The sequence below is a fragment of the Pseudothermotoga thermarum DSM 5069 genome (genome assembly GCF_000217815.1).
Classification (GTDB): Bacteria; Thermotogota; Thermotogae; order Thermotogales; family DSM-5069; genus Pseudothermotoga; species Pseudothermotoga thermarum.
The window spans coordinates 519,044-576,714 of the sequence record NC_015707.1 but is presented as its reverse complement, the minus strand read 5'-3'; the positions used below and the strand labels follow the sequence as shown (position 1 = coordinate 576,714).

General features: G+C 40.4%; 57 protein-coding genes (2 of these 57 running past the window's edge). 24 read left to right on the top strand and 33 right to left on the bottom strand.

Annotated features, from left to right (window positions below; genetic code table 11):
• Nucleotides 1-733, bottom strand: the 5' portion of a protein-coding gene (locus THETH_RS02885) for a sensor histidine kinase (protein ID WP_013931883.1). Its footprint begins 554 nt before the window's first position; only the first 733 of its 1,287 coding nucleotides appear in the window; it begins with the start codon at nucleotides 731-733; its stop codon lies off the left edge, out of view.
• A gap of 3 nt (nucleotides 734-736) precedes the next feature.
• A complete protein-coding gene (locus THETH_RS02880; RefSeq protein ID WP_013931882.1) occupies nucleotides 737-1,456 on the bottom strand; it encodes a response regulator transcription factor in 720 nt (239 codons plus the stop codon).
• A gap of 274 nt (nucleotides 1,457-1,730) precedes the next feature.
• On the opposite strand from THETH_RS02880, the gene THETH_RS02875 reads away from it, so the two are divergent.
• The 5 genes from THETH_RS02875 (at nucleotide 1,731) to THETH_RS02855 (ending at nucleotide 5,110) form a co-directional block, all read left to right on the top strand.
• Nucleotides 1,731-1,940, top strand: coding sequence for a hypothetical protein (locus THETH_RS02875; RefSeq protein WP_041446369.1), 210 nt, complete (start codon nucleotides 1,731-1,733; stop codon nucleotides 1,938-1,940).
• Between the two features lie 10 nt (nucleotides 1,941-1,950).
• The gene (locus THETH_RS02870) at nucleotides 1,951-2,247 is read left to right on the top strand and encodes a hypothetical protein (RefSeq protein ID WP_041446368.1); all 297 of its coding nucleotides are present in this window, start codon (nucleotides 1,951-1,953) and stop codon (nucleotides 2,245-2,247) included.
• Between the two features lie 103 nt (nucleotides 2,248-2,350).
• Nucleotides 2,351-2,830 carry a type II secretion system protein gene (locus tag THETH_RS02865; RefSeq protein ID WP_013931881.1) on the top strand — a complete coding sequence of 160 codons (480 nt, stop codon included), beginning with the start codon at nucleotides 2,351-2,353 and terminating at the stop codon, nucleotides 2,828-2,830.
• A 4-nt stretch (nucleotides 2,831-2,834) separates the two neighbouring features.
• Nucleotides 2,835-4,802, top strand: a complete 1,968-nt coding sequence (locus THETH_RS02860) for a hypothetical protein (protein WP_013931880.1) — start codon at nucleotides 2,835-2,837, stop codon at nucleotides 4,800-4,802.
• Complete coding sequence (locus THETH_RS02855; protein WP_013931879.1) at nucleotides 4,799-5,110, top strand: hypothetical protein; 312 nt, start codon at nucleotides 4,799-4,801, stop codon at nucleotides 5,108-5,110. Before THETH_RS02860 ends, THETH_RS02855 begins: the two co-directional genes overlap by 4 nt.
• A 9-nt stretch (nucleotides 5,111-5,119) precedes the next feature.
• Here THETH_RS02855 and THETH_RS02850 read toward each other — a convergent pair whose 3' ends face one another.
• Entirely contained in the window at nucleotides 5,120-6,088 is a 969-nt protein-coding gene (locus tag THETH_RS02850; RefSeq protein WP_013931878.1) for a phospholipase C/P1 nuclease family protein, read from the bottom strand.
• 211 nt (nucleotides 6,089-6,299) lie between these two features.
• On the opposite strand from THETH_RS02850, the gene rocD reads away from it, so the two are divergent.
• Both rocD and THETH_RS02840 read left to right on the top strand, forming a co-directional pair.
• Nucleotides 6,300-7,535: an ornithine--oxo-acid transaminase gene (gene rocD / locus THETH_RS02845; protein WP_013931877.1), complete on the top strand. Its 1,236-nt coding sequence runs from the start codon at nucleotides 6,300-6,302 to the stop codon at nucleotides 7,533-7,535.
• A gap of 103 nt (nucleotides 7,536-7,638) precedes the next feature.
• On the top strand, nucleotides 7,639-9,528 hold the full coding sequence (locus THETH_RS02840; RefSeq protein WP_013931876.1) for an alpha/beta hydrolase family protein: 1,890 nt from the start codon (nucleotides 7,639-7,641) through the stop codon (nucleotides 9,526-9,528).
• Between the two features lie 25 nt (nucleotides 9,529-9,553).
• On the opposite strand, the gene THETH_RS02835 is transcribed toward THETH_RS02840, so the two are convergent.
• From THETH_RS02835 to asnS, 14 genes are read right to left on the bottom strand one after another with little or no spacing between them, the layout of a single operon-like run.
• On the bottom strand, nucleotides 9,554-10,051 hold the full coding sequence (locus THETH_RS02835) for an NTPase (RefSeq protein WP_013931875.1): 498 nt from the start codon (nucleotides 10,049-10,051) through the stop codon (nucleotides 9,554-9,556).
• Nucleotides 10,052-11,872, bottom strand: a complete 1,821-nt coding sequence (locus tag THETH_RS02830) for a heme NO-binding domain-containing protein (protein ID WP_013931874.1) — start codon at nucleotides 11,870-11,872, stop codon at nucleotides 10,052-10,054.
• A gap of 14 nt (nucleotides 11,873-11,886) precedes the next feature.
• Nucleotides 11,887-12,795, bottom strand: a complete 909-nt coding sequence (locus THETH_RS02825; protein ID WP_245530539.1) for a TIGR01212 family radical SAM protein — start codon at nucleotides 12,793-12,795, stop codon at nucleotides 11,887-11,889.
• Complete coding sequence (locus tag THETH_RS02820; protein ID WP_013931872.1) at nucleotides 12,792-14,099, bottom strand: HD domain-containing phosphohydrolase; 1,308 nt, start codon at nucleotides 14,097-14,099, stop codon at nucleotides 12,792-12,794. Before THETH_RS02820 ends, THETH_RS02825 begins: the two co-directional genes overlap by 4 nt.
• A gap of 27 nt (nucleotides 14,100-14,126) precedes the next feature.
• Nucleotides 14,127-15,368, bottom strand: a complete 1,242-nt coding sequence (locus tag THETH_RS02815; RefSeq protein ID WP_013931871.1) for an amidohydrolase — start codon at nucleotides 15,366-15,368, stop codon at nucleotides 14,127-14,129.
• A 14-nt stretch (nucleotides 15,369-15,382) separates the two neighbouring features.
• Complete coding sequence (locus tag THETH_RS02810) at nucleotides 15,383-16,960, bottom strand: AAA family ATPase (protein ID WP_013931870.1); 1,578 nt, start codon at nucleotides 16,958-16,960, stop codon at nucleotides 15,383-15,385.
• Between the two features lie 10 nt (nucleotides 16,961-16,970).
• Nucleotides 16,971-18,860, bottom strand: a complete 1,890-nt coding sequence (locus tag THETH_RS02805) for an ATP-dependent helicase (RefSeq protein WP_013931869.1) — start codon at nucleotides 18,858-18,860, stop codon at nucleotides 16,971-16,973.
• A 25-nt stretch (nucleotides 18,861-18,885) separates the two neighbouring features.
• On the bottom strand, nucleotides 18,886-22,200 hold the full coding sequence (locus THETH_RS02800) for an LptF/LptG family permease (protein ID WP_245530537.1): 3,315 nt from the start codon (nucleotides 22,198-22,200) through the stop codon (nucleotides 18,886-18,888).
• Nucleotides 22,175-22,882 (bottom strand): phosphate signaling complex protein PhoU, encoded by a 708-nt coding sequence (gene phoU / locus THETH_RS02795; RefSeq protein WP_013931867.1) that lies wholly within the window; start codon nucleotides 22,880-22,882, stop codon nucleotides 22,175-22,177. Before phoU (THETH_RS02795) ends, THETH_RS02800 begins: the two co-directional genes overlap by 26 nt.
• Entirely contained in the window at nucleotides 22,879-23,661 is a 783-nt protein-coding gene (locus tag THETH_RS02790; RefSeq protein ID WP_013931866.1) for an NAD(+) kinase, read from the bottom strand. The genes phoU (THETH_RS02795) and THETH_RS02790 overlap by 4 nt, the downstream gene beginning before the upstream one ends.
• Nucleotides 23,658-23,954, bottom strand: coding sequence for a YggT family protein (locus tag THETH_RS02785; RefSeq protein ID WP_013931865.1), 297 nt, complete (start codon nucleotides 23,952-23,954; stop codon nucleotides 23,658-23,660). Before THETH_RS02785 ends, THETH_RS02790 begins: the two co-directional genes overlap by 4 nt.
• A 4-nt stretch (nucleotides 23,955-23,958) precedes the next feature.
• Nucleotides 23,959-24,636 carry a YggS family pyridoxal phosphate-dependent enzyme gene (locus THETH_RS02780; RefSeq protein ID WP_013931864.1) on the bottom strand — a complete coding sequence of 226 codons (678 nt, stop codon included), beginning with the start codon at nucleotides 24,634-24,636 and terminating at the stop codon, nucleotides 23,959-23,961.
• On the bottom strand, nucleotides 24,593-25,636 hold the full coding sequence (ruvB, locus tag THETH_RS02775; RefSeq protein WP_013931863.1) for a Holliday junction branch migration DNA helicase RuvB: 1,044 nt from the start codon (nucleotides 25,634-25,636) through the stop codon (nucleotides 24,593-24,595). Before ruvB ends, THETH_RS02780 begins: the two co-directional genes overlap by 44 nt.
• Before the next feature lie 12 nt (nucleotides 25,637-25,648).
• A complete protein-coding gene (gene asnS / locus THETH_RS02770; protein ID WP_013931862.1) occupies nucleotides 25,649-26,947 on the bottom strand; it encodes an asparagine--tRNA ligase in 1,299 nt (432 codons plus the stop codon).
• Nucleotides 26,948-27,060: 113 nt separating this feature from the next.
• On the opposite strand from asnS, the gene THETH_RS02765 reads away from it, so the two are divergent.
• Together THETH_RS02765 and gyaR are read left to right on the top strand one after the other, a co-directional pair.
• The gene (locus tag THETH_RS02765; protein WP_013931861.1) at nucleotides 27,061-28,035 is read left to right on the top strand and encodes a hydroxyacid dehydrogenase; all 975 of its coding nucleotides are present in this window, start codon (nucleotides 27,061-27,063) and stop codon (nucleotides 28,033-28,035) included.
• Between the two features lie 89 nt (nucleotides 28,036-28,124).
• Nucleotides 28,125-29,120, top strand: coding sequence for a glyoxylate reductase (gene gyaR, locus THETH_RS02760; protein WP_013931860.1), 996 nt, complete (start codon nucleotides 28,125-28,127; stop codon nucleotides 29,118-29,120).
• A gap of 7 nt (nucleotides 29,121-29,127) precedes the next feature.
• Here gyaR and phoU (THETH_RS02755) read toward each other — a convergent pair whose 3' ends face one another.
• The 5 genes from phoU (THETH_RS02755) to THETH_RS02735 are packed head-to-tail and all read right to left on the bottom strand — an operon-like array spanning nucleotide 29,128 to nucleotide 33,075.
• A complete protein-coding gene (phoU, locus tag THETH_RS02755; protein WP_013931859.1) occupies nucleotides 29,128-29,820 on the bottom strand; it encodes a phosphate signaling complex protein PhoU in 693 nt (230 codons plus the stop codon).
• A 12-nt stretch (nucleotides 29,821-29,832) separates the two neighbouring features.
• On the bottom strand, nucleotides 29,833-30,588 hold the full coding sequence (pstB, locus tag THETH_RS02750; RefSeq protein WP_013931858.1) for a phosphate ABC transporter ATP-binding protein PstB: 756 nt from the start codon (nucleotides 30,586-30,588) through the stop codon (nucleotides 29,833-29,835).
• Between the two features lie 9 nt (nucleotides 30,589-30,597).
• A complete protein-coding gene (locus THETH_RS02745) occupies nucleotides 30,598-31,389 on the bottom strand; it encodes a PstA family ABC transporter permease (RefSeq protein WP_013931857.1) in 792 nt (263 codons plus the stop codon).
• A gap of 4 nt (nucleotides 31,390-31,393) precedes the next feature.
• A complete protein-coding gene (locus THETH_RS02740; protein WP_041446367.1) occupies nucleotides 31,394-32,260 on the bottom strand; it encodes a PstC family ABC transporter permease in 867 nt (288 codons plus the stop codon).
• On the bottom strand, nucleotides 32,260-33,075 hold the full coding sequence (locus tag THETH_RS02735; RefSeq protein WP_041446534.1) for a PstS family phosphate ABC transporter substrate-binding protein: 816 nt from the start codon (nucleotides 33,073-33,075) through the stop codon (nucleotides 32,260-32,262). The genes THETH_RS02740 and THETH_RS02735 overlap by 1 nt, the downstream gene beginning before the upstream one ends.
• Before the next feature lie 135 nt (nucleotides 33,076-33,210).
• Here THETH_RS02735 and THETH_RS02730 point away from each other — a divergent pair, with 135 nt between their 5' ends.
• Both THETH_RS02730 and THETH_RS02725 read left to right on the top strand, forming a co-directional pair.
• On the top strand, nucleotides 33,211-33,864 hold the full coding sequence (locus THETH_RS02730) for a response regulator transcription factor (protein ID WP_013931854.1): 654 nt from the start codon (nucleotides 33,211-33,213) through the stop codon (nucleotides 33,862-33,864).
• Entirely contained in the window at nucleotides 33,839-34,609 is a 771-nt protein-coding gene (locus tag THETH_RS02725; protein WP_013931853.1) for a sensor histidine kinase, read from the top strand. Before THETH_RS02730 ends, THETH_RS02725 begins: the two co-directional genes overlap by 26 nt.
• Here THETH_RS02725 and THETH_RS02720 read toward each other — a convergent pair.
• From THETH_RS02720 to THETH_RS02685, 8 genes are read right to left on the bottom strand one after another with little or no spacing between them, the layout of a single operon-like run.
• Nucleotides 34,599-35,243 (bottom strand): ABC transporter ATP-binding protein, encoded by a 645-nt coding sequence (locus tag THETH_RS02720; protein ID WP_013931852.1) that lies wholly within the window; start codon nucleotides 35,241-35,243, stop codon nucleotides 34,599-34,601. The genes THETH_RS02725 and THETH_RS02720 overlap by 11 nt on opposite strands.
• Before the next feature lie 2 nt (nucleotides 35,244-35,245).
• Nucleotides 35,246-35,893, bottom strand: a complete 648-nt coding sequence (locus THETH_RS02715; RefSeq protein ID WP_407635683.1) for an ABC transporter permease — start codon at nucleotides 35,891-35,893, stop codon at nucleotides 35,246-35,248.
• Entirely contained in the window at nucleotides 35,856-36,665 is an 810-nt protein-coding gene (locus THETH_RS02710; RefSeq protein ID WP_245530535.1) for a substrate-binding domain-containing protein, read from the bottom strand. Before THETH_RS02710 ends, THETH_RS02715 begins: the two co-directional genes overlap by 38 nt.
• Before the next feature lie 14 nt (nucleotides 36,666-36,679).
• On the bottom strand, nucleotides 36,680-37,132 hold the full coding sequence (locus THETH_RS02705; RefSeq protein ID WP_013931849.1) for an MOSC domain-containing protein: 453 nt from the start codon (nucleotides 37,130-37,132) through the stop codon (nucleotides 36,680-36,682).
• Complete coding sequence (gene moaC, locus THETH_RS02700; protein ID WP_013931848.1) at nucleotides 37,104-37,592, bottom strand: cyclic pyranopterin monophosphate synthase MoaC; 489 nt, start codon at nucleotides 37,590-37,592, stop codon at nucleotides 37,104-37,106. The genes THETH_RS02705 and moaC overlap by 29 nt, the downstream gene beginning before the upstream one ends.
• A gap of 3 nt (nucleotides 37,593-37,595) precedes the next feature.
• A complete protein-coding gene (gene moaA, locus THETH_RS02695) occupies nucleotides 37,596-38,528 on the bottom strand; it encodes a GTP 3',8-cyclase MoaA (RefSeq protein ID WP_013931847.1) in 933 nt (310 codons plus the stop codon).
• Between the two features lie 12 nt (nucleotides 38,529-38,540).
• Nucleotides 38,541-39,353: an agmatinase gene (gene speB, locus THETH_RS02690; RefSeq protein WP_013931846.1), complete on the bottom strand. Its 813-nt coding sequence runs from the start codon at nucleotides 39,351-39,353 to the stop codon at nucleotides 38,541-38,543.
• 3 nt (nucleotides 39,354-39,356) lie between these two features.
• Nucleotides 39,357-40,124 (bottom strand): alpha/beta hydrolase, encoded by a 768-nt coding sequence (locus THETH_RS02685; RefSeq protein ID WP_041446366.1) that lies wholly within the window; start codon nucleotides 40,122-40,124, stop codon nucleotides 39,357-39,359.
• Between the two features lie 169 nt (nucleotides 40,125-40,293).
• Between THETH_RS02685 and THETH_RS02680 the strand changes: the two genes are divergently transcribed.
• The 8 genes from THETH_RS02680 to THETH_RS02645 are packed head-to-tail and all read left to right on the top strand — an operon-like array spanning nucleotide 40,294 to nucleotide 49,083.
• Nucleotides 40,294-40,851 (top strand): methionine synthase, encoded by a 558-nt coding sequence (locus THETH_RS02680; protein WP_013931844.1) that lies wholly within the window; start codon nucleotides 40,294-40,296, stop codon nucleotides 40,849-40,851.
• The gene (locus THETH_RS02675) at nucleotides 40,848-43,169 is read left to right on the top strand and encodes a homocysteine S-methyltransferase family protein (RefSeq protein WP_013931843.1); all 2,322 of its coding nucleotides are present in this window, start codon (nucleotides 40,848-40,850) and stop codon (nucleotides 43,167-43,169) included. Before THETH_RS02680 ends, THETH_RS02675 begins: the two co-directional genes overlap by 4 nt.
• 2 nt (nucleotides 43,170-43,171) lie before the next feature.
• Nucleotides 43,172-44,527 carry an aspartate kinase gene (locus THETH_RS02670; protein WP_013931842.1) on the top strand — a complete coding sequence of 452 codons (1,356 nt, stop codon included), beginning with the start codon at nucleotides 43,172-43,174 and terminating at the stop codon, nucleotides 44,525-44,527.
• Nucleotides 44,514-45,869, top strand: a complete 1,356-nt coding sequence (locus THETH_RS02665; protein ID WP_013931841.1) for a homocysteine biosynthesis protein — start codon at nucleotides 44,514-44,516, stop codon at nucleotides 45,867-45,869. Before THETH_RS02670 ends, THETH_RS02665 begins: the two co-directional genes overlap by 14 nt.
• Complete coding sequence (locus THETH_RS02660) at nucleotides 45,830-46,564, top strand: UPF0280 family protein (protein WP_013931840.1); 735 nt, start codon at nucleotides 45,830-45,832, stop codon at nucleotides 46,562-46,564. The genes THETH_RS02665 and THETH_RS02660 overlap by 40 nt, the downstream gene beginning before the upstream one ends.
• Nucleotides 46,565-46,568: 4 nt before the next feature.
• Nucleotides 46,569-47,525: a methylenetetrahydrofolate reductase gene (locus THETH_RS02655; RefSeq protein ID WP_013931839.1), complete on the top strand. Its 957-nt coding sequence runs from the start codon at nucleotides 46,569-46,571 to the stop codon at nucleotides 47,523-47,525.
• Between the two features lie 2 nt (nucleotides 47,526-47,527).
• Nucleotides 47,528-48,550, top strand: coding sequence for an aspartate-semialdehyde dehydrogenase (asd, locus tag THETH_RS02650; RefSeq protein WP_013931838.1), 1,023 nt, complete (start codon nucleotides 47,528-47,530; stop codon nucleotides 48,548-48,550).
• 8 nt (nucleotides 48,551-48,558) lie between these two features.
• Nucleotides 48,559-49,083, top strand: a complete 525-nt coding sequence (locus THETH_RS02645) for a hypothetical protein (RefSeq protein WP_013931837.1) — start codon at nucleotides 48,559-48,561, stop codon at nucleotides 49,081-49,083.
• Nucleotides 49,084-49,087: 4 nt separating this feature from the next.
• Here the strand turns inward: THETH_RS02645 and THETH_RS02640 are convergent, their stop codons facing one another.
• Nucleotides 49,088-50,080, bottom strand: a complete 993-nt coding sequence (locus THETH_RS02640) for an alpha/beta hydrolase (protein ID WP_013931836.1) — start codon at nucleotides 50,078-50,080, stop codon at nucleotides 49,088-49,090.
• Between the two features lie 124 nt (nucleotides 50,081-50,204).
• Here THETH_RS02640 and THETH_RS02635 point away from each other — a divergent pair, with 124 nt between their 5' ends.
• The 5 genes from THETH_RS02635 to THETH_RS02615 are packed head-to-tail and all read left to right on the top strand — an operon-like array spanning nucleotide 50,205 to nucleotide 55,077.
• The gene (locus tag THETH_RS02635; RefSeq protein ID WP_157723371.1) at nucleotides 50,205-50,786 is read left to right on the top strand and encodes a site-2 protease family protein; all 582 of its coding nucleotides are present in this window, start codon (nucleotides 50,205-50,207) and stop codon (nucleotides 50,784-50,786) included.
• A gap of 11 nt (nucleotides 50,787-50,797) precedes the next feature.
• Complete coding sequence (locus THETH_RS02630) at nucleotides 50,798-51,283, top strand: hypothetical protein (RefSeq protein WP_013931834.1); 486 nt, start codon at nucleotides 50,798-50,800, stop codon at nucleotides 51,281-51,283.
• Entirely contained in the window at nucleotides 51,280-52,371 is a 1,092-nt protein-coding gene (wecB, locus tag THETH_RS02625) for a non-hydrolyzing UDP-N-acetylglucosamine 2-epimerase (protein WP_013931833.1), read from the top strand. The genes THETH_RS02630 and wecB overlap by 4 nt, the downstream gene beginning before the upstream one ends.
• A 16-nt stretch (nucleotides 52,372-52,387) precedes the next feature.
• The gene (locus THETH_RS02620; protein ID WP_041446531.1) at nucleotides 52,388-53,464 is read left to right on the top strand and encodes a Gfo/Idh/MocA family protein; all 1,077 of its coding nucleotides are present in this window, start codon (nucleotides 52,388-52,390) and stop codon (nucleotides 53,462-53,464) included.
• Nucleotides 53,446-55,077 carry a sensor domain-containing diguanylate cyclase gene (locus THETH_RS02615; RefSeq protein WP_013931831.1) on the top strand — a complete coding sequence of 544 codons (1,632 nt, stop codon included), beginning with the start codon at nucleotides 53,446-53,448 and terminating at the stop codon, nucleotides 55,075-55,077. Before THETH_RS02620 ends, THETH_RS02615 begins: the two co-directional genes overlap by 19 nt.
• Here THETH_RS02615 and THETH_RS02610 read toward each other — a convergent pair.
• Both THETH_RS02610 and THETH_RS02605 read right to left on the bottom strand, forming a co-directional pair.
• On the bottom strand, nucleotides 55,064-57,571 hold the full coding sequence (locus THETH_RS02610; protein ID WP_013931830.1) for an ATP-binding protein: 2,508 nt from the start codon (nucleotides 57,569-57,571) through the stop codon (nucleotides 55,064-55,066). The two genes, THETH_RS02615 and THETH_RS02610, sit on opposite strands and share 14 nt — an antisense overlap.
• On the bottom strand, nucleotides 57,568-57,671 hold the end of the coding sequence (locus tag THETH_RS02605) for a hypothetical protein (protein ID WP_013931829.1). The gene runs 517 nt beyond the window's last position; the window shows 104 of its 621 coding nt (coding positions 518-621); the start codon falls outside the window, past its right edge; its stop codon occupies nucleotides 57,568-57,570. Before THETH_RS02605 ends, THETH_RS02610 begins: the two co-directional genes overlap by 4 nt.

Below are 57,671 nucleotides of genomic sequence, written 5' to 3'. Positions count from 1 at the left end.
AAAGATCGTTTATCAACCTTGTCATTCTTGCCGCTTCATTTTCTATGATGCTTAGAAACCTTTGGCGAGTCTCAGGGTCAATATCAGGGTCGTTCAAGAGAGTTTCGGCGTATCCATGTATGGAAGTGAGTGGTGTCCTCAACTCGTGCGAAACGTTGGATACAAATTCTTTTCTCATTTCGTTGAGCTCGTGTTCTTTTGTTATATCATGCATGAGAATAACTATCCTTTTCTCTGATTTCGAAAGCGAAACCGGTATCATCTTGCAAGAAAAATACCTCTTGCGACCGTTGACGTAAAGCATCACATTTGCTTCTTGAACTTGCCAGGTTCTGACTGTTTCGTCAAACATCTCGATGAGAAAGTAATCTTCAAGCACCTCGTGTATTTTCTTTGAAACAACCGCAGAGCGTGATATCATCTCGGCTGCTTTGTTTGCGAAGATTATTTCTCCATCAACTTGAACGAAAAAGATTGGATCCACCACGTTATCCAATAAGGTTAAAACGTTTTCCCTGCTCTTTTGAACGGCTGCAAGTTCTTCCTCCAACATCGCGATCCTATTTCTAAGTTGTTGCAAAATATGAATAGGTGGGGAGTCTTCACTCACACCAGCCAACTCCGCCACCCTTTGAAAGAATTTTTTGTAATCTCTAATTTTCCAATGGCTTGCAATTTCGTAAACAACCAATGCGACGATTATTGAAATGGCTATTAAAAAAGCAACAAGCACCTATTATTCTTCCTTCCCTGGGTCTCTGAACTTGTAACCCTTCCCTCTAACAGTGATTATGTACTTCGGATTGGAAGGATCTTCTTCAATTTTTGTTCTAAGTCTTCTAATGTGAACATCGACGGTTCTGGTGTCTCCATAGTAGTCATAACCCCAAAGCTTGTCAAGCAAAACATCCCTGTTGAAAACTTTTCCTTCGTTTTCCGCCAGGAACCTGAGCAGTTCAAATTCCAATGGGGTTAAATTGACTTTTTTACCCCCGACCCTGACTTCGTACCTTTCAACGTCGATTTCCAAGCCTTTTGCAACAATCTTCTTTGGTCTTTCTTCCTTTTCTTGTGCACTCAATTGGATTCTTCTGAAAACAGCTTTGATCCTTGCTATCAATTCTCTGATGCTGAACGGCTTAGTGATGTAATCGTCAGCGCCAAGTTCCAGTCCCAAAACTTTGTCAAACTCCTCGCCTTTTGCGCTCAAGAAAATCACCGGTGTTGTTTTGTACTTTTCACTTGATCTGAGCTGTCTTACAAGTTCAAAACCATCCATACCGGGTAACATGATATCGACGATGAACAAATCCACTGGTTCGTTGGCGGCGACTTTCAAAGCTTCCTCGCCGTCGTAGGCTTTGAGAACATCGTATCCCTCTCTGGCGAGGTTGTAACTTACAAGCTCAATGATCGATGGATCGTCATCAACGACCAAAATTCTTTTCTTAGCCATAATTACACCCTTTCGGGTACACCTCCCCTCTTCATAAAAAATTTTGCACCACGAAGTTCACCGTGTTAACATTATAACAGAAACCCCTTGGGATTTTAACACATTCCACCAAGGACTTTTTATGGATGTAATTGTAACTACCTTACAGAAATTTAGCCATAAATCACATCCCTTTCAATGGACTGTGATGAACGGCTTGATTTCATTATACAATATAGCATGTAGGTTATAATCAAAGCATACCAAATTTTCGTCTGAAAGGAGCGCCTTGGCTTTGAACAAATCTGAACAAGTCAAATATGAACAAAGACAGTTAAGTCTACTTGGATCACAGGTAAAGCAAGAGGTATCAGGCAGGTTGAAAGATAACCTTCGTTCGCTTGATAAGCTTAAAGCCAATGGATATGGAGTAGGGATGAAGCGGTATGGTTTGAAGTACGAGCTTGATTTGAAGCGAAACAGAGTGGTGATAGACAAAGCATGAAATAAGAAGGTTGAAAAAGCTGCAAAGAAGACTAACATTGATACGCAGGGAGTATGAGAAGATATCGAATCGACGTAGTGATGCGATCAACAAAGTGTTTGCTTTTTTGAGGATGTACAAAGGTGTTGTTTATCAAAAGGTATGTGTTGAGTGTGGCTTAAAGATAGACAGGGACGTGAACGCGGCGATGGTGATATTGAGGAAAGGGCTTAGTTTGAGTTTTGAACAAGCTTTATGGTTGGACCGGCCCGAAGTAACGCCTGTGGAGTGGGAAACCGCGGTGAAGCAGGAAGCCTATACCTTTTAAGGAATGGGAGGAGATCACATCTTCACAAAAATACTAACACAAAGGCGAACCATTTATCACAATTTTTGAAAAACCATGTAAAATATGATTAGGGTGCTTTAAGTTGAAAAAAGCTTTTACTGTTTTGGAAATCGTAATAGTCATAGCTGTTTTCGCTGTTTTTACTATTGTTTTTGCTTTGGTGATAAATGACTACTTAAAAAAAGCGCAGCAACACATACAGATTTTAGAAACAATCCGCCAGCTTACGGAAACTGCAAATAGCGTTATTCGCATTCTCAGCAAAGCCAGCGGGTCTGCAAACTCTATAAATGTTTCTGAAAAGGTTGTTCAATTTCAAATTATAATACCTGAAATACTCGGAACTGGAATAATAAATTGCAAATTGATTTCGGAAGAAGATAAACTCATTTATCTGGAAGAAGAACAGATGCTCACCATACCAACCAGAGGTGTAACTGTTACTTTTGATCCTTCAACATCCTTGCCGATAAAATTCTCCGTCGAAGCAAACAATCCGATGAACCCAAATTCAAAGATTTCAATGACTTTTTCTGTTTATCCACCGGGAATTGGGATGTGATGGCATGAAAGGAAAAAGCGGATATGTGATGGTTGCTGCCATAATGATGATAGCCATTGCCTCGATAATAGCGACAGCCATTATAACTCAGGTGAACACGACAATCAAAAGCGTTGCACTTGCCAGCGGTAAGTTGAAAGACGAAGCCGATGCGTTAAAGGTCATTGCCATGAGTGCAGCGTATTTGAGGAGCAAATATAGCGTTGCAAGCGGATTTTACCTTGCCGAGCATTTAACTGCGCAGGAATATTACGAAAAAATCAAAGACATCGTATTAAACAGTTTGGGGCCTGTCGAAAGAAACGCTTGGGTAAACTTGTTCGAAAATGATTTGGCTGAGGATTTCTCAACAATCAAGGATCTGCTCAGTTTCCAATTAGGTGAATCACCGCTTAAAAAAGCCATTTACGACAGCAAGTCAAGGGGACTCATAAACGCAGATCCTTCCAAAATAAAAGTTTTTACTCTTTCAGAATCTGAAACCAAAGCTTGGTTGCTTTTGCTGTTCGTACAGGTGAACAATTCTTATTGCTGGGCTTTTGTCGGACCAGAAGGGTTTTTCAACTACGCAGTTTTTTTACCAAACGGCATACCCGAAGGGACTTACTACGGAACAGGAGAGGTAATCGACGGCCCAGCTTGGTTTGGAGTAGATGAAAACGGAAAAGGTGGACTTGGAATAGGTGGCATACCTGGACCAAGGTTTTATGGAAAAACTTTTTATAGATTGCTGAGAAAACACGTACAGTACACCGATCGAGAACTTTTGGAAATCTTTGCAGCCGGTCAAGTTGTACTCAGTGATGCTGACGTAAAAGCTTACAAAGAAGCTTTCCAGGGAAAAACATACTGGCAGGCGCAAATAGAAAGTTTGCCAAGAGTTGACCTAGTCAAATTTGCAAAAGGTGAAATAAGCATGCCAGAAGGTTCTGCAGGAATTGAAATTATTTACTCAAAATCTCCAGGTGGTCAAACAGTCGATGATTTGATCATCACTTCAACTGTTCAAATTGTTGATGGAACTTTCGTTCAAGTGATAAACATCGAAGGTCCTGAGGATGGTTACTTTAGATTAAAAGATGAAAAATACAAAGTTAGAATTGAAATACCGTTTCCTGGTCCACCGAATGTTCCAGTGAAAATCCACTTGGAACAAGCTCAAGCAAAAGGTGAACCTTTGTTTTACGAAAGAATCTTGAACTCATTCAATGGTTTCTTTGGACTGTTTTGTGATACAACCAATTCTCAAGTTGCTTTTGGCAAAAAGGATCAATGGATAAAAAATGTGTTCATGGGTGATTGGACTATATTGGTGATGGGAAATCGCGGGAGACAGAAAGAACAAACCCCACACGACAACGTTGTTATATACAGCGACATAGAGTATTTCAGCGCAAACAGCGAAAGGGAAATGATCGTCAAAATTGACGGGATGGAGTATAAAGTTAAAATGGATCCGTTCTTTTCGAATGGTGAACCAATACCAAACAATAAAAATGTTGTTGGTCAAGTGAGGCTTGTCAACGGTTCAACTATCACAATCGATGGAAAAACGTTCTGGGACTTTTGGTACAGAACGATGTCTGAAGTTGGGACAAAAGATCACATCAGCTTGATAACCACTGGGGATATAGTCATACCTTGGCATGGCGGTTATTACATACCTGGAACAAGTAGAATAAGGAACCTCAGGATGGATATGAGCGTATTTGTCATGTACTGGGATAGAGAAAAAGCGAAAAATATACAAAATCCTTTGGTACCAACTTTTAAAGTGAATTACAAAGATTTCAAAGACTTGAGTTACCGATTCATATTTGGCTCGATAGCTGCCGAGGCAGTTACGGCAACATGGAGTGGTACCAAAGGATTGAAAGAATTCAACGTTTTCGATCAAAGACTTTATTCAGCCAAAAAAGGCTTTGCTCCTATGACAGGGGCAATAAAATTGGAAGGGTTGAGGCTGAGATGAAAGGCTTCACAGTAGTAGAACTTGTTACCGCAATGATTGTTTTGTTTTTTGCGATACTGATAATCTTTGCCACGGTAGATCAAGCCATCAGCGCTTTTACAAAAGCAAATCAAACTTTCTATTCAACGGTAAGATATTTCTTTGAAGTAACAAGCAACTTTGCCGGACAACCTTCCGGCGAAGCGATAGGAACCTTGAGCGAAGTTTTAGGTTACCAACCGGTTGGAGCGTATAGGTTTTTCGACGAAATTGAGATTAGAAAAGTACAAGACAACTACGTTTATACCTTGAAAGATCTAATTTTCTAACTTTTCAACTCACAGTTCCCCAACTTCTTTTAGATAATCCAGTAAAAATCCTTTGAGCAAACTCGATAGATCGCGCGCTATAGAAATGGTGATTTGCTTTAACTCCTGAAGCTCCGTTGATTTTCTTTCAAAATCTTCCAGGCCTAAAATCCTTCCCTTAAGGTCTTCGCCAAAATGATGTGTCATCAATCTGTGTACCTTTGAAATGTTTCTTAAGCCAAGCAGTCTAACGCGCTGAATTAGTTCACGCGTGTTTCTAACCTTCTTTGGTTCGGCATGCAAAATTGCATTTATAGTTTCTTCATCGTTTCTGTACAAAAGATAAGCCATGTACTCATCGTAGGAAAAATGAGTGTAAGCCAACATCAAAGCCGTGTCTTTGTCAAAAATGCCACGAACGGTGTCGAAAAGTGGTCCTGGAGCGTTGTGGTACGGCATCGAAAGATCCTGCAAATAGTGAAGTGCCCTTGCCAAAAAGCGATATCCCCAATACCTGTCACCTTTTTTGAAAGCCTCACGCGACATGTTGATGAAATACAAAACACTTTCGCTGCCTTCAAAAAAGTCAACCACCAAAAGTCTATATTTCATGTGCCTGACTCCCTTGCTGCTTCCGATCAAATCTTGCAAAGGTGAAAGTTGCAAACCTTCATCCATTCCAAGATCTGGTTCAACTGAATAAATCGTCAATATCTGCCAAACAGGTACTTTTCCATCTTGTGGTTTTGGATCGGGTGGAAAGAAAACAGCCCATTTTGGAACAAAGTTTTCGATAAAATCTCCACAATAATCTTCTAATTTGAGATATTCCATGTTGTAAACTCTGCTTTCAACGTACGAATAAGGTGTGATTGGAACCAAATCATCTTTGTTTGGCAAGCTTTGGACAATGAGATAAGTCAGCGTTTCATGCGCAGACCAACCGAAAACGTAACAAATCAAAATGGTTAAGAATGCAAACACAACAAATTTTTTCACAAAAGTTCACCTCCGTTTTTATAGTATCACAAATACACGCATACTTTTGAAATAAAGAGCATACGTGAGAAAGAAAAAGAAAAAGGTACCTTAGGTTTGGTTATTAGAAAATTCCCAGCCTTTATTGATTTTTATTTGATTTGGCAAATTTCCGCAATTATGATAATATGTTTATGAAGTGTAACAAAAACGCTACAAAGGAGGGAAGCAAATGAACAGCAAATATTTCATGGATTTGGAATACGAATTTGGTGCTCACAACTACAAACCCATACCCGTTGTGATTGAAAGAGCCGAAGGGGTATGGGTTTGGGATGTAGAAGGAAAAAGGTATTTGGACATGCTTTCTGCATATTCAGCTTTGAGCCATGGTCACAGGCATCCAAAAATAGTCAAGGCGTTGATTGATCAGTTGCAAAAAGTTGCCTTAACCTCTAGGGCTTTTTACAACAACGTTTTAGGTTTGTTTGAAGAAAAACTTGCAAAGTTTGCCGGTTACGATAAAGTGTTACCTATGAACACAGGTGCCGAAGCCGTTGAAAGCGCTCTAAAAGTGGCTCGAAAATGGGCTTATTACAAAAGAGGCATACCGATGAACGATGGTAACATCATCGTGGCCGAAGGAAACTTTCACGGAAGAACGATAACCATAATTTCCTTTTCCACAGAGCCTCAGTACCGAGATGGATTTGGACCATATACACCTGGTTTCAAAGTGGCCCCGTTTGGTGACGCAAGTGCAATCGAAAAATTGATAGACGAAAAAACCATAGGAATACTCGTTGAACCTATACAAGGTGAAGGTGGTGTTCGTGTTCCACCAGCAGGTTATCTCAAAGTTTTGAGAGAAATTGCAGACAAGCATAAAATTTTGCTCATCTTCGATGAAATTCAAACTGGACTTGGAAGAACTGGTAAAATGTTCGCCTGGCAATGGGAAGATGCCAAACCTGATATCTTGATTCTTGGCAAAGCACTCGGTGGAGGAGTATATCCAGTTTCAGCGGTCTTGGCGAACAACGATATCATGGATGTTTTAAAACCAGGTGACCATGGCTCGACCTTTGGTGGAAACCCATTGGCAGCGGCGGTGGGAATAGCAGCCATGGAAGTTTTGCAAGAAGAAAGATTAGACGAAAGAGCAAGGGAACTTGGCGATTACTTCATGAGTCAGCTCAAACTGATCGAAAGCGAGTACGTGAAAGAAGTGAGAGGAAAAGGTTTGTTGATTGGTGTTGAGATAAAACCTGAGTATGGTCCCGCAAGGTCATTCTGTGAAAAACTAGCACAATTAGGAGTGCTTTGCAAAGAAACCCACGAGCAAGTGATAAGATTTGCTCCCCCGCTTGTGATAACTAAGGAAGAAATCGACTGGGCTTTGGAAAGAATTAGAAAAGTTCTGACAGAACCAATAGATGTTCCCAGCGTTAAAAAAAGCTTAGCTTGAAAGAACAAAATGCAAGAAAAATTCATGATTCTAGCTGTGGGTCTTATCCCACAGCCTTTTGGTTTTACAGGTTCGATGGAAGAACAAAAGCGAGGTGAATGTCGTGAAATGGCAATATGCAACTTTCACCAAGTTTGTTGTTCCAGTTGATGTGAAAATCAGCTCTTTTGGAAAATGGATCGCTTACACAATTAAAAGAATTATCCCAGAGCAAAACAAAACTATTAAGCAAATTGTGCTTCAGCAACTTCAGTCAGGTGACAAAATCTACCTTTCTGAGGAAACTTTCAAACCAAAGTTTTCAAAAGATGAAAAGCACCTTGCTTACCTGAAAAAACTCGACAAAGAAGTTTGTCTAGTTGTGACGGAACTTGATCATTTCACTTCAAAGGAAGTTGTCAAAAAAGAATCCATAGTCGATTTTGAATGGTTTGAAGATAACAAGCACATCGCTTTGTGGACGGCTAAAAAAAGAAACGATGAAGATCTTTATTTTGAAGAACGGTTGCCAGTTTGGTTTGACGGAAAGGGGTTTTTGGACAATCAAATCGATGTTATCTCAATTGTAAATGTCGAAAATTTGCAAGTTGTCGAAGAATTTTTCGATAGAAACATCGTAAAGATCTTGTGTTGGAAAAATTCTGTTGTTTATACTGCTGCCGATGAAAAAAATCCATTCACGATTTTCACAATCGTTCAATATTCAAATAGCGAGAAAAAAGAGATACTAAAAAACGTTGGACTTATAGCCTGTGATGTCGAAGGTTCAAAGCTGGTTCTTTATGGAAGAGAATCAAAGCCCGAGCTATTCCTGCACGATTACGTTTACATGTATGAGAACGGAAAACTGATTTGCTTAACGGATAAATACGGTTTGAACAACACAGGCCATGTCAGTTTGGAAATCTGGGCTGCCGACGGAGAATCTTCTCCGAAAATTTCCAACGGATGTGTTTACTTCAAATCCGGCTGCGGTGGAAAAGTTCTTCTAGAAAGAATAAGTCTCCAAACGCTGCAGAAAGAAACTCTACTGGACGAAGGCGTTGTAACAACTTTTGACGTTTCCAGAAATGGAAAAGCTGTCTGTGTATTCGTGAACGACCAAAATCCAGCGGAAGTTTACTTGATCGATGGAAAGGAAATTAGAAAGATCACTCAATTAAACACCGATGTTGCTTCAAAACTTGTCTTTAGAAAGATGAACCAGTTCGAATACAGAAGTTTTGATGGCATGAAAATAGAAGGTTGGTACCTTAAACCCGACAAAACACCTGCACCGTGCATAGTTTTTGTACATGGAGGACCTAAAGGAGCATATGGTTACGTTCCTTACTTTCTTGGCCAGCTTCTTATCGAAGAAGGATTCTACGTGCTTTACACAAATCCGAGAGGAAGCGATAACTACAGTGAAGAGTTTGCTTTGTTGGTTAAAGAACGAACGGGAAAAGAGGATTTTCAGGATATTATGAAAGCGGTCGAATGGATCCGCGAACATGAACAAATCACAGACTTTGGCATCACCGGAATAAGCTACGGCGGTTTCATGACGAATTGGGCAATCACCCAAACCGATCTTTTCAAAGCTGCAGTCAGCGAAAACGGAATATCTTATTGGTTCACCAGCTATGCTTTTTCAGACATCGGCTTTTGGTTCGATAAGAGTTTGATTGGTGAACAGCCGCTGGAAAACAGAAATTATAGGGAACTCAGTCCGATATTCTTCGCAAAAAACGTCACCACTCCGATTTTGTTGATACACAGTCTTGAAGATTATCGTTGTCCTTTGGACCAATCGTTGATGTTCTACACCGTATTGAAAGACCTTGGCAAAGAAGCCTATATAGCCATCTTCAAAAAAGGCGCTCACAGCCACAGCGTTCAAGCAAGCTACAGCCACAGGTTAAAAAGGTACAAGCTGATCGTAGAATTCTTCAAACAAAAACTCCTTGAAAAGAAAGAAAAATTCGACCTCGATAAAGCTTTGAAAGATTGAAAAAGCCTGGCAAAAGCCAGGCTTTTTATTTTGCGAATATCCTGCAAATTTCTTCAACCAAAGCATCTCTGTTTTGCTCTGTTACAACGAATAGTTTGAAATGCTTTTTTATCCTTTCAACCAGTGGATGCGAAAGGGTTTGATGTACCACAAAAAGCAAATCTTCATGTGACAAAAGCTTTTCGATCAACTGCGAAAAAACCGCACTTTTGAGTTCCATTGGTCCTATTTCGTCGATAACGACGAGTTTTCCGTCCCAATCCAGTTTTTTCAAAAATTCCTCAAATTCATCCACCAAAACAACGTATTTACCAACTTTTGGTTGACCTTCCCCAACTTTCGAAATCCAAACTGTTTTTCCAGTGGAAAGGTCGAAAGCCTTAAAGCCAATCCTTTTGCCTTTCTCCCTCACTTCTTTTGTTACAAAACCTGATATAGGGATTTTTTCTCTGAGTCTTTCACAAATCTTTTCGCAAAGAGTAGTCTTTCCAACCCCTGGTCTACCCGTTATTGCCAACCTCAACTACAGCTTGACCCCCTCGAAATTCATTCTTACAATGTCCAAAAGCCTGATCGTTTCGTTCACGTTGTCCAAAACAACCCTAAGCTGCGTAAAGAAGTTTTGTATCGAAGAGCTGATTTCCTCTGCTGTGGCAGAGCTCTCTTCACTTATGGCAAGAAGGTTCTGTATGCTGCTGGTTATGTCGTTGAGTTTTTCAGCTTGCATGTTCAAAGTATCGATAAGCTGGCTCAGTCTCTTCGAAATACCTGATATAAGGTCGCTCGACTGTTTGTTTCTCGCCGAACTTTCAAGAAGAAGCTGCGATTGCTGTTTCATCTCGTTGAATTCAGCTTGAATGCTCTTGCTGAGATTCTCGATACCAATCGTTATAGATTTTAAAAAGTCGGAAATCTTTGCGGCCGAGGCTCTGCTTTCTTCGGCAAGTTTTCTTATTTCGTCAGCCACAACTGCAAAACCTCTTCCCGCTTCGCCACTCCTGGCAGCTTCAATCGCCGCGTTCAAGGCAAGCAAGTTGGTCTGCTCGGCTATGCTCGAAACAGTTGTGGCGACTTCCATTATCGTGGAGGCTTGCTGCTGCAAGTTTTTACCGAGTTCTACAAGTTCGGCAAATCTTTGGCTCATCTTGACAATTCCATCGGCTGAATTTTCCACGTTGTTGGCAGACTCAACAATCGATACTACCGCATCGTTTAGGGATTTAACAATCTCGGTTTGTTCCTTCATGATCGAGGTGATCGTTTCAACGTTGGAAGTGACAGCGTTAGAAATCCTTTCGGTATCATTGCTTATTTGAACGGCTGTGTTCGCAATTTCACTTGAAAGTGAGTTCATGGTGTCGAGTTGTTCCCTCATTGAGTTGACTGCAGCAATGACTTTCTGCGAATACAAGCTCATCTCTTGGATATCACCGGATATACCAAGAAGAACTTCTTTCAGCTGGTCAACAGCGTTGTTCATCTGTTCGGATATTTCCTTAAACTCTTTCAACCCTTCCAAAGCAACTGGTTCATCAAAGTTCTTTTCACTCATGTTCTTTGCAAATCTCTTGATTCCCGCAAAACCCTTCTTCAATCCGCCGGTTGTGAAATAAAGTAACCCAGAAACGAATCCGGCAGTTATAAGTGATTTGAAAAGTAGATCAATTGGTAGAAATTTCCCAACCAAAAAACTGACCACAAAGGTGTACAAAGGTACCAAAAACACGTAAACTGAAACTAAATTTTTCACAACACCAAAGCCAAGTAGCGCAAACGAGCGAATCTTGTCGAAAAATCCATATGGTTTGGTGGCTTCTACTTCAACCTCAAGATAGTTGTATCCATTCTCGCTACCATCGGCAAGAATTCTGTATTTGATGGGATCTTTGAAAAATTCCGATGCACTTTCCATAAGCCCCAGGAAATACTTTTTGAAATTTCTCTTCGATTGATATCTAACTATAGCTTTTCTATCGGATATCATCCTGAAGAACACCCTTGGTGGTCTTGCGCCTTGTATTTTTCTTGTCAAAACACGGTGGACGCTATCCATCGCGGCCATGAACGACATAAAGCTTGGCTTTTTGAAAAAGTCTGGATAATTCTCAAAGAAGGTGAACAGATTTTGTTTTCCCGTTTGATACCAAAGATCATCGAAAGTCATGTTTTTTGCGGCCGCTATATCCCGAGAAATCGACAACGGCAAATCGTCTGGAACATCATCAATTGGGCTGTACACATGGTCTGGTGAAATACCATATTTTGCCTTGATTTTGTCGACAAAATCTTTTCCAAACATCTTCGACCAAGTTTGAAACCATACGTTTACCACAAAACCTTTCATATCCATACCTCCTTTTATGCATCCCATTTTTTCCCTTGCCACGTGTCGCGTTTTTCCAATTCTTTTTCTATCACAGAAACGATCTCGCTTTTGTTCTTACCCCAATTTGCAAACACTGTCATTCCGATTGGTGGATCTGAAACAAGTCTGTGAATGACAATTTCAGTTGATAGGTTCTCTATAAAAGCTATAACTCTTTCCAAATACTCCTCAAAGCTTAGAAGTTTCACCGTACCTTCTTTGATCATTTCTTCCAAAGGAGTATCCTTAACAACGTAAAGAGAATGCATCTTCACTCCGTCCACTTTCAAGGCAGACAAAGTTCTTGCAGTATCGACGACATCTTCTAAATCATCCCATGGCAAATCGACAATTACATGTGCGACGACCTCAAGGTTATGCCTTTTTGACCTCAAAACCGCGTCTATGAATTCAGCAACACCGTGCCCTCTACGTAAAATTCTCAAAGTTCTGGAATTTATCGTTTGAATTCCAAATTCCACAGTCACGTTGACTTTGGATTTAAAGCTTTCAAGAAGTTCAAGAACCTCTTCAGGTACGCAATCTGGTCTTGTTGAAACATCAAGTTCGACTATTGTATCGTCTATCAAAGCCTCGGAATACCTTTCCCTTAGAACCTCAACAGGAGCGTACGTGTTGGTGAAAGCCTGAAAGTAAGCTATGAATTTCTCCGCACCATATTTTTTCCTTGCCCATTCACGTTGGCGGATAACCTGCTCTCTAATGGGCAAACCATGTAAGGCGTTGAACCCACTCCCAGTTGGATCACAAAAAATGCACGGACTATTCCTTTCCCTGTTTGGACAGGTAAATCCAGCATCTATGACAAGCCTGTGAACTTTCGCACCGTATCGCTTTTTCAGATGATCGCTCAGTTTGTTGTATCTCAACAAATGTATCACACCACCAAGTTGGCGTCCACAACAACTATTTGATCGACACTTTCAACACCGAGCAAATTTTCCATGATATTTCTTTGAGTAGGTAATTCAAGGTTGTTTTTCACAAGCTGCTCGAGTTTTTCAAAAACATAGTCATCAAGTTTGCCTGATTCAACTTCTTCGCGCACAACTTCAATGGCTTCCTTAGGCTCAAGTGCATCTCTGTAAGGTCTTTTCTCGGTTAACGCCGCAAAAACGTCCGCAACCTGAAGTATCCTCGAATAAATGGACAGCTGCTTTTCAGTGAGTTTCAATGGATAACCAGACCCATCAAGCCTCTCGTGGTGTGAACCAGCAAGATCGGCGTATTTTTCGAGCGAAGCTTTCGTGAGCATCAATTTTGTTTCCACAACGTGTGTTTTCATTACAGCCATTTCGTATTCGTTGAGCCTGCCATGCTTGTGAAGTATTTGAAGTGGAATCTTTATCTTACCAATATCGTGAAATAATGCAACAACTTTTAGAAAATTCACATCGAATTCGCCCTTAAAAATCTCACAAGCGAGTTTCTCGACCACGTAGTCCACCAAGAAAGTGTGACTTCTTGTATATGGGCTACGAAAATCAAGTAAAGCCGAAAAAATCGCTGCAAAGTGCAAAACATCATCGATGTACAAGTCTTTCTTAGAGCAAAAATGACTTTCATCGTCAAACAATTGACTTAAAACGCTTGGGTCTTTCAAAATTTCTTTCAAAACGCGACTTACCTCTGGATGCAGCGCTGGGCTTTTGTCAAGAAAATCCATGGATTCTTTCAGAAACTCTTCATCTGGAAATTCAATCTGGCGCTTCAAAAACAACCTCGAAAGTACATCTGCTGCCAACATAGCGTTGGACACCAACGCTATTTTCTCACTTTCTGGTATTTTATCAATCGGAACATGATGATAAAGCGCCGATTTAACGATTTCGTTGTTACTCAGAAACGGAAATCTTTGAACACATCCATATGAAATCTTTGAGTGCTGATTAGCCTTATCAAATGTCAAGACGATTCTTTCAAGATCCGCTATTTTTGGAAACATGTCTTCGAACAATTCGTAGTTTTCCAATGAAGCCTTGAAAACCAAACCAATATCGTGAAACAAACCCAATATGTAAACTACATCTGTGTCAATCTCCTTCATCAATCTATCGACAATTTGCGAAGAAATTTTCGCCACATGAAGGCTGTGTAGAACAAAACTTTTGTACTCACCGACGTTAAGCAACGAAAATAGGTTTATCAAACTTTCCAATTTCGTTCCTTTAAGTTTCACTTCCATCAGTTCACCTCACGATTGATTATACATTTATACATTATTTTGCGTCAAATCCCTCACTGAATTTTCAAATCCTTCTATTATCTCCTTGATCTGCACGGTTGGATAATTTCCATCGTAGTAAATCCACTTTCCTTTGACCATTGTGGCGAAAACATCCAGCGAGCTTGCAGAATGAACAAGGTGAGCTTTCATATTTTCAAACGGCAAAAACCATGGTCTTTGAACGTCAAGCACTATTAAGTCGGCATCTTCTCCGACTTGGAGTTTACCAGAGGTCAACCCGCTGGCTTTTGCCCCAAAGATCGTTGCCATGCACAAAGCTTGCTCCACCGTTATGTTTGATGGATCGTTCATTTTTTGAAGCAAAGTGGCAAGCCGCATTTCGTGCAAAATATCCAGCGTGTTGTTGCTTGCTGCTCCATCGGTTCCAAGACAAACTTGTACACCGTGATCAAGGAGTTTTTTGATTGGGGCAATTCCATTTCCAAGTTTTAAGTTACTCGTTGGATTGTGCGCTACAAAAAAGTTTTCCTTGGCAAGAAGAGGAATGTATTCATCCTTCAGATGAACGCAGTGAGCGAAGATGACTTTGCAGTTTGCCAAGTTTGTGGAAAGAATATCCTCCAACTGGTAAGTTTCACTTCTTGATTCGTACAAATGAATCGTAACTGGTGCATTCAGTTGTTGCGCAACATATGCCACTTTGTCGATGTACTTCAAAGAACAAGTGTATGGAGCATGCGGTCCAAAACCAACTTCGATCAAACCATCTTTGCCGTTCCATTTTTCAAAAAAAAGGATGTTTTCTTTTAATCTTCTTTCTCCATCACCGTCTATATCCACAAGTCCACGGGTGATGAGAGCTTTCATTCCAAAATCAACTGCTGCTTGGGCAACGGAATCGCAGTGAAAGTACATGTCTACGTAAGCCACGATGCCTTTTCTTGCCATCTCCATCTGCGCAATCATTGTTCCATAGTAAACATGTTCAGCCGTTAACTTTGCTTCTATCGGAAAGATTTTTTTGTTAAGCCAATCTTCAAGATTCATGTCTTCGGCAATACCACGCATCAAAGTCATTGCGGCGTGTGTATGACAGTTCACCAAACCAGGCATTACAAGTTTTCCAGAAAGATCGTAGACTTGATCCGCATCCTCCTGAATTTCTCCAATTTTTGATATCTTTCCATCTTGTATCAACAAATTGGTCTTTTGAATTTGACTGAAAGGGTCTTTCAAAAGGTAAGCATTTTTCAAAAGCAGTTTCATGAAAAATCGCTCCTTCAACTTGGGCGATCTTTTCCTTGAAGAACTTCCAATCCACCGATCATTCTGATTATCTCTTGGTTTCTTTCATCTTCGCTTAAAACCTTCAACCTCATTTTATCCTGGGCCAATCTTTCCACCAAGATGTGCGTGTCGGCAAGCCTTGCAATCTGTGGGAGATGCGTCACAACTATCGTTTGATAGTTTTTGGAAACCTGTTTTAGCTTCATTCCAAGAACATTCCCCGTTAAACCACCTATTCCTGCGTCCACCTCATCAAAAACCAAAACGTCAGTAAAGGACTTCGACGCACATGCAAGCTCTATGGAAAGCATCAGCCTGGACAACTCTCCTCCTGACAAAACGTTTTTAAGTCCCAAAAGCTCCCCATCGTGAGATTTTAACTTCATTTCAACATCGTCTAAACCATGCGGTCCAAGTTGCGACTGTTTTTCCACCGAAATTACAAAACCATAGTTCAAGGCCAAATCCTTCATGTGGTTTTGAACTATCGATTCCAGTTGCCTTGCCGCTTCAACACGTTTTTCATGCAATCTTTCTGCAATCTGCAATGCCTTTGTTTTCAATTTTTGAAGTTGCTCTTTTGCGGTTTTGAGTTTGTTCAAGTTTTCTTCAATGCTTTGATACTCATTTAGAAGCCTTTTGTAGTTCTCCAAAACGTCTTCCACAGTTGGTCCAAATTTTCTCTTCAATTCGTTGTAAAGCCAGATTCTTTCTTCCAATTTTTCAACGTCTTCTAACTCAAATTCATCGAGTATCTTTCTGCTTACTCGGGCTATTTCGAAAGATTTTTGGACAACATCGTCAAGAAGGTTAACCAGCTCACTTGGCACTGGAAGCTTTGATCTTTCAATCTTTTGCAATATTTTCAAAAGTCTTTGAAAACCAAATTCTTTATCATCTTCAACTATTTCAACTATTTCGTTGAGCAGTTCAACAACTTCTTTTTGTTTCATCAGCCTATCGTACCTTTCTCTAAGGCTTGCCTCTTCCACGATGGAAGGGTTGACTTTTTCTATAAGATGGATTTTCACCTTTAATTCTTCAAGTTTTTCCAAAAGTTTTTGCTCATCATGCTGGTTTAGGAATTTTTCAAAATCCTTGATGGATTTATAAACAGAAGAGTATTCTTTGACCAGTTCTTCCTCATCGTGAAATCTATCCAGCAAAAGAAGCTGATTTTGCTTTTTTAAAATCCCAGTTTGAGAATTCTGTTGGTGAAATTGTACAAGATCTTCGAAAAGCTGCTCAACAAAATTCTGTGGTACCAATTTTCCATTCAAACGGTATATCCATCTTTTTCCAACCGTTAAAGACACAACGATTTCTTCACTTTCTATTCCAAAGTCCTTCACCTTTTCCATTTGCTCCTCCGGCACCACAAACAAAGCTTCTAACTCACAACCTTCAGATGCCGGCAAATCCACTTTTTTCCCAAAAAGTGCTTGAAGCGCTCTGATAAGAACAGACTTTCCAGCACCCGTCTCACCGGTCAAAACGTTGAGCTTATCGGAGAAATTCACGTTGAACTGTTCAAAGAACAAAAGCTTTCTTCCAGAAAAGCTTACAAGCACTCTTTCACCTCTAACCCTCAAAGTAAATTTCTTCAACCAGTTTTTTCGGTATTCTTTGAGCAAAATCCACCGATCTCAACCAGTAAATCGAAGAATATCTGTTGACCCCATGCTTTATTATGTACAAATGCTGTTTGGCCCTTGTGATGGCAACGTAGAAAATCCTTTCTTCTTCGTCGATGTTGTTGTCCACAATCGCATAATAACTTGGAAAATCACCGGGGTTAACGCTCAGAACGAAAACCACATCCCATTCCAAGCCTTTTGCCTGATGAACAGTCGTCAAGGTTAAAACGTTTTTTGGTTTTGTTTCATCGTTTACATCACTGCTAACAGTCAAATCGGTGAGAAACCTTTCAAGGGAGCTGTACCTACTAGCAATTTCCATCAAGCGGTTGATATCCTGTTGTCTTTCAAAATGATCTGGATAATTGTTCAAAAGATAATCGCTGTAAAAGCGCTCGTTTAAAACGCTTATCATGGCGTCGATCCTGCTTTGCCGCTGCATCAGTTCAAAAAGTTCTTTCATCTGCCAAATTGCCTCTTTTCCTTCCCCCAACTTTTCAAGGATTTTCACAGGATCAGTTTCAGGGCAAACCGCGGCAAAGTCAGCCAACTTCGAAGCAGTTTTGGTACCGATTCCTGGAAAAAGCTTTGCTATCCTTATCCAAGAGATCTTTTCTTTTGGATTTTGCAGGATCCTTAAGAACGCAAGAACGTCTTTCACATGGGCTGTTTCGGTGAACTTCAAGCCGGAAAGAATTCTAAAATCTATCCTGTGCTTCGCAAGCTCAATTTGAAGATCCAACGAATGGGAGTGACTTCTGTAAAGAACTGCAATCTGAGATGGTTCAAAGCCAAATTCAATCAATTTGAGAACTTCCCTTGTGACAAAGACTGCCTCTTGCTGTGGATCGCTCACGTACACCAACTTCGGTTTCACACCGTTTGGCTTTACGGACTTTAAAACCTTTGGTACCGCTTTGCCTGGAATCATAACGTTGATGAACTTTACTATGCTTTCGGAGCTCCTGTAATTGGTCTGTATTTTGAACAACTTCGTGCCTTTCACCTTCATAAAATCGCTGACGTTTTCAAATCTAGCTCCACGGAAAGAATAGATGCTTTGTGCATCGTCTGCCACAACCATAACGTTACCATGTACAGAAGAAAGCATTTCTATAAGCTTTAACTGCAGTATGTTTGTATCCTGAAACTCGTCGACCAAAACCCATACGTATTTGGAAGCTTCCTTCATCAAAACGTTGTGATCACTTTCAAGCAATTGAACAGCAAAGGTTAAAAGGTCATCGTAGTCCACGCAGTTTTGACTTCGTTTTTCCAGTGAATATTCTCGATAAATTTCCTCAATTATGCTTTCATGCTGTGCAAACTTTGGTTCTATCTTCAAAATCGCTTCTTTTAAACTTGTCATGGTGTTTGCGCTGTAAGAGAAAATTTTTTGTAAAACGTTGTGAGTGGGAAAGCTTTTCTTTAAACCATGCCTTTCTAGAACATTAGTTCTAACGTGTTTTATCAAACTTGCGGAATCTTCCTCGTCAAGTATGGTGAAATTTGGAAGAAGTCCAACCTTTGGAGCGTATTTTCTAAGCAAAAGGTTGCAAACGTGGTGAAAAGTACCAGCGGTTATTTCATCAAGGTCTGTTCCAGTCAACATCCTTGCGCGTTCTATCATTTCATTCGCAGCTGCCCTAGTGAAAGTAACAAGAAGTATTTGAGACGGTTTTACGCCCGTTTTCAAAAGATGAAGCAATTTATAAGTGATCACCTTGGTTTTTCCAGAACCAGGTCCAGCTATGACGATGGATCTACCTGTAGATTCCAAAACCGCTCGCTTTTGCTCCTCGTCCAAGTCGTTCAGATACGTCAACTGTTCCATCCTCCTACCTCCAGAAAAGTTTATATCAGAAAACGTTCAAATCAAACTCACCTGTGTATAGGTCAACTGTAAAACTTTTCTTTGGAAATTCTTTTATGAAGAAGGTCAAAGAAAGCTTTTGAACGGAAAAACTTGGATCAATCGCAAACTTTCCTTCGAAGATCAACCCCCAACAATGTAGGTCTTTTTCCACCTTTAATCCCAAGCTTTTGATGGAAAATGGCCTTAACTTTGCATCCAAAGCAAGGCTTATCGAAGGATCCATTTCCGAAAGTTTGTAGGAAAGGTTGAGAGCGCCAGATCCGGCAACGTAAAGAAATGAAAATTCATGTGAGGTTTCATTTACTTTGAACCTTCCTCTACCATCGATTAAAAGAAGCACCAGCGGTTGTAAACCAACTGTGTAAGACACTCTGATGTCGGGCTGCTTAAGTTGATAAAATTCTCTACCTGTAATTCTCAAAGTGTTTTTGATCATATCGACAGGAACGTTTTTGTTGTAATAGTAAGAAAATTCCGTTGTATGACGCAAAGTCAAATAAGTCAATTCGATGTTGTAATCGGTCCTTTCAAAGTATCCAGCCTCGATTTTGTAAATCGTCGTCGTGAAGGTTGTTAAATTGACAGGGCCAACTCTGAAAACGCTGCTACTTTTCAACACAAGATCATCCCAAAGCTGAGAAATCAAATCGTAACTAGTTGAAGCGTCGAACAAAGTTGTTGGAACATTTAACTTTGCGTTGAAAGTTATTTTGGCCCTTTCCTGGGAGTTGGAAAAGTAACGATAATCGTCGGAAGCAAAGACACCAAGCCTTTCAAAACCAGTTGAAAACGAGAAAAATCCAAGTGGTTTGAATGTTAACTTAGGATTGAAAAGTTGTGATATCCTGTAATCGAAATCATCGTAAGCCATTCTAAACCCCGCAAAAACGGTGTTGTCCACGGAAAATTCCAACCAGTTCGATGCAACCTTTGCTGTTCTGAACGGTAACCTTGAATCAACCTGTAGGTAACTACCCTTTTGAAATTCCGTTTGTTTAATTGAATAATAACCAACAAAAGCTGTTTCAAGGTTTCTCAAAGGCTTTGGCAAAGTGAGAGTAAACGATGCGTTGAACCTGCCTGTGGATGAAATTTCACTCAAATGGTCAAACAGCGAACCTGAGATGTAGCTGACAGTACTTTGATGTGACAAAGATCCAACTTTAAAAACTAGATTATCCGCTTTGTATTGAAGGTTTCTAACAGAAAGACTTGGCAAATACCAAGTTGTTCTGTCCAGGTATTTGAGACGACTGATGTAACCTACAAAGCCTGGAATTGGGTTTATTTTGTATTCAAAATAATTTCTATCGTTCGTCAGATAAACCCGAATAGAACTGTTTAAACGATCTTCAAAGGATACAACGTTGTTCAAAGAATAACTTGGCGGCAGCAGCTGTCTTTCCTCAATCTGGTAACTCAAAGTCCACTTTGCATTTGAAAATTCCTTTTCCAATTCAAGTTTTGAATAATTCAAAGGTTCAACGAACAACTTGCGCCATCCAACTGTTGCCCTAATTCTTCCATCTTTCATCTGCATGTTGTAAGATGTTTCCAAATTCAACCCCTTGTCTTTTTCAAAACCAAACATTACCGCGAATGGATCTGGTCCTTCTTTGAGCGATTGAAAGTACACGGGAATATAGATTGTTGGAATGCTCAATATGTAAAGTATTGCGTTGTAGGCAACAAGATATTCGTTTTCTTTTATTTCCACATCAACAGCTTGCAATCTATAGTGTGGTTTTTCAAGCTCGCACGTGGTCAAAAAAGCTCTTTTCAACAAGTACTGACCTTTTTCTCCATCCAAAGCCGGTGAACCAAAGTAAACCACGTGTTTTTTTCCTTCCTCTTCGTACACTGTTTTTCCATAAATTGAAAGCATTTTCACAGATTCTTCAGAAAATACGTAAAGAAGACTTTGAGAGCGAATCAAGGTATCCTTCTTGATGTACTTCACATCTCCTTTTGCAAACAATTTATCAACATTTCCGGATTCATTTATGTTCAAAATCAGTTCTTGACAAGTAATTTCTACGTCCTGGTAAATGACTTTCACTTCACCTGAAAAAACCAAGGTTTTGCCAAAATATTCAACGTGATTTGAAGTAACAGCAAGGTTTGTCTTGGGGAAAACAACCGAAGAGAACGAAAGTAAAAAGCAAAAGATTGCTATGGCAAAAAATCTTGAGAGTTTTTCCCTCACAAAGTAACTTATCCGTGTATCGAGAATTAAGAATAAAACTAAACCCACAGCTGAAAAGAAAATGTTTGGAAGCCAAGCTGAAAGTATTGGGTTAAGCAACCTTTCTTTACCCATCGCGCTGATCCAGGCACCAGAACCTTGGTAAAGAACGATTATGACAAAAGTCAAAATGGCTCCCCAAGACTTACTTTTCAAGTTGAACATCAAAGAAGTTGGTATACCGACAAGAACTATTATCAAAGGACCAAGGGAGGTTGAATAACGGCTGTGGAGTTCCACCACCCAAGGAGCAGGATCTATACCAAGTTTTTCAAGAGTTTTGATTCTATCCTTAAGCTCGCTTCCTTTCATGCTTTTTGGAGTTTTACCTACACGCATGATGGTTTCAACATCTTGCTTTATATCGAGTTCTAACTTTTCAAACTTGACATCGAATCTCAACATTCCCTCTTTGTCGACTCTGTAAATTCTGCCATCTTGCATGTACCATTTGTCCTTTTCCTTGTAAACCTTCTTTGCCGTTACGATCTCTTCTTCCGCTGGTTCATTTCTGAACAAAACGATGTTTTCAAGAATCCCGTTCTGTCTGTCATACCTTTTCACGTAAAGGTATTGATTCTCGTCAACCTTTGTTATAACGTTTTCGCTTATGAACAGCTCAGGCTTTCTGTAAACATACCTTGAGATCACCTGATCTGCTTTGTAGTTGTAAGATGGAACAATACTGTCCACAAGCAAATAGGTTGCAAAGCTTAAAATCGCTGCGATGATTAAAAAAGGCACTATCAAGACCTTTAAGCTTATCCCATGAACTTGCAAAGCGATGATCTCATGGGTCGAAGAAAGTTGAGATAAAACCCAAAAGATGGCGAGCAAAATTCCAACCGGGATTCCCATGGAAACAAAGTAAGGAAAATAATAGTACAGAATTCTCATCAAAACGAAAAAGCTTACACGATTTCTAACTATCAAATCCGATAGTTGATAGAGTATCTCAACGCTTACAAAAATCACAAAACCAGCTAAACCTATAAGAATAGGTCCAAGCGAAAGTTTTGAAAGGTACTTAATCAGAAGTTTCAAACAGGACACCTTCGCTTCTTTCAAAAAGCTTCATTTGGTCTTTGAAACACTTGTAAGCTTGTCCTGTGACCACGTAAAGAACCGTTTCAACTATGTTGGCTGTAAGATCGGCAATTTCTTCAACATGTTGACAAAGCTCAAGGAATATCAGATTTCTTTCCAAGTTATCCTTGAAGTTCTTCGAATCTTCAACGAGTTCGTTGTAAATCTCAGAATAAAGCTCGTCGATCTCCGCGTCTTTCTCGCAAACTTCAAAAGCTCCTTCAACAACTAAATCAGCCAAAATCCTAAGACTATCTTTCAACATCAAAGCTGCCAGATCACCCATTTTAACAACACCGGGAAAGGATTTGATAGGCTGATCTTTCAAAAGATTCATCGTTAATTGTGCCATTCTTCTTGCGTTGTCGCCTATTCTTTCGAAAATACTAGCAATCTGTATTGCCCCAACCAAAAATCTCAAATTTTGTCCAGAAAATTGATGTATTCCCAACGTCAAAATGATTTCTTTTCTCATTTCGATCTCCATTTCATCGAGTACGCTGTCATCTTCGATCACCTGCTTTGCCAATTTGATGTCCTTTGTTTGCAAAGCTTCCAAAGTTTTCAGAAACATTTTTTCGGTGAACCAACCCATCTTCATGAGTGCTTTCTTTATCGTTTCAACCCTTTCATCAGCCAACCACCTCAATCCGTGATCCCCCTTCCGTAACCAACTTTGTTCTTCAAAACGGCAAAGAAATCGTAGTAATCAGGTCTGAGCAACGAAAAAACTTTTTCAGATTTTGTGAAGAAAACCTCACTGCCTTTTTCAACGATGACACCATCGATCATCACATCGCAAACAGCATGAGACCAAAGTTTAATTTTTTGACTTGTAGGAACGATTATACTTCGATTCTGCAAAAAGTACGGAGCTATTGGCATGATTTGAATAACATCACAATTTGGACTGACTATCGCTCCCCCAAGCGATAAGTTGTAAGCAGTTGAACCTGTCGGAGTACAGGCCAAAATACCATCTGAGAAGAATATCAAATCTGAACAACCATCGAAAGACAATCTGAACTCAGCCATCTTTTTCGACGAAACCATTACAACTAAATCGTTGATGGCATTGTAAGATCCATTTTTTCCAATTACCTTCAGCATCCATCTTTTTTCCTCCAAAAGCTTCCCTTCGTGCAAATCCCTTAAAAAAACTTCAACTTGATCCAAAGTATAACTTGCCAAAAATCCTATTCTTCCCGCTTTAAAGCCAAGCACTGGTTTGTCAACGATCTTCGCCGTTTTTAAGACTGTTCCATCTCCACCAACAACTATCACAAAATCACAGTTGTAAGAACCTGGTTTTAAACTTTCCAAATCATACTTTTGAACTACCTCAACGTGACCGTTTAACTGATCTACAAGCAATTTTGCTTCCTTAGCTTTGTCTGCTCGATGAACAACCATTACCTTGACACTCAACGCAGCATCACCGCCAGATCTATTAAAGTGCGAACCAAGAACAAATCGAGGAAAGACAAAATGAAAATCGCTATCATGGGTGTTATGTCAACAGGACCGATTGGCGGGATGATTTTTCTTAAAGGTTTCGTGACAATGTTTGCAAGCGCATCGACAAAATTTCTAAAAGGATAGTAGTGATAAGGTGTAATCCAACTCAAAAGAGCCGAGATTATCACCGCTGAAATTTCAACGTAGATGAATATCTGCAAAACTCTTGCAACTGCGTAAAGAAAGTTTGCAATCACAAACATCTTCTCACACTCCTTCGCCTTTGAACAAAGCTCTTCCTATTCTAACCATCGTTGCACCTTCTTCGACGGCTATCTCAAAATCGTTCGTCATACCCATGGACAAATGCTGAACCGTCGGGAAACGTTCAACCAACTTGTCCCTCAATTCTCTTAGCTTTCTAAAAACCGATCTTATCAAATTCTCATCATCGGTAAAAGGAGCCATCGTCATCAAACCAACAACACTGACGTTTGGATAATTTAAAGCTGTTTCCACGAATTTTGGAGCTTCTTCCAAGGTAATGCCAGCCTTTGTTTCCTCTTGAGAAACGTTGACTTCAACCAATATTTTTTGAATTTTTCCAAGCTTTTCGGCGACTTTGTTTATAGTCTCAATCTCGTTCAGTCTCCAAACAGAATGTATGTACTCACACCTTGGAACGATGTATTTAACTTTGTTGGTTTGAATTCTTCCTATAAAATGCCAGACTGCATCTTTTGCAATTTCGTACTTTTTTATCAACGATTGTGCGTAATTTTCGGCAAAATTCAAAACACCAAGTTCAAAAAGAGTCTTAATTTGTTCTGGTTCAGCTTCCTTAGTAACCGCCACCAAGGTTATCTGCGAGGGATCCCTACCAACTCTTTTTGCAGCTTGCTCAATTCTCTCTTTGACTTTCGTTAGATTTTGTAAAAGATTCATCGAAAAGTCCCCCTCTTAGTTTGTAGGGATATCCAAAGTGCTTGTAAGCCAAAGGAGTGGCGATTCTACCTCTTAGTGTTCGTGCAATCAAGCCCATACGCAAAAGATAAGGTTCGTGAACTTCTTTCAAAGTATCAACTTCCACATTCAAAGTTGAAGCCAAAACTTCCAAACCAACAGGTCCTCCATCGTAAATTTCTATGATGGTTTTCAATATCTTTCTATCCATCTCGTCAAGGCCAAGTTCATCGATTTCCAAGATGTCCATTGTTTTTTCAACCAAATCTTTACTTAAAACGTCTTTGCCCTTTATCGTCATGACGTCTCTGGCTCTTTTAAGGAGTCTTAAAGCTATTCTGGGAGTTCCCCTTGAACGTTTTGCGATCAAATACGCTGCATCGTCTTCCACTTTGATTTTCATGATACCGCATGCCCTTTTTATGATTTCCACAAGTTCGTTTTCAGAGTAAAATTGGAACTCCAAGATCATACCAAATCTGTTTCTCAGTGGAGAACTCAAAAGCCCGCTTCTGGTTGTTGCACCTATCAACGTGAATGGCTTAAGTCCAACTCTGATCGACCTTGCCGTCGGTCCTTTACCAACCATGATGTCTATCTTGTAATCTTCAAGCGCCGAGTAGAATATTTCCTCAACTGCTTTGTTCATCCTGTGAATTTCGTCGATGAACAAAATATCTCCAAAATCCAAAGCAGAAAGTATAGCCGCTATGTCTCCCTGTCTTTCCAAAATTGGCCCACTTGTGACGTATATGTTCTTTCCCATCTCTTTTGCTATCACAAAAGCTAAAGTTGTTTTGCCAAGGCCAGGGGGACCTGCCAAGAGTATGTGATCCAGAGGTTCGTTGCGGATCTTGGCAGCGGCTATCGCAATCTGCAGTTTCTTTTTTATCTCCTCTTGGCCTATGTATTCACTTAGACTTTGGGGTCTTAAATCCGGCAAAGCCGGTTCGTGATCTTCTAAACGCTTTTTTGAAGGCATTACCCGCTCTCCTTATGGATAGACTCTGTACAAGGTCCTTGCAAACGGAATAGCCTCTCTTATGTGTTCAAGGCCACAAATCCATGCGACAGTTCTTTCAACGCCAAGTCCAAAACCGCTGTGTGGAACGCTTCCCCATTTTCTAAGATCAAGGTACCATTGGTACTTTTCCACAGGCAAGTTGAACTCCTTAAGCCTTTCCACAAGCAGATCATAATCGTGAATCCTCTGAGAACCTCCGATTATTTCTCCATAACCTTCGGGAGCCAGCAAATCGCCGCACAGAACCACTTCGGGTCTACTTGGGTCTGGTTGCATGTAAAAAGCCTTGCACTTTCTTGGATAATGCGTTACAAAAACTGGTTTTTCAAATTGCGAAGCGATTATGGTTTCTTCATCTCCTCCAAAATCATCGCCCCATTGAATGTTACTACCGTGCTTTTGAAGAATCTTTATAGCCTCATCGTAGGTAATCCTTTCAAACGGAACGGTGACTTTTTCAAGTTTTGAAATATCCCTTCCGATGGCGATGAGATGTTCAGAAGCATTCTCAAGAACGTACTTGACTATGTATGAAACCAATTCCTCCTGAAGCCTCAGATTGTCTTCGTGTTCGTAGTAAGCAACTTCAGCTTCGTGCATCCAGAATTCTATCAAATGTCTTCTGGTTTTAGATTTTTCAGCCCTAAAAGTTGGTCCAAGGTTGTAAACCTTTCCAAAAGCCAAGCAAGCTGCCTCCAAATAAAGCTGTCCAGTTTGAGAAAGATAAACCTTTCCGTAATCGAAGTAATCAACCTCGAAAAGGTTTCCAGCCGTTTCACCAATTGAACCTGTGAAGATTGGGGTATCGATCTGGACGAACTTTCTTTCTTTGTAGAAATTCCTTATGGCTGTAAGGACAGCATCTCGAACTCTAAGTATGTGAAATTGGCGTCTTGATCTAAGCCAAAGGTGTCTGTGCTCCATCAGGAAATCTATGCCGTGATCTTTCTTGGAGATAGGATAAGGTTCTGTTGGAATTTGAACCGGTATGATTTCCTTTGCGTGAACTTCCACACCGTATGGAGATCTGCTGTCTTCTCTAACAACTCCTCTGACTATAACACTTGATTCCATTTTTATTCTGTCGGAAATTTCAAAAGTTTGAGGATCCACACTGGATTGTTCAACTACAACCTGAATAAAACCAGTTCCATCTCTAAACTGCAAGAAGTGAATCTTTCCGCTTGAGCGTTTATTCCAAACCCATCCTCTCAACTCCACTTCTTGACCTATGTACTGCTTTAAATCCTCAATGTATACCCACTTCACTTTAAGTCCCTCCCATAAAATTTGCAGCGTACCTAATATTTATTAAATCATAGCACCATGTTGGGGAATTTTCTTGGCGAAAAAATTAAAATCAATTTTAGGAGGTAGATCAAATGGCAAAAGTTATGATTATCGAAAAAATTCACGAAAGCGGCGTGAAAAAACTTTTGGAAGCTGGACATGAAGTGATCTACGCATCAAGCCCAGACCCAGAAACAGTGGCAAAAGAAATTGGTGACGTTGAAGGCGTGATTGTACGCACGTCGATATTCAACAGAAAAATCATTGAAAATGCTTCAAAATTGAGGGTGATAGCCCGCCACGGTGTAGGAGTTGATAACATAGACGTTGAAGCAGCTTCCCAACGCGGAATATGGGTTGTCAACACTCCGACTGCGAATGCTTCCTCGGTAGCTGAAGCAACGATAATGTTTATACTAGCTTTGGCCAAAAGATTTCCAGAAGTTGATAAGGCCACAAGGCAGGGTAATTTCAAAATAAGAGATGAATTCGCCGCAATCGATTTAGAGGGTAAAACTCTTGGAATAATAGGCCTTGGAAGGATAGGAACACTTGTGGCTAAGAAATGCCAAGTAGCCTTTTCAATGAAAGTTCTTGCTTACGATCCATATGTAGATCCGAAAAAAGCCCATGAAGTTGGGGCTGCATTGGTTAGCCTAGAAGAATTGCTCAAAGAATCGGATTTTGTCTCCATTCATGCTCCTTTGACAAAAGAAACGGAAAAACTCATAGGAGAAGAACAGTTGAAAATGATGAAGAGAACAGCTTACATAATAAACATGGCTCGTGGACCACTTTGGGATGAACAAGCAGTGCTTAAGGCAGTCAACGAAGGATGGATCAGCGGAGCAGCCACGGATGTTTTTGTAGAAGAACCTCCAAAGCCCGACCACCCATTTTTCAAATGCGAAAAAATTCTCTTGACACCTCACATGGCGGCTTTGACGAAAGAATGCGTCATAAGAATGGCTGAAGAAGCAGCAGAGGGTATTTTAGAAGTTTTGAGCGGAAAGCAGCCAAAATATCCTGTCAACTACGAACTTTTGAGAAAATACGGAAAAATATAACAAACAAATTGCATACCTTGTGCTTCAAACCACGGTATAATCTTTTTTAGCGTTAATAACCAAACATTTTGGGTATGGAGGTAAAAAATATGTCAAAGAACAAACCAAAGGTTTTCGTGACGATGAAAATCCCAGAGGAAGGTTTAAAATTGCTCGCAGAACACGTCGAAGTTGAAGTCAGTGAATACGATGGTGTTCTGCCGAAAAAAGTGTTGTGCGAAAAAGTAAAAGGTGTGGATGGGATCTTATCGATGCTTGCCGATACGATCGACAAAGAAGTTTTCGATGCCGCCGGCCCGAACTTGAAAATCGTCGCCAACTATGCCGTTGGTTACAACAACATCGACGTTGAAGAAGCTACCAAAAGAGGCATAATGGTCACCAACACACCCGGGGTTTTGACGGAAACAACGGCAGACCTTGCTTGGGCACTGCTGATGGCTGTTGCAAGAAGAATAGTTGAAGCAGATAGGTTTGTAAGGGAAGGCAAGTTCAAAGGATGGCGTCCAACGCTTTTGCTGGGAACGGATGTTTACGGCTCAACGCTTGGTGTCATTGGCTTTGGAAGAATAGGGCAAGCGGTGGCGCGAAGAGCATTAGGTTTTAACATGAGAGTTTTGTACTACAGCAGAAAAAGAGTCGATGAAGAGATAGAAAAACGACTCAACGCAACATACGTTGATCTTGAAACTTTGCTGAAAGAATCTGATTTTGTAACTCTTCATGTTCCGCTGACCAAAGAAACCTATCATTTGATAGACGAACCTCAATTGAGAATGATGAAAAAAGAAGCGTACCTTATAAACACTGCAAGGGGACCTGTTGTGAACGAAAAAGCTTTGGTCAAAGCCTTGAAAGAAGGTTGGATCCGTGGGGCAGCGTTGGACGTTTTTGAAAATGAACCTGAGGTTGAACCTGAACTTTTGAAGCTAGACAACGTTGTTTTGGCACCACACATTGGATCGGCTTCTTACGCGACAAGGATAAAGATGTCAATAATGGTTGCTGAAAACCTAATCAAAGGTTTGAAAGGAGAAGTTCCACCAAATCTTGTAAACCCAGAAGTTTTGAAAAAAAGAGGGTGAGCAGAGCTCACCCTTTTTCTTCCTTTTTGTACATCAAATCTTTCAACTGCTGACCTATCTCCATAAAATAGAGCTTTTCAACGATGTTTGTCAGATGATCTGCTATTCTTTCAAGGTGTCTAATCAAAAACGCCTCTTCAAGATAAACTCTGATGAGATTTTGGTTAGTTTCTTTACAAGCTAGCTGAATCAACTCTTGATGACCATGGTTGTGCAGCATATCAACTTCGTCATCCTTTTTCCAAACTTTGACGGCAAGGTTTAAGTCTTTGTTTGAAAACGCTTGCACGGTACCTGTGAACATAGTCAAGATGATTCTTATCATGTCGTTGAGCGACTGCCAAGCCGAAAAGCTTTCCACACCTCGCTGTACTTGCCTTGCGAGCTGCGCTATGTTAACGCATTCGTCGGCGATCCTCTCAAGATCAATTGAAAGACCTATCATTGCAACGACGAACCTTAAATCATCTGCCAATGGTTGATACTTGGCGATTATGTCAAAAGCTATGGATTGAATCTCCGAATCCAACTTGTCAAAATAATCATCCTGCTCTTCTATTTGTTTTATCAACACCTCATTCCCCGTTTTCAGCGCAAGCAACGTTTTTTCAAACAAACTCTCCACATTGTTTAGAAACTCAGTCAGTTTGTCCTGAAGTATCTTCATTTCCCTTTCGTAATGAATAGTTCTCTCGGTCATCTCTATCCTCCTTCAACCTATTTTACCCGTCAAAAACTGACGCGTAATCTCGTGTTGCGGGAATTTCACCATTTCCGAAGTCTCACCGTATTCTATTAACCTTCCTTGATAAAAGAAGAGGATATAATCGCTAATTCTGAGCGCTTGGGACATACTGTGTGTGACAATTATCACGGTGTACTGTTCTGACAGCGATTCCAAAAGTCTTTCGATTTTCGCCGTTGCAACGGGATCAAGAGCAGAAGTTGGTTCATCAAGCAGTATAACCTCCGGTTCAATCGCTAAGGCTCTTGCTATGCAAAGTCTCTGCTGCTGACCACCGGAAAGTTGAACGGCAGGTTTTTTAAGCTTGTCTTTCACCTCGTCCCAAAGTGCCGCTTTCTCCAATGCCATTTGAACTCTCCATGCCAGTTCGTGCTTATCCTTTATGCCCATTAATCTTAACCCATAGGCGACGTTGTCAAAAATGGACATAGGAAAAGGATTGGGTTTTTGAAAAACCATAGTGACTTTGCGTCGATATTCGTTTACGTTCTTGATGGTCTGTATATCTTGCCCTTTGAAAAATATTTTTCCAGTCATTTTAAAACTGGGTGAGAACTCGTTCAATCTGTTTAGACACCTAAGAAAGGTAGTTTTTCCACATCCAGACGGTCCCATGATTGCGGTTATCTTTTTCTCCACGATCTTCACATTCACGTTGCTCAAAACACGATGATCGTCGTAATATGCGCAAAGGTCTTTAACCTCGAATACTATATTACTCATCGCTTTATTCTACCTCCTGCTCATTTGAACAACAGAGTATATCGCTATCATCACGATCGTCATCAAACTTGCCATACCTTGCGCCATCCATTGAGATCTCTCTCCAAGATTCATCACGATGGCGTATATACTTGTTGGAAGCGTCATCACCGGATCTCGAAGAGAGCCTGGTAACCTTGCGGCGTAAAAAACTGCGCCTGTCACGAGAATTGGTGCTGTTTCGCTGAAAGCTCTTCCAAGGGTAAGAATGAGTGTTGTCAGCAATCCGCTTTTGCTAGCCTTTAAAACCATCAACGTTAGGTCAAATCTATTTGCCCCAAGTGCTAAAACTCCCTCTCTAAGCTCCTTTGGAACAGCTTTTAGAAATTCCACCGCACCTGAGATGAAGAACGGCACAGCCATTGCCGTCAACGTCAAGGAAGCTGAGATCAAAGACGTGCCAAGGGAAAGTTTCACGCAGAAAAAACTTAAACCAAAAAGTCCATAGACGATGGAAGGTATGCCATTCATCGTTATACTGAAATTTTGAAGCAACCATGATATTCTCTTTGGAGCAAATTCCGCCACAAAAATCGTGGCAAACAGTCCTAAAGGGATCGATATCGCAAATACAAGGCAAATCAAAAGAAGAGAGCCTATTAGCGCAGGAAAAATCCCTCCCTCTGTCATTCCGGCTTTTGGAAATTCTGTGAAAAAACCTGGTTTAAAAAAGTGTTTAATTCCTGGCACCGTTATGGTTATTATCACGGATAAAACCGCTGCAAAAACCACGTAGCTGATAACTCTAAGAAACCATTTCATTTTTTCAACCCCTCAACATTTTCTCACTTCTTCGCATTATAAAATTCACGGTTATGGTCAAGAAAAGAGATACAGAAAGAAGAAAAAGTCCTATGAAGAATAAGGCACTATAGTGTAAACTTCCAATTCCCGCTTCTCCCATTTCACTTCCGATAACAGCAGTCAGTGGTCTTATAGGATCTATAAGCGATCGCACTAACATGTTGCTTCCACCTGCAACCATTAAAACAATCATAGTTTCACCAAAAATGCGATTTAAAACGGTTAGCATTGCTGCCACAACGCCGGGGGTGGCATACCTAAGTTCCATTACGATCACGGATAAATCGCTTGCACCAAGGGAAATTGCACCCTCTTTTATCTCCTTTGGAACTTTCTCCAAAGATTGGAAGGTCAAACTCGTCATCATAGGTATGGTTAGAACAAAAAGCATTATCGAAGCGTTCAAGAAATTCTGTCCAGTCCAAGCTCCAAATTTCAAAAAAAGTTTTGCCAAAACAAGCACGCCAAACATTCCAAGTACAACCGAAGGAATACCACTTATGTACTCAAGGATGCGAAGTATAAAACTCCTTTCCCAGCTGTTTGCGTACATGTGCAGATAGATTGCAATTCCTATGCCAACAAACCACACCCACAAGCATGTCCAGCTTGTCAAAGCCAAAGAGTTTAGAAACATGGTGAGAATTCCAAATTCCGGCTCCGCCCAAACTGGAAACCAACCAAAGGTGAACAAACCTCTCCCAATTTCTCTGATAGCTTTGAGAGAATCACTGAATAACATTGAAACTATGCCAAACAAGAAAGCTGCCGCCACGACGGCAGCCAAAGCAGAAATGCAAATTAGAAGGATTTCTTTAACCTTTTTCATCATCTCGCCGTCCCGTACGCAGGAACGTAGCCTGCTTTTTCGACCAACTTCTGGCCCGCTGGAGAAAGGATGAACCTAACAAAATCTGCAACAATTCCCTTTTCTGGCCAACTGTAATTGTATCTGCTCAAGTCTATGAAAATGTACAAAGGTCTGCTGATTGGATAGGTCCCATTTAAGACGTTTTCGATTGTTGGAGCAACTCCTTCTACTTTCAACGCCTTAACTTTACTGGTAACATAACCAAGTCCAGTGTAACCAATTGCAAACTGATTGTTTGCAACGCTTTCTATTTCAGCTTGTGTCGATTCGACAAACTGAACGTGCGAAGCCATTTTTTCACCATGCAAAACCTTTTCAAGCCAAGTCTCAAAGGTTCCAGAGGCGGTGTTCCTCGAATAGACGACAATTCTTTTGTTTGGGAGTTTTGGATCGACTTGGTTCCATTGGGTGATTTCGCCGGTGTAAATTTTCTTCAAAGTTTCCAGAGATATGGAATCGATCGGTAAATTGGGGTTGACAATGACCGCTATACCATCGTAAGCAACGATTATAGGAACGAAGTATTTGCCAGAGTTCATCATAGCGTCGATTTCGCTTTTTTTCAGAAATCGACTTGAATTGGCTATGTTTGCTGTACCTTCGAGCAAAGCCTTGATACCCGTGCTTGAACCTGCGCCTTCTAGGGTGATTTTCACGCCGGGGTACATCTTTGAAAATTCCTCGACCCAAAGTTGAGCGATGGGATAAACGGTGTTGGATCCTTTGATTATCAAAGTTTGGGCGGCCAGAATGCTTGCCAGAGAAACTACCATAAGTACAAAGAAAGTTTTCCTCACCAAAATCACCTCCTGCCAATCTGTTTTTCCCACAGATAGTTTTAAGTGGTGTGTAAAAATATAAAAGCTCTTTAACAAATCCTATGGCATCATTTCAATGGGAGGGATTGAATGGCGAAGATATTGGTTGTCGAAGATGAAGAAGATGTAAGAGACGTAATAGTTAGGTATTTAAAAACCGATTCGCATGAAGTTTTACCAGCAGCTTCCATAGAGGATATGTACAACGTGCTGGAAAAAGAATGCGTCGACGTACTCATATTGGATTTGATGCTTCCAGATGGTGACGCGATGGATGAGATACCAACCATAAGAGTTTTGTGCCCCTCGACCTTCATAATAGTTGTGACCGCTTTGAGGGAGGACAAAAACAAAATATTGGGACTGGAGATGGGCGCAGACGATTACGTGACAAAGCCTTTTCATCCAAGAGAACTCGTCGCCAGGGTGAGAGCTATTCTGCGTCGAAAAAATTCGCTTTACACCAAAGAATTGGTTTACAAAGACATGAAACTCTCAGTCGATGAACGCGTCCTTTACATTGGTGAGAAAATGGTCGAACTTTCAAGCAAGGAATTTGAAATACTCTTTTTGATGTTCAAAAATCCTCGAAAAATCTTCTCCAGAATGGAGCTTTTAGAAAACGTTTGGAGAGATGAGGAAAGAAACGAAAGAATAGTCGATGTCTACATAAGTATGCTTAGGAAAAAGCTTGGAAAAGAAAGATTGGTGACCGTTCATGGGGTTGGTTACAAGCTGGGATGAGATAATTGAAAAGTTTCGTCCACTGCTTTTTGTAACTTCAAATGCGGTATGGTTCTATCCATCGAGTGGTTTGCCCGACGAAATCAAACAACGTTTGGATGATTCTAAAATCTTCTTCGTCAACGCAGTTGCACATGAATTGTTCACACCGATAACCGCAATGCTAGGGTTGGTTGAGATAGCCAAAGAGGGAGAGAATGTTCAAGAAAACCTTTTGAAAATAGAAAAACACCTTCTAAGGATGCAAAGAATAGTCGAGCAACTGCTCTTGTTGTCAAAGATTGAGCGTGAAGATTACATCCCAACATTTGCCGAAATAGAACTTGATTTGTTCATCAAAACATTTCTGAGTGAATTTGAACAAAGGCGCAAAGAGAAAAACTTGCGATTCGAGATCTCTGTTGCGGGAAACATCAAAGTTGATCCGGAAGCTTTCAAAATCGCGCTGAGAAACTTCATTTCAAATTCCATAAAGTATTCCAAAAACGATGGAGTTATCATCATTCGAACGGAAAACAACTTTTTGATAATTGAAGACAGGGGAGTAGGAATACCAGAAAAGGATTTAAAGTATGTTACATCGCGCTTTTATAGAGCAAGCAACGCTAGGAATTACAGTGGATCTGGCCTTGGACTTGCAATTGCTAAACATTTGCTTAGAAAATTTGGGATAGATTGGGCAATCCACTCAAAGGTGAATTTAGGAACAACAGTTTTCATCGACCTTGGAAGTATTAAGATTTGAGGATTTTTCCTTCCTTGATTTGTAAAACAGCATTGCACGGAACATTCCCAAAGATCTCTTCATCGTGGGATGCTATGATCATGGTTGTTTCCTTCGATCGAACTTTCAAGAAACTGTAAAGCATTCCTTTTGCAAGTTCGTCCAAGTTTGCAGTTGGCTCATCCAGCAAAACAACTTTTGGATCAAAAACGAAAGCCCTTGCTATGCAAACAAGCTTTGCCTGTCCTCCAGACAGTTGCTCGGCTTTTTTTTCAAAAATATGATTGATTTTCAAATCTTCAGCAACCTTTCGCACTTTGCGTACAATTTCTTCTTTACTAAATTTCCTGATGAGCAAAGGATACGCAATATTTTCAAAAACGGTTCTTCTCAGCAAAACTGGATGTTGTGGAATATACGTCACCATTTTTCTGAAGGATTCAAAATTATCGTCCCCCACTCCTTGCCCGAAAAACTTGAACGTTTTCCATGTTCCTTTTAGCAAAAAGGCAAGGTTGAGTAAAAGCGTTGTCTTGCCGCTACCAATAGGACCTTTGACGTACGTGATTCCTTTCGAGATTTGAAGTTTTTCAACTTTCAAAGTAAACTTCGTGTCGTAGCTGAACAGCAGGTTCTCTATTTCATACACAAACATGTCTATCTCCACCTGAAAGAAATGAACGTGGCGATTAGGTTCACACCAATGGCAATCGCAAGCAAACAAAGTCCAGCAAAGATCGCCTCTTTGAACTTTCCAAGGTTTGTGTACAAAACTATAGCGGTGGTCAAAACCCTAGTTCTTCCTGCGATGTTTCCTCCCACTATCATCACCGCGCCAACTTCTCCGGCAACTCTTCCAAAAGCCGTCAAAACCGCTGAAATAACCCCTGGCAAGGATTCTCTAACTATGGTTGCCGCAGCTTGTAAGTTACTTGCCCCAAGGGTTTTCACGATAAGCTTCAACTTTTCGTCAGTTCGTGAAAAATGGCTGTAGCATACGCTGAAAACTATAGGAAAGGCTATCAAAACTTGGGCAATTATCATTGCAGTCGAAGAAAAGAGTATATCCAAACCTCCAAAAGGTCCAGACCTTGAGAAAAGCAAAAAGACAAGTAGTCCAACAAGCACAGGAGGTATTCCCATTAAAGATTGAAATATCAAGACTACAACGTTTTTGAATTTGGATTTCCAAAAATCAACAACAAGAGCAAACGGTATGGCAATGAAAGAAGCCAAAGCCGTTGCAAAAGTGTTGACGTAAATCGATCTAAGGCTGATCTCCACTATTTCGTTCAACCGAATCACCACTTGGTTGTGCTATTACCTCAAAAAGTTTAACACCGTTGATGGAAAAATTCTCTATAAGATTTAAAGCCTCTTTGCTTGTGATGAATTCGAGAAACTCCATGGCAACAGGGTAATTGACCCTTTTTCCAGTCTTTGGACTTACAACTATAACGCTGTAGACATTCTTCAACCTTGGATCACCTTCGATAAAAATCTTCATGTTCAACTTCGATTTTAAAAATTCGTAAGTGGCTCTATCCGTCAAGGTGAACGCCCTTTTTTCGTTGGCTATCAAAAGGGTTGTCGCCATACCCTGACCGGTGGATATGTAGCTTTTAGAGTCGGGCTTCTTGCCTATCTGTGACCATATCTTCATCTCCATCCTGTGTGTACCCGATTCATCGCCCCGCGAAACGAATAAAAACCTTCTTTCAACAATTTGTGAAAAAAGATCCTCCAAACCTTTGTATGAAATATCAAACTCTGTAGGACCAACAACGATGAATTCGTTTTGCATAATGCTCACTCGTTTTTCCCCAAAGCCTTGCTTCATGAAAAGCTCTTCATCCTCCGGTGAATGAACAAAGAGAAGGTCAACCAAACCCTTTCTTCCCATCTCCAAAGCCATACCTGAGCCGACGGCGAGTATTGTCAAACTATGTTTGTACCTTTTTTCAAACTCGGTTTTCAAAACATCCAAAAGCCCCGTGTTGTACAAACTCGTCGTCGTTGCCATCAACAATTTGGATGAGAAACAAACCACGCTTGAAAGCAAAAAGAGGATGGTCAAGAAGGTTTTAAACTTCATATTTCAAATACGACATTGTCTCCTTTCTTTACCTTGCCACCCTTTAAAACTCTCAGAAAGATTCCTTCAATCGGCATGACACATCTTCCAACTGACTTGGCTATGACGCATTTTTCGTGACATTCTTTTCCCACTTGAGTTATTTCAAGGACGCATTCGTTGATGTAAACCTTTGTGCCAACCGGAAAACGCCATATGTCCGGTACATCAACCGTTATGTTTTCAGCAAAGTCACCGTATCCAACTTGAATACCCCAACTTTTGGCTTTTTCTATGCTTTTAACTGAAAGCATAGAAACTTGCCTGTGCCAATTTCCAGCGTGAGCATCGTTTTTCACACCGAAATTTTCCACAAGTTCTATTTCTTCAACCGGCTTTTTTCTAACTCCTTTTTGGAAAGAAATGTTCACCGAAAGAACCTTACCGGTTATCCTCTCGCCTGTATTCACCGGATTTACCCCCACTTTTTTCAAGCAGATAAATTTCGCAAATTTCCATCGTTTTGTCAATCGCCTTGCACATGTCGTAAATAGTCAACGCCGCAATTGCAGCAGCAGTTAAAGCCTCCATTTCTGCGCCGGTTTTACCAACACACTTTACAGTCGATTTTATCTCTATGAAATTCTGTTCTTCATCGAAAGAAAAATTCACATCAACATGGGTTAAGTTTATGTTGTGACACATAGGTATCAAATCCGAGGTTTTTTTGGCAGCCATGATCGCCGCGACTTTTGCCGTCGTCAAAACATTCCCCTTGGCGATTTTATCCTGAAGGATGGCTTGCAGCGTTTCTTTTTTCATCTTAACCTTTGCATGTGCTACAGCAATTCTTTCGCTGTCTTGCTTAAAAGTTACATCAACCATGTGAACATTTCTGCTTTCATCAATGTGTGAGAACTTTTCGACCATCGTTCATCCTCCCAATTGGTTCATTTTGTTGCCCACCGGTTTGCTGGTCATAGTGTGGGAAGAAGGTTTTAAATCAACAGCCTCTAAAACAATTTTTTGAAGGTCATCAAACGTTGCGCCAGATCTCAATGGTTTCAGCAAATCGACGAACAAAGTCGATCCAAGGCACGGATACATCTTACCATCGCACGATACCCTTATTTTGTTGCAACTCTCACAAAAAGATTTGCTGAGAGCGGATATTACTCCGACGTAGTTACCATCCTTTGTTGCAAAATACCTTGCTGGTCCTTCACCGAGTTTGATATCAACAAACTTCAAGTCAAACTCAGCAAGCTTTTGTAAAATTTGCCTTTCAAAGTACCTTGTTTCAACTTTACGACCAATCGGCATCAACTCGATGAATCTGATTGGAACTTTCAACTTTTCCGCAAAACGAACAAGTTCATCCAGTTCCTCGAAGTTGTGTTCACAAACAACTGTGTTCAACTTCAAGCTGATCCCAACTTTCAAAGCTTCCTCTATTCCATCGAGAGTTCTACGAAGGTCTCCGCGAGTTATTTTGAAGAACGTCTCAGGTTTTAAACTGTTCAAGCTAACGTTAACGGATGACAAACCAGCTCTTTTAAGATCTTTGGCAAACTTTGAAAGCAAAGAACCGTTTGTTGTCATCGCAACGGAAAATTCTTTTGCAAAAAGCCTCACTATATCAACGATATCCTCTCTGCAAAGCGGTTCTCCTCCAGTTATCCGAACCTTCTTTATTCCAATTTTTTTGAAAACCTCAGCAAGAATTTCTATCTCGTTGAGTTTCATCAGATTCTCTTCATCGATAAAAGATCTATTTTCGCCTATACAGTAAAAGCAGTCGAAGTTGCAACGATCTGTGACAGAAATCCTTAAATAAGTGATTTTCCTTCCATATTTGTCAATCATTCATCTTCACACCTAAGCTTTTTGATTTACCTCACACAGCGCTATCAAATACTTTAAAAGCTTACCAGCTGTTATTGCACTTTTGGAAGCTAAACTTGTTCCGGCGACTTCTACTATATCGAATCCGACAACCCTTTTGTTTGAAAAAAGCCACTCAAAAGCTCCCAAAAGTTGCCAAAAGTTAAGTCCTCCAGGCTCTGGAGTACCGGTATCGTCAACCAAACCGATGTCGAAAACATCGATGTCAATCGACAAATAAACAGGGTCAGGCAATTTCTTAACTTCTTGGATGAACTTTTCGAGGGAAAAATCCTTTGCATGAATCCACGATATTTTGTTTTCTCTTGCATAGTCAATTTCCTGCTTCATTGCACTTCTAACACCAACCAGCAAAACTTGTATTCCAAGCTCGTGAATTCTTCTTGTCACGCACGCATGACTCCATTTTGTTCCTTGATATTCATCGCAAAGATCAAAATGCGTATCGAAAACAAGAAAGCTTTTTGGCTTTAGATAGTTCACGGGTGCGTAACTAACGGTGTGTTCTCCTCCAAGTACGATCAAAAAGTCTCCTCCGCTTTCGACAAAGTTTCTTTGGATATGCTTAGCCACATTTTCTAAAGTTTTTATAACATCACCAGCCACGATTTCAGCATCACCGCTGTCAAAAACGTTGATCTTTGCAAGATCAACATCGTATTCAAATACATAGGGTTCAAGTAAATGTTTTAAGGCATGTCTTACCAGAGTTGGACCATACCTTGCCGAAGGCATAAAAGAAGTCGTTCCATCGAACGGAACACCTACTATCACATACCTTTTCATTCTTCATTCCTCCAAAAATTTCGCAACCAACTGCGCTACGTATTCCTTTTCCACATCGTTCACAACCACATGATTGCTTTTTTCCAACACAACTGTTTCAATTGGTCCTTTGACTCTCTTTTCCACGAATTCCCTCACTTCCATTGGCACCACGGAATCGTTTCGAGCGATTATCAAAAGAGTCTTCGAGCGAACTTGTCCAAGTAACCGTGTGGCAAGTCTTTTGAGCTTCAAAAAGCTAACGGCTGGTTTTGTGAAGTTTTTATTCCAATACTCGCTTCCCAACTTTTTCAAAACAGGATCTTCGTACTCAACCCTTTCTTCTCTTGGTAGATAATCTTTGAACAAAGCCAATATTGGTGTTATGTATACCCTTTTATCCGAAACCACGAACGCTGGGGCTGCTAAAACTAACTTCTCAACCTCAAACTTTGTGGCTAAGATTGCGGCAAGCAACCCTCCCATTGACAATCCAACAACATGAACTTTTTCACATTCTGTCCTCAACTCTATATGAGCATCTATCGCCCTTCTAAGCCAATCTCTGTGGTTGGTGCTCAAAAAGTCCATGTGGTTGGTCCCATGGCCTGGGAGTCTTGGGACTGAAACGGTGAAGCCACGTTCTACGAGCTTTTCGGCAAGATATCTCATGTCGTGTGGACTTCCAGTATAACCGTGGATCAAAAGAACCCCAACTGGATCTTTTTTCACAAACAAAGGCTTGCAGATTTCACCTTGAAGCACGGTATCTTTTGGTATCCTTTTGAGCATAAGCAAAAATACCACCCCTAATGGTATTATACTTCCATTGTATGCCTCTCAAAGTTTCAACCAGCAGGAAAATTATCTTCAAAGATTGTTTCGCTTTTCTTTACATTTCGAAATATTTTTCGGATTATGATTAGTTTAAACAACAAATTTTGTCAGTGGGAGGAAACAAATGTTCGATAGGTACTTTCCAGAAAAATTTGAATACATGCCTGATAAAAAGATCTTTCTAGCTAGGGCTGGAACTAGGTACAGCAAGATAGATGACCCGGCCTTTTTACAGAAGATCAACGAACTGTTCCTTTTAGCCTTAACCGAGGTTAAGCCGGTTGTTTACCATGAAACTGTCCCAATAGAAGTTCTTCCAGAACAAGCAATCCCAATTGTGTTCAAAGGGGTAAAGAGAGTAACGGTGTTTGCGTCAACGCTTGGAAAAGATTTCGATGAACTTGTGGAAGATTACTCCAAAAAAGATGTTTTTTCAGCTTTCATTTTGGATTCATGGGGTTCGGAAGCCGTCGAGAAATTGAACGAAAGCTTTGATAAACTACTTAGGAGCAGATTCAAAGAAGGCACCATGAGATTTTCCCCTGGATATGGCAACGTAGACGTAAGGATGAACAAATACTTTGTCAAAGATCTTTTGAAAGTTGAAGAAATAGAAGTTCTTGAAAGTGGTATTCTGATACCCAGAAAATCCACAGTATGCATGATAGGGTGGTACGAATGAAAAGGGAAGAATTTCACGAAATGCTCAAACAACGTGTGCTTTTCCTCGATGGAGCTTATGGAACGGAGTTTTTCAAACGCGGTTATAAAGTTGATTTGATAGAACTTTTGAACGTGAAAAATCCCCAAGCCGTTGCTCAACTTCAAAAAGAGTATGTACAAGCCGGTGCGGATATCCTGCTCACAAACACCTTCAGTGCCAACAGGGCAAAGTTGAAAGCCCACGGTTATGAGGAGCTTTTCGAAAAAATAAACGTTGAGGCAGTTAAAATAGCGAAATCTGTTGCAAACGGAAGGCTGGTTTTTGGCGACATATCTTCAACTGGAAGCTTTGTAAAACCTTTGGGAGAGATGGATTTCGACGAAGCCTACTTCATTTTCAAAGAACAAGCCCAACTTTTGATCGAAAGTGGTGTGGATGGAATAATAATAGAGACTATGTCGGATTTGAAAGAACTGAAGGCGGCAATATTGGCTGTAAGAGATGTAAGCAAAGACATTCCCCTTATAGCCAGCATGACTTTTGATGCAAACGGCAAATCAGTGACTGGAACCTCCGTCGAAATCTTTTCCACCTTGATGAACGACTTGGACGTTGATGTTGCCAGTATAAACTGCACGCTTGAACCAAAGGATATGTTGAACGTTTTCATCCAACTTGCAAAATACTGCAACAAATATCTGTGCGTTGAACCAAACGCGGGTAAACCGATCCTTCGTGGCAACGTTTTGGAATACAAAACTACTCCCGATGAATTTGCGATATACATGAGAGATTTTGTTGAGTTTGGTGCAAACATAGTTGGCGGATGTTGTGGAACAGGTCCAAAACACATTAAATCGATGGTTGAATACATAGGAAATCAAAAACCAAAGTCAAAAGAGCCAAGCAAACGTCAATTTGTCTCATCAAGAACCGTGATGAAACCTGTGGAAGATTTTTTGATCATAGGTGAAAGGATAAACGCAAGCGGTAAAAAGAAATTGCAGGTGCAAATTCAACAGAAAGATTTTTCAACCATCGTTCAACTTGCTCAGGAACAAGAAAAAGAAGGTTGTGCTGTTATAGACGTAAATCTTGGTATAGAAAAGCTGCTTGAAAAGGACCATTTCAAACAGGTGATAATTGAACTTGACAGGGTATCGGCTTTACCGCTTTCTTTGGATATACAGAATTTGGAGTTTTTGGAAACAGCCGCAAAAGAATACGTTGGTAGACCCATGATCAACTCAGCCTTGGCAAGGGAAGATCACTTGATCGAAAGGTTGAAAATACTCAAACGCTACGGAGGCATTTTAATAGTTTTGACGATGGAAAAAGACATCCCAAAAACACCAGAAGAAAGATTCAAGCTAGCTTTAAAAGCAGTTGAAATCATCAAAAAAGAGGGAGTAGATCTGGATAGGATATTTTTCGATCCACTTGTTCTTCCAGTCGGAGCAGGGAACGACTACCGGGTAACGGTAAAAACGATAGAACTTTTAAATTCGGCTGGCTTGAAAACCTGCATAGGACTTTCAAACCTAAGTTTTGGTATGCCAGAAAGGGAAAAAGTCAATGCCGCGTTTTTGGCTTTGTGTATGGAAGCTGGTTTGAAAGCAGCCATATTGAATTCGAAAGAAACCACAACGATGAACATCATCGAGGGCATGTTGCTTTTGAAGGGAAAAGAACTTGCAAAAACAAAGGTTGAATTTGAAGATCCCCTCGTTGAGTGGATTGTCAAAGGACAAAAGGATAAAGTCATGGATTTTGTTAAGGAAAAACTGAAAGACCTTGATCCTTTGACAGTTAGCCAACAAATTTTGGCGAAAGCCATGGAAAGAGTTGGAAAGCTTTACTCAGAAGGCGTGATCTTTCTGCCGCAACTTATACTTGCAGCCGAAACTGTTCAACCTGTTTTCGAATATTTGAACAGTTTGTTGACCGATTCCAAAGTTAAACTTGGAACAGTTGTTTTGGCAACGGTGCAAGGCGATATTCACGACATAGGTAAGAAGATTGTCGCGACAGTTCTTAGAAGCGGTGGTTTTGAAGTGTACGATCTTGGAAAGGACGTTCCGGCCGATAAGATTCTTGAAAGCGTTAAAAAGATAAAGCCCGATATAGTCGGTTTGTCAGCAATGATGACCACAACCGTTGGACGTGTGAAGGAAGTCGCAGATCTTTTGAAAGAAAATGGTGTGAACGTTGTTGTGATAGCCGGAGGAGCTTCGATGAACAAAGAATTGGCCGAAAAATTTGGCGTGCTTTATGCAAAGGACGCTTTGGAAGGACTAGAAGTTTGCAAAAAAATTGTCGAAGAAAGGAGGACGTAACCGTGAAAAGCGTTGTTTTGAAATTTGGTGGTTCAAATTTGAAAACTAAAGAAGATCTTGAAAAGATTTTGACGGTTGTCAAAATGTACCAAGACCCGATGGTTATAGTCGTGTCGGCCATATACGGAGTGACAAACCAGCTTATAGATCTTTTGAGAAAGCCATCAAGCATAAATACACAAGAATTTTTGAACTATCTTTATTCTTTGTACAAAGGTTTTCTTGGTTATGACGATGAAGAGTTAAAACAAAGGGTTTTTGACATTGAAAATTACCTTGAAGCCGTTAAGCTTATGAACAAAGTACCGGATTTTGTGTACGATCTGGTGATCAGTCACGGTGAAAGATGTTCGTCTTTGATGCTGACAAAATGGTTGAATCAAAATGGAATAGAATGTCAAGAAGCTTTACCGGAAAAAATAGGACTTGTAACGGACGGAAAGTTCAGAAACGCCTCTATTGACTTGGAAGCATCGAGGGAAAATTTGAAAAAAGCCCTTGAGCCTGGAAAAAATTACGTTGTCCCAGGGTTTTACGGAATACACGAAGACTTTGTAACAATACTTGGACGCGGAGGAAGCGATTACACAGCCACCGCAATCGCTTACTGCATCGATGCAAAGCGTGTGGATCTTTACAAAGATGTTCCAGGCTTTATGACGTGTGATCCAAAGTACGTCAAAGGCGTTAAACCAGTGAAAATGCTCAACTACGACGAAGCCGCAGAGCTTTCGTACTTTGGTGCAAAAATATTGCACCATGCTTCGGTAGATCCTTTGAGGAAAAAGTCCATCCCTCTTTACATCTTCAACATAAACAACTTCGTGTCCATTGATCAGCCTGACACGATCATTTCGGCAAATGGTAGCTGTACAAATAGGATTATCAAAAGTATTTCTTTCACAGACGATATAGCGGTGATTCAGTTCAAAGGAACAAACGTGGGACGTGTTCCGGGAATACTTGGCCAAATTGCTTCAATCTTTGGAAATGAAGGACTGAACATAAAGTCCGTTGTGACTTCTCAAACCAGCATAAACTTTTTGATAAGTCGTCAAGATATTGAAAAATGCAAGAAAATAACTTCAAAAATAAACGTTCCAGAGATAGAGGAAATTAACTATAAAACCGATATCTCTTTGATAGCCGTAGTTGGAAACGGGATATTGCAAAAACACGGGATTGCCGCAAGAGTTTTCACAGCTGTCTCGAAAAAGAACATCAACGTTGAAATGATATCGGCAGGCGCATCGGATGTAACCATGTACTTCATCGTCAACATAACTGATAGAAACGCCGCTTTGCAAGCCATTCACGATGAATTTTTCGGAAAGGGTGATGAAGATGAGAACGATTGAAGAAATAAACAAAAAGATAAAGGAAGGAAAAGTAGTTGTTTTGACAGCCGAAGAAGTTGTCAATATGGCGAAAGAAACATCGGTCAAAGAGGTTGCCAAGAAAGTTGATGTTGTGACAACCGCAACTTTTGGACCAATGTGTTCAAGCGGTGCGTTCATAAACTTTGGTCATACGATACCTCCAATGAGAATGGAAAAAATAAAGATAGAAAATGTTGAAGCTTACGGCGGTATAGCCGCAGTCGACGCTTTCATAGGAGCCACACAAGAGTCGGAAAACGACAAGTCCTTTGGCGGAGCACACATCATCGAAGCTTTGATAAAAGGCAAAAATGTTTACGTAAAAGCCATTGGAAAGGGAACAGATTGTTATCCACGAAAGCATTTTGAAGGGTACGTGAACAAAGAGATGATAAACGACTTTTTTTTGTTCAACCCAAGGAATGCCTACCAAAACTACTTTGCCGCAACAAACAGTTCAGACAGAACGCTTTACACTTACATGGGTAAACTGCTGCCAAACTTTGGAAATGTGACGTATTCAACATCTGGCGAACTAAGCCCTCTTTTGAAAGACCCAAAAATGCTCACCATTGGTTTGGGCACGAGGATATTTCTCTGTGGAACAGAAGGTTATGTGGTTTGGCCTGGAACACAGTACAGAACGGACATTGAAGAAAACGCCTCGGGTATACCGATTGGTCCTGCCCGAACGTTGGCGGTTATTGGAAACGCCAAAAACATGAATCCAAGGTACATAAAGGCCGCTTACTTTAAAAATTACGGAGTAACCTTGTTCGTTGGCATCGGTGTTCCAATCCCCATATTGAACGAGGAAGTAGCTTATTATGTCACCAGATCTAACGAGGAAATTGAAACAAGCATCAGAGATTACGGAAGGCCTGGTAGACCCTTGGTAAGATTTGTCACCTACGCAGAACTTCAATCTGGAAGTGTGGAAATAGCTGGAAAAAAGGTTAAAACCTCCCCACTTTCAAGCTTGTCGATGGCAAGGGAAATTGCCAGCTTACTTAAAAGTTGGATTGAAGAGGGGAAATTTTTCCTCACCCAACCAGCAATTTTGTTCAGCGAGCAAAGAACTTTGAAAATTCTTTCAGAAGTCAAAGATGCAGAACCTTTCAAAAAAGACGAACCAGAGTGTGTTAATTGCGGAGCTTGTGTGTCGTTGTGTAGTTTCGACGCCCTTGTCATTGTGAATGGTGAAAGAATCTTTCGACCAGAAAGATGCGTTAATTGCTTGGCTTGCAGCGACGCTTGTCCGTTGGGGGTGAAGCTGCCTCCTTGGAAAGATTCTACAGAAACTGGCACTCAGGAAAGCTGAACCATTTCGTTGTTCAGGTTGAAGAAACCGACTTGTGGATAGAAATCGATCGTTTTGAACCACAAATTAAGGAAGCCGTTTACAAACTTGTGAAAAAGCTCAGAGAGGATTTGAAAAGATACATAAAGCATCATTCTAACTTTTTAACAAGTCTAGAACCTGTTCAAGTAGAACAGAATGCACCAGAAATTGTTCTAGAAATGGCTCAAGCCGGGAATTTGGCAAAGGTCGGACCTATGGCGGCCGTTGCTGGAGCTGTGGCGGACAAAGTTGGGAAGTTCTTGAGTGAAGAATTCAACTGCAAAGAAGTGATAGTTGAAAACGGGGGAGATATTTATTTGAAAAGTCAAAATGAAGTAATCGTTGGTATATACGCTGGAAAATCTCCTCTTTCTGGAAAAGTTGGGCTAAAAATTCCGCCCGGTGAATGGGGTATCTGCACAAGTTCAGGTACGGTTGGACACTCTTTGAGCTTTGGAAAAGCGGATGCTGTTACGATCGTCAGCGAAAATGCAACGATAGCCGATGCCTTTGCAACTTACTATTGCAACATGGTCAAAGATAAAAAGGATGTGGAAAAAGTTCTTGAAATAGTGGATAAAAATTACGTTAAGACCATAGTTGTTATAATAGAAGACAAACTAGGAATTGTTGGGGAACACGAGCTTGTGATTTTGGAAGGGAGTGAAGCGTAAACAGATGAAGGTAGTAGAAAAAATAAAGCAAAAAAGAATACTATCGATAGAAGTCCTTCCACCAAGTAGGGGACAAAACGTTGAGGAAATATACCAAGTGATAGATAACCTTTTGGATTTCGATATCGATTTCATAAACGTGACCAGGCACGCAGCAGAAGTCACCTACGTGGAGACCCCAGAGGGTATAGTGAAGGTTCCCAAAGTAAAAAGACCTGGAACCGTTGGATTGACAGCCGCGTTGATGAAAAGATATGGGATAGACGTTGTTCCACATGTAATATGCTATGGAATGAACAAGTATCAAATAGAAGAGCTTCTCATAGATCTTCAACTAATAGGAGTTGAGAATGTCTTTGTCATCAGGGGCGAATACGAAAACAGGAACATCCAGCCAGATCAATCGAGCTACAAATACGCCGTGGAACTGGTTCAGCAAATAGCAAGGATGAACAAAGGAGAATCGGTATTACCGGGTGAAGAAGGATTTAAAACGGATTTTTGCATTGGAGTAGCCGCCTATCCTGAAAAACATTACGAAGCACCGAACCTTGAGGAAGACTTAAGGCATTTCAAAGAAAAATTTGAGGCAGGTGCTCAATACGCAATCACCCAAATGGTTTTTGATTTTGAAGTATACAAAAGATTCATCGAAATGACGAAAGAAATGGGAATAAACATACCCATAATACCCGGGATAAAGCCGATCGTCAGCTTAAAATCCATCTACCAAATTCCAAGGAAGTTCTTCGTCACCATTCCAAATGATTTTGTTCAAAAAATGCAGGAAGCCAAAACACCGAAGGAAGAGTTTTTGATAGGCACAAAATACATGGCTTCTTTAGTTGAAAAGTTGCTCAGCTATGGGGTTCCTGGCATTCACATTTTCACCATGGGAAGAGGACAATCTTCTAGGGCTTTGCTTGAAGCCGTATATGGAAAAGAAAGAAGGAGGGATTGAGAGTGAAAAAAGTTGCCATCCTTGGAGCCACCGGTCTGGTGGGGCAAAGGTTTATACAACTTTTGCAAAACCATCCCTATTTTGAAATAGTTGCACTTTGCGCTTCAGATAACTCCGCAGGTCTTAAGTATGCTCAAGCGGCTCGCTGGAAACTGGACATACCGATACCATCCAAAATAGCCGAAATGGTCGTAAGACCTTGTAAACCAGACATTGATTGCGACTACGTCTTTTCGGCTTTACCATCCGATGTTGCTGGTCCAATAGAAGATGAATTTCGAAAAGCCGGATACACGATCTTTTCAAACGCCGCAAGTCACAGGTTGGATGAAGATGTGCCGCTCGTCGTACCGGAGGTTAACTTGGATCACCTTGAACTCGTCAAGCATCAAAAAGGACCTGGAAAATTGGTCACAAATCCAAATTGCTCGACGATAGGACTTGTGATGGCTTTAAAGCCAATTATGGACAACTTTGGGATAGAATCTGTCACCGTTGTCACAATGCAAGCCATATCTGGTGCAGGCTATCCGGGAGTGGCTTCGCTCGATATTCTGGACAACGTTATACCTTTCATAAAAAACGAAGAGGAAAAGATGATGATTGAACCAAAGAAAATACTTGGAAAGGTGGTTGAAAACAAAATAGAATACGCCAAATTTGACATCGTTGCGCAGTGCAACAGGGTGCCGGTGCAAGATGGACATTTGTTGTCCGTTTTTGTTGAAACAAGTCTTAAAGCTTCTACCGAGAAAATAATAAAAGCTTTCGAAGAATTCAATCCAATAAAACACATGAACCTTCCAACAGCTCCTGAAAAACCTTTGATTTACCTTGAAGGAGTGGATGTACCGCAGCCAAAGCTTCACAGAAACCTCGGAAACGGTATGAGCGTCAGCGTTGGAAGAATAGTTCAAATAAACGAAAGAAAGTTTAGGTTCCTAGCTTTGGTGCACAACACCATAAGAGGCGCAGCCGGCTGTGCTATACTCAACGCAGAAGCTTACAAGCATTTGTACGAATAATTTGTCATATGAAAAAAGAAAGCCGTGGGGGAGTTATTTTAATCGAGACTTTGTTCTACCTTCTTATAAGTATAATCTTTGCAAGCATGCTTTATGAGCTACTTCAATTCGTTTTGCTAAGTTCCAAAAGAACCATTGATAGAGTGAACAAAGAGATTGATTTTTTCATGGCGGTTGATTACCTTCGAATGGACTTTTGGTGGCATGCGGTGTCACCTGCAACGATTTCTCCAGATGGTATGAGATTGAGCTTTTTTGAGATAGTCCAGGGACAGAAAGAACCAAAGAAGGTTACATACATCGTGGAAAGAGATAAAGATCAATACAAGCTGAAACGAACGTCGAGTGAGGGTGTCAACGTGGTTTACACATCTTCAAAACCAATTTATTTTTACTCACCACATGAAAAAATTTGGGGGATAAACATAGAAGGATATTACTTTGAAATGTTGAACGAAGAACCGGAAAAGGTCAGAAAAGAGCTTAAACTTGGCATCGGAGAACTTCCTTATTTTCTTTTGCCAAACAGATGAACATTCATTTTTCTTCAACCTTTGGTTTTTCAAGTAGTTTCAACCTTCTCTTGAGGTCCTTGATGTTCATCTCCTTCAATATCAAGTTACCGAGAAAATATTGAAAAGGAAGCCAGGTTACATGTCCAGATGGGATCAAGTACCTTTTGGGTTTGCCAAGAGCCTCCCAAAGAACTCTTCTGGTTTGACGTGGAAGGGCTTTGTCAAACAACGCTTCAACGAAAACAACATTACTTTTATCGATGAACTTGGCATAAGCTATTGGATCTATCTTTAGAAGTGGATGTACATCCGAATTCAAAAGTTCTTCAACACTTTGAAACTGAGACAATTTCTTGATATCTTCCGCATAAATTTTCAAAAAAGTGTTCTTATCCGCAACCTCACTTTCCAATATGGATACTTTTTTAACATCTCTCCTAAAGTATGCAAGAGTTGGAGAGTACCACATAAGCGTTGCTATATCCCCTCCAGCGGTTATGAGTATCGTTTTCTTGAAATCCTGTGATTTCGCACTGACAATAACAGCGATCATACCACCGAGGCAATATCCAACCAAACAGCTGTTTTCATGCCACCAACCTTGTTGCTTTGCCAGTTCCACAACACTGAGTACATCGACAACCGCCGTTTCCCACAAAGTTTTCATCTTTTCCAAGTCAGTTGAGAAATAATCACGACCGCTTGTGGACTTGTGAATCGTCCTTGTAAAGTTCCCAGGCAGAATCGGAAAGATGACGTTCACACCAGCGCTCGCCATGTGAATGCTCATCCACATCAAAAATGGGATGTTCAAGGTTCCAAGACCGTGAAGTAATACAACGGTTCCAACCGGCTTTTCTCTAGGTTGAAACAAGTAAAGTTCCATCGTTTCAGTCCCTGCCAAAGGTTTTGGATAAAACGTGGGATATCTTACGATCGACGTTCTGAAGTTTTTTCCTTTGAGGATATAACCGCTTGTGAAAGAAAAAACTTCCTTTTGTTCGAAAGCGAGCAAGCCAAACTCCTCCTGAATCGATGATACATCAAAAAGTTTGTACCTTATCAAAAGCGCTATGATAAAATCACTTTTGAGGTGTTTTGAATTGATACCTTATAAGTCTCTTGTAAAACTTGTTGAAATGCTTTTAAGTGGTTTTATAGCCGTTCTTATTGTTGTAACACCGCGTGAATACATCAAAGCGTACGTTGGATATCTTTTGGGCGATCCAACCCCTAAAAAAGTTGGAAGAATTTCTTTAAATCCTTTGGTTCATCTTGATCCTGTTGGAACCGTTACATTTATACTCTTTGATTTTGGATGGTCAAGACCTGTACCGATAAGACCTTGGAACTTGAAAAACGGTAGAAAGGCTTTTCTTTTTGTTTCATTGCTTGGTCCAATCGTTGGTGTTCTTTGCTTTATTTGTTTTGGTTTTGTTGCACGTTTTTTTGATAACAACTCCTTTGCCTTTTTAGTTTTTAGGAAAGCAACCAAGTACAGCCTTACCTACGCTTTGTTTTCTCTTTTTCCAATTCCACCTCTTGATGGTTCAAGAATACTCGGTGCTTTACTTCCACCAAATTACACAGAATGGTATTTGAAATACGAAGTTTATGGAACTTTGTTCATGCTTGCCCTCGTCGTGCTGTGGATAATGCCAATGGTTATGGATCCATTCGTGTCTTTCATCGAAATGTTGGTTTCAAGAATCCTTGGATAGGGAGAGGTTCGATGTTGGTCATAAGATATCCATTGTCCTTGAACGTGGCAAGGAAGTTAACCGTAAAGGACATCGTGAAATACACTGGGAGGATGATTTTGATAAGCCGAGAAGCCTTTGAAAGGATTATTTTTTACGAAAAGGCAGAAGGATTAATACCTGAATTCATCATGGGAGAAATAGTTGTCTTCGGGAGTATAACCCCAAACAAGTTGGGAGTTGTTTTTGAGGAAAGTTTTGAGCCTTTCTTGGAGAAAATCTTTCTGTTTGGCGCCGTCGCAGTTGTTTCGGATGTACCAGTGGTAAGTAACCACTACTTTAAAAGATTTGCGAGGATAATGTTTGCGCCCGTATCGAACATTGAGGTATTGTCAAATAGAACAATTGCCTACGCAGATCTTCAGGACAAAGCGGTGAGGGAAATTGAGGTTCAAGATTTAATGCTGCGCGTCGTAATAGATTCAGAAGGCAACACAAGGAGAGTGGAAACAAAGTGAAGGTAGCTTTTGTATTTGGTACACGACCTGAAGTTATAAAGGTCGCCCCAGTTTATCTTCACTTCAAAAAGATGAACGAGAACGCTCTGGTCATTGCAACCGCTCAGCACAGAGAAATGATGGACATGATGACCCGCGTTTTCAAAATAACGCCTGATTACGATATGAACATAATGGTACAAAACCAATCTTTAAACTACGTTGTTTCTAGGGTTGTAACTGAACTTGAACAGATACTGGAAAAAGAGAAACCCGATTTAGTTTTCGTCCAAGGCGATACAACAACGGCTTTTGCAAGTGCGCTTTGTGCTTTTCACCTTTCCATACCTGTTGCGCATATAGAAGCTGGTTTGAGGACTCACAACCTTTACGATCCTTTCCCCGAGGAACTGAACAGGCGCTTGATCGATATCATGGCTGAATATCTTTTTGCACCGACTGCTGTCGCAAAGGAAAATTTGACAAAAGAAGGAATTGAAGAAAGCAGAATTTATGTGGTTGGAAATACTGTGATCGATGCATTGGAAATAATCAAAAACTCCGTTGATCTTGAAAAACTTCGAAAAGAACTGATCGATGAAGTTGAATACTTTTTAATCACACTTCACAGGCGTGAAAACATTGGAGAAAGAATGAGATCAATTCTAAAGGGGATCAAACGTTTTGTGGAAGAAAGCGGTTTGAAAGCGGTCTTCCCCGTTCACAAAAATCCCAAGGTGAGAGAAATAGTAAAGCAAGAACTGGATGGCCAGCCAAACTTTGTCCTTTTAGAACCTGTTGATTACACACATTTCCTTGCGCTCTTGGACGGAGCAAAATTCATCATAACCGATTCAGGAGGCATACAAGAAGAAGCTCCTTCTTTTGGAAAATTCGTTGTAGTTGCAAGAGAAACCACCGAAAGGCCAGAACTTGTTCAACATGGTCTTGGAATTCTTGCAGGAACTTGCGAACTTTCGATTTACAAAGCTTTAAAGGAAGCATGTTCCAAAAAGCTTGAAAAAGTATCGAATCCTTTTGGAGATGGAAAGGCTTCCCAAAGAATTTACGAAATAGTCAAGCAAAAGCTTCAAAAAGGAGGAATATGAATTGTCAAAACTGAGAATGGCTCTGATAGGTTGTGGTAGGATTTCTTCAAAGCATCTTGAAGCAATCTTTGAAAACAAAGATTTGGTAAAACTTGTCGCCTGCTGCGACTTGATTCCCCAAAGAGCCGAAATCGCAGCGGAAAAAGTTGAAAAAACCCTTGGATACAAACCGGAAGTCTACACCGACTTTAGAAAACTTTTAAAACGGGAAGACATCGACTTTGTAGCGATAGCAACACCAAGTGGTTCACACTATGAAATATCAATTGAGGCAATGGAACATTCCAAAAACGTTTTGGTTGAAAAACCGATGGCTTTGAGTACAGATCACATGAATCATATGATCGAACTTTCAAAAAGAAAGAATCTTAAGTTAGGTGTGTGTTTTCAAAACCGTTTTAATCCTCCAATCCAAGAGCTTCGAAAGAAAATAGAAACAGGACAATTCGGTAGGATTTTCTACGGCACCATAAGCGTTCGTTGGAACAGAAACAAAGAGTATTACCAACAAGCGCCGTGGCGCGGAACATGGGAACAGGATGGTGGAGTTTTGATGAACCAGTCTACCCACGGTATAGACTTGCTTCAATGGATGCTTGGTGGAAAGCCAAAAAAGGTTTTTGCTTTGATAAAGAACTTCAACCATCCTTACATAGAGGCCGAAGATTTCGGTGTTGGAATTGTCGAGTTTGAATCGGGAGCCGTGGGTATAATAGAAGGAACTTCGAACGTTTTCGATAAAAATCTTGAGGAATCTTTGGCAATCTTCGGTGAGTTTGGCACGGTGAAAATAGGAGGGCTAGCCGTAAACCGAGTTGAAGCTTGGAGGTTTGTCGGCGAAGAAGGGCATCCATTTATGAATTTACCCGATCCAGACACAGTTTACGGCAAAGGTCACATACCTTTGTACAGGGATTTTTGTCTTTCTATAATAGAAGGTAGAGAACCTTTGGTAAACGGAGAAGAGGGAAGAAAAGCCGTCGAAATTGTGCTTGGCATTTACAAGTCTGCTTTGGAAAACAAATGGGTTGAATTCCCGGTGAATTTTTCGACAGATCAAATGAAAGGAGTGCTATGGGCAAAAGACTTTTGATTTTCCTTGATATTTTGCTTTCAATTGCCACAATAATGTTCCTGTTTCCAATCAGATTTGATAGATTGGACCTGCTTTTGTTCGCCTATGCCTTTTTGCTCTTTTCGATTTTGAGGCATTCCGAGTATTTTCCAATGGCCTTACTGCTTTCAATTTCTCTGGTTCTTGGAAGGTTACAAACAACTCCGCTCGCCGTGGCAGTTGGAATAATTTTCAGCTTAAGGAATCACGGTGTGAAGGAAAGGTTAATCAACGCAGCGAGGGTCTTTTGGATCAGTGGATTTTTGGTTGTTACCCACGGGATCATCTTTGATAAAGCCGTTTTCGCAGCCGCTGTCTTTGCCTTTGTACCTGCGGTTTTTGAAACCACTTTCTTGATCAAATCGAAAAAATCGCTGAAAATTGTCGCCTTGGTCAACTTAGCCTACTTGGTGCTTTTCACAGAGAATCTATTGCACGTTGTCTTATCAGATGCCTTTTTACCTATTGTTCTCAATCCAATGGTGTTTTTCATCTACCTTTTGGTTCAGGATTACGAATCCATTTGGCAAAGGTATTTGCTTGAAAAGGAAAGGACCGATTTGATCCGTAAAAAGCTTGCGATGGTGATAGACGTTGTAAACACCATCTCGCAAAAGGCAACCGTTGAGGAATCTTTGTACAAGCTTGCCGAAGCGATATCAGTTATTGGTGGTTTCAAATATGTTTTGATAAACGTATTCGATCGAAGTAGTGGAAAGATTTTAAGATTGGCGCACCATGGTTTAAATCCCGAGGAATTCGACAGGTTGAAAAAATTCCCACCACCGATTGAAAACTTTTACAGATTTGCCCAAGAAAGGTTCAAATTGAGCAATTCTTACTTTGTCCCACAAGGAACGGTGGAATTTCCTGTTGAATACACTTTGACCCTTTTGAACAAAAACAAAGTAAACCATTCGAATGCACAAAATTGGCTTCCAGAAGACTTACTCCTTGTGCCAATTTACAACCCAGAGGGAGAAATCGTTGGCTACATCTCGGTGGACGCACCTTTCAACGGGAAACGTCCATCAGTTGAAGATGTTCAAATTTTAGAGCTTTTGGCCGAGCAAGTTTACAAACTTTTGGAAAGATCGCAAAGCTATCAGCCCCTTGTTTTTAGAGCATCTAGAGATCCTCACACCTTTTTGTTGACGCATTCTGCATTTCTCGGTTTGCTAGAGCAGCATATTAAATTTGGCAGAGAGTTTGCAAACGTAATAATAGACATAGACGACCTGAGCAAGATAAATTTAAAGTACGGGCATGAAATTGGGGATAAGGTGATAGAAAAGGTGGCAGATGTACTCAGAACCAGAACAAGAAAATCCGATTACGTCGCAAGATTCGGTGGCGAAGAATTTGCCATTCTCATAAAAGATGTTTCAAAATCAAAAGCGATTGAGATAACTCACAGAATACTCGATGAAATAAGGCAAATTCAACTGCCAGAAGGAATAAGGATCACCGCAAGTGCTGGTATAGCAGTGTATCCAGAACACGGCAACGATTATGAAAAACTGATCAAAGAAGCTTTAAAAGCTTTGCAAGTGGCTAAAAAATCTGGCAAAGACAGACTTATGGTTTTTTGAGAATCGCCACTGGTTCAATTTCAAACATATTTGCCAACCTTAAGTCACTTGTAAGGATTATTACCTGCCTTTTTTCCGAAGCTTTTTTCAACAACCTAACGGCTTCTTTCAATCTTTCCTCATCAAATCGAATCAAAAAGTTATCCAAAATCAACGGTAATGACTCTTCAGGTTCCAAGACCTCGTACAAAGCCATCTTGTAACAAAGGGCAAGTTGATCAACGGTTCCTTTACTCAAAACCAATTCAAGATTTCTTTGCTTGCTTGCAACGAAAAATTTGACGGACAAATCTTTATCGACAGTCAAATCTTCCGCAAGTTCACTGAAAACTTTAAAGAGCTGTTTCAAAACAACCTGGAATTTGTCGACATAGCTTCCCGTCAACTGTTCCAGCCTTTTTGTCAAAACACTTCTCAACTCAGGTATACTTTTCTCCAAAGCTTCGTAGGCTTTTTTCAAAAGATCGTTGAAAGACAGCTCAAATATGACTTTTTCCACATTCGGCAAACTGACTTGTTCGATCTTTGCCTGCTGTTCAAGTTGTTTCGAAAGTTGTTCCACTTCCTTGGAAATTTGCTCCACAGCGGATTGATGTTTGCTTTTTTCCTGAACCAACTTTGTCAAATTTGGATAAATTTTCGCAAGTTCTTCCAATTTGTTGTTTTCACAAAGATCAAGAATTCTTTCCAAATAGTTGATCTGCTCTTTGATCTTCAAAATCATAGATCCACGATTCAAAGCCTCGGACAACTGCGACGGATCATTTAAACCAAAATTTGCCAGTTCGGACTTAAACAACTTGGAAAGCTGCGCTAATTCTTGTTCAACTTGTTCTTTCGTCTTCAAATCCTGTTGAACAATCTTTTCAAGGAGTAGTCTTTCGTACTCGGCTTTTTCCAAATCAACAACAATTTGATTTAGCCACATCAAAACACTTGGAACATCTTGCAAAGCTTTTGCACCGTAATCTTCAAGTTGCGAAAGAATTTCCTTGACTTGCTTTTCAACTTGCTCTTTGACTCGCTCTAGATCTTCTTTTTGCTTCAACCACTCTAAGTATTGCTCGTAAGCCTTTCTCAAATCCTCCAAATCTGAAAAACCAAAATCCGCTGGCAATTTGTTTTGAGCAACCTGCCTTTCAAGGTTTCGAAGTTCTATCTGTAGCTTGATCTTCTCATCTGATATTTCATCGTATCTTTTTTCACGTTTTTTGTAAAAGACGAACAAAAAGCCCGTGATGAGACCAAAAACAATAGAAAGATAATACCAAAAGCTTGAAATCTTAAACCCAAGCAACGCACAAATCACGGTTCCAACCATCGACAAAAGCACTAAAAACAGCGCTTTACTCCTTGATTTTTCATATTTTGAAAGCTCCTTTTCAAGCTCGTTCATCTTGTCGTTTATTTGAGCTTTGAGCTTTTCAAAAGACAAAACGGTATTTTGCTTTAAAAAGTTGTTTATATCGAAATCGCGTCGTTCAAAAACTCTCCAAGATTTTTGGAAAGCTTGTTGGTGGGATTTTATTTGATCGAGTTTTGACTCTACCAAAGTGTAAGAAAGTTCTAAGTTTTTCAGCTTAAGTTTGAACTTGTCAAGATCCTCTCCTTTCAAGATTTGCCGCAGTTCATTTACTTTCCTTGTCAACTCTTCAAATTTTGCCTCGTTTGCTTTTATCTTTTCCTCAAGTTCTTTAATCCTTTCTTCAAGCGCTTTTATTCTTTGGTGTATTTGGTTTAGGCGAACAAATTCTTCTGCAGAAACGACTGGCAAAAGCGAAAGCTGCTTCAATTGCAGGTTCAAATTGCTTATCTCACGCAAAGTTTGAGATTTTATTTTTTCAATCTCATCTGAAATTTCCTTTTCAAGCTGACTTATCTTACCAGCAATCTTGCTTTTTTCCCCAAAAAGATTTTCCAACCTTTTTTTCGTTTGCTTTTTGATCGATTCTTGCTCAAAAAGCTGTGTTCTAATCTTTTCAAAAGTATTGAGCTCTTTCTTGAGATCTTCGATCCTTTGACCAAGTTCCTTCTGCTTTTCAACAAGGCACGTTTCGAGTTTTGGAAGATCCTCTAACCAAGCTAAAATTTTTTCCGCCTGCTCGGCTTTGAGCATTTTGTTTCTCATCCTTGCAACGATTTTTTGATCAGCCATGGTTAAATCAAACACGTCTTCTTCATCTGAAAGAGTCATCAAACCCTCAACCAAATCTTGCTCGAGCACTTCCACGGTTGGACCGTTGTTTGTCAAGCGAATCGATTTGGTATCACCATCCGTTATAACCAACGTTCCATCTATTTCTTCCCCTGTCCAAGGTTTGTACCTTTCAAGAACGTTCAATTTTCCAGCCCCAAGACATGCTTTTATGAAATGATAAATGGTCGTTTTGCCTGATTCATTCGGTCCCACCACAAGGTTCAGTCCATCTTTTAGATTGAGCTGAAAATCTTTGAACTTTCCAAAAGCTTTTATGTGCAGCGATTTAACGTTCAAATTGTTTCACCTCTTGATAAACGATTTAGCATAGCTAGACAACAAGCGGCTTCATCCGAAAGTTCTTCCAACAGTTGTCTTTGCAAAGAATCGATTGGTT

Excerpts from the sequence above, each read along its gene's own strand:
- THETH_RS02880 (WP_013931882.1), bottom strand. The coding sequence starts at position 1,456 with ATGGCTAAGAAAAGAATTTTGGTCGTTGATGACGATCCATCGATCATT.
- THETH_RS02860 (WP_013931880.1), top strand. The coding sequence starts at position 2,835 with ATGAAAGGAAAAAGCGGATATGTGATGGTTGCTGCCATAATGATGATA.
- THETH_RS02855 (WP_013931879.1), top strand. The coding sequence starts at position 4,799 with ATGAAAGGCTTCACAGTAGTAGAACTTGTTACCGCAATGATTGTTTTG.
- rocD (WP_013931877.1), top strand. The coding sequence starts at position 6,300 with ATGAACAGCAAATATTTCATGGATTTGGAATACGAATTTGGTGCTCAC.
- THETH_RS02830 (WP_013931874.1), bottom strand. The coding sequence starts at position 11,872 with ATGAAAGGTTTTGTGGTAAACGTATGGTTTCAAACTTGGTCGAAGATG.
- THETH_RS02820 (WP_013931872.1), bottom strand. The coding sequence starts at position 14,099 with ATGGAAGTGAAACTTAAAGGAACGAAATTGGAAAGTTTGATAAACCTA.
- THETH_RS02815 (WP_013931871.1), bottom strand. The coding sequence starts at position 15,368 with ATGAAACTGCTTTTGAAAAATGCTTACCTTTTGAAAGACCCTTTCAGT.
- THETH_RS02805 (WP_013931869.1), bottom strand. The coding sequence starts at position 18,860 with ATGGAACAGTTGACGTATCTGAACGACTTGGACGAGGAGCAAAAGCGA.
- THETH_RS02785 (WP_013931865.1), bottom strand. The coding sequence starts at position 23,954 with ATGTTTGTGATTGCAAACTTTCTTTACGCAGTTGCAAGAGTTTTGCAG.
- THETH_RS02780 (WP_013931864.1), bottom strand. The coding sequence starts at position 24,636 with ATGAATCTTTTACAAAATCTAACGAAAGTCAAAGAGAGAATTGAGCAA.
- ruvB (WP_013931863.1), bottom strand. The coding sequence starts at position 25,636 with ATGCCTTCAAAAAAGCGTTTAGAAGATCACGAACCGGCTTTGCCGGAT.
- THETH_RS02765 (WP_013931861.1), top strand. The coding sequence starts at position 27,061 with ATGGCAAAAGTTATGATTATCGAAAAAATTCACGAAAGCGGCGTGAAA.
- gyaR (WP_013931860.1), top strand. The coding sequence starts at position 28,125 with ATGTCAAAGAACAAACCAAAGGTTTTCGTGACGATGAAAATCCCAGAG.
- phoU (WP_013931859.1), bottom strand. The coding sequence starts at position 29,820 with ATGACCGAGAGAACTATTCATTACGAAAGGGAAATGAAGATACTTCAG.
- pstB (WP_013931858.1), bottom strand. The coding sequence starts at position 30,588 with ATGAGTAATATAGTATTCGAGGTTAAAGACCTTTGCGCATATTACGAC.
- THETH_RS02745 (WP_013931857.1), bottom strand. The coding sequence starts at position 31,389 with ATGAAATGGTTTCTTAGAGTTATCAGCTACGTGGTTTTTGCAGCGGTT.
- THETH_RS02740 (WP_041446367.1), bottom strand. The coding sequence starts at position 32,260 with ATGAAAAAGGTTAAAGAAATCCTTCTAATTTGCATTTCTGCTTTGGCT.
- THETH_RS02735 (WP_041446534.1), bottom strand. The coding sequence starts at position 33,075 with ATGGTAGTTTCTCTGGCAAGCATTCTGGCCGCCCAAACTTTGATAATC.
- THETH_RS02730 (WP_013931854.1), top strand. The coding sequence starts at position 33,211 with ATGGCGAAGATATTGGTTGTCGAAGATGAAGAAGATGTAAGAGACGTA.
- THETH_RS02725 (WP_013931853.1), top strand. The coding sequence starts at position 33,839 with ATGGGGTTGGTTACAAGCTGGGATGAGATAATTGAAAAGTTTCGTCCA.
- THETH_RS02720 (WP_013931852.1), bottom strand. The coding sequence starts at position 35,243 with ATGTTTGTGTATGAAATAGAGAACCTGCTGTTCAGCTACGACACGAAG.
- moaC (WP_013931848.1), bottom strand. The coding sequence starts at position 37,592 with ATGGTCGAAAAGTTCTCACACATTGATGAAAGCAGAAATGTTCACATG.
- moaA (WP_013931847.1), bottom strand. The coding sequence starts at position 38,528 with ATGATTGACAAATATGGAAGGAAAATCACTTATTTAAGGATTTCTGTC.
- speB (WP_013931846.1), bottom strand. The coding sequence starts at position 39,353 with ATGAAAAGGTATGTGATAGTAGGTGTTCCGTTCGATGGAACGACTTCT.
- THETH_RS02685 (WP_041446366.1), bottom strand. The coding sequence starts at position 40,124 with ATGCTCAAAAGGATACCAAAAGATACCGTGCTTCAAGGTGAAATCTGC.
- THETH_RS02680 (WP_013931844.1), top strand. The coding sequence starts at position 40,294 with ATGTTCGATAGGTACTTTCCAGAAAAATTTGAATACATGCCTGATAAA.
- THETH_RS02675 (WP_013931843.1), top strand. The coding sequence starts at position 40,848 with ATGAAAAGGGAAGAATTTCACGAAATGCTCAAACAACGTGTGCTTTTC.
- THETH_RS02665 (WP_013931841.1), top strand. The coding sequence starts at position 44,514 with ATGAGAACGATTGAAGAAATAAACAAAAAGATAAAGGAAGGAAAAGTA.
- THETH_RS02655 (WP_013931839.1), top strand. The coding sequence starts at position 46,569 with ATGAAGGTAGTAGAAAAAATAAAGCAAAAAAGAATACTATCGATAGAA.
- THETH_RS02645 (WP_013931837.1), top strand. The coding sequence starts at position 48,559 with ATGAAAAAAGAAAGCCGTGGGGGAGTTATTTTAATCGAGACTTTGTTC.
- THETH_RS02635 (WP_157723371.1), top strand. The coding sequence starts at position 50,205 with ATGCTTTTAAGTGGTTTTATAGCCGTTCTTATTGTTGTAACACCGCGT.
- THETH_RS02630 (WP_013931834.1), top strand. The coding sequence starts at position 50,798 with ATGTTGGTCATAAGATATCCATTGTCCTTGAACGTGGCAAGGAAGTTA.
- THETH_RS02620 (WP_041446531.1), top strand. The coding sequence starts at position 52,388 with ATGGCTCTGATAGGTTGTGGTAGGATTTCTTCAAAGCATCTTGAAGCA.
- THETH_RS02615 (WP_013931831.1), top strand. The coding sequence starts at position 53,446 with ATGGGCAAAAGACTTTTGATTTTCCTTGATATTTTGCTTTCAATTGCC.